We start from the raw sequence: 57671 nt of genomic DNA on the forward strand, positions 1-57671 counted from the left end.
CCGTCCAGCTTGTCGCGCAGACGGCCCAGAAATGCCGGGGCGGCCACCAGCACCAGGCGTTCGAACCGGTTCTGCGTGCGGCCCTCGTGCAGGGTATCCGCCACTTCCCGGGCAAACCGCTTGGCCTCCTGCTGCGAGGGGGTGGTGGACCAGTCCGACGCGTGGCTGGTGCGACCGCTGCTTTCCTGCTGCTCGCCGCGACCACCAGTTTTCAGGTCACCATGATGGAGCCGCGATTCCGGGTGCGCCAGACCCTGCAATTCCGCCAGCGGCTGCCAGCGGCCGTCCCGTTCGAAGATGCGGGCCCGCGCCGAGTCCGCGACCACTATCCATGTTCGGTGCATGCGAGCTCCTCCTATCGCCGGATAACGGCGGCGGCTACCCGGTGGGACAGCCGCCGCCTTCCATGGCTGTGACCCGCTCGCCGCCGGCCGTGTTCCCGCCCCCCGCGTCTTCAGCCGCGCCAGACCGCCACCGCCAGACACAACCACCCGGCAATCAGTAACAGCCCGCCGAACGGCGTGACCGCGCCGAGCAAGCGCACACCCGTCAGCGCCAGCGCATACAGGCTGCCGGAAAACACCAGCACGCCCAACGCAAACGTGACGCCCGCGGCATTCAGCCACGCACCGGCCAGGCGCGCTGCCAGCAGCCCCACGGCAAGCAGGGCCAGCGCATGCCAGAACTGATACTGCACCGCCGTTTCCCACACGCGCAGCATCTCCGGTGACAGGCGATCCTGCATGGCATGGGCCCCGAAGGCCCCGAGTAGCACGCCGAGCAGGCCGTAGACACTACCTGCCAGCAGCACAAATTGCCCCGTATTCATGGCCGATCCTCCGGCACCGTGATGGCGCCCGTCATGTAAAGCACCGCCTGGCCGGCGACCAGCACCCGGTCACCGGCGATCTCGCAGCGTAGAAACCCGCCGCGCCGCGACAGTTGACGGGCGGCAAGACTATCGCGGCCCAGCCGAGCTGCCCAGAACGGGGCCAGCATGCAGTGGGCCGAGCCGGTGACCGGGTCCTCGTCGACCCCGAAATTGGGCGCGAAGTAGCGCGACACGAAATCCACGCCGGCTTCATCGCCGGGCGCGGTGACGATCACGCCGCGGTCGGGCAGGCGCGAGAGTGCGCGCGGGTCCGGCTCCAGGGAGCGGATGGTGGCGGCATCCGGATAGCGCAGCAGCCAGTTGGGGCCCGCCCGCACTTCCGCCGGTACCACGCCCATGGCATCAACCAGCGCGGCCGGCGGCTCGGAGGGGGCAATGTCGTGGGCCGGCAGGTCCAGCTGCAACCAGTCGGCCTCGCGGGTGACCCGCAGCCTGCCGCTGTGGCGGGTGTCGAACTCGATCTCGTCGCCGGCCTCGCGCCGGCAATGCCACAGCACGAAGGCACTAGCCAGGGTGGCGTGGCCGCACAGGACCACCTCGGTGGTGGGGGTGAACCAGCGCAGTTCCCAGCGGGACCCGGCCGGGACCAGATAGGCGGTTTCGGCGAGATTGTTCTCGGCGGCAATTGCCTGCAGCAGGGTGTCGGCGGGCCACTGCTCCAGCAGGACCACGGCCGCGGGGTTGCCCGCGAAAGGCCGGTCGGTGAAGGCATCCACCTGGTAGAGGGGCAACTGAGTCGTTACTGTCATTTCACTGTCACAAGGAAGCACATACACTTGTCGGCTGTACCGAGCGCGCGCCCATCATGCAGCAGAAGGCTCATCAATCAACGGCTCCGCCGGCAGCCGACCCGGCTCCGGCGCTGGACTCGCCGGAACTCTACCTCAACCGCGAGCTGTCGCTGCTGGAGTTCAACGCGCGCGTGCTGGAGCAGGCCCGCGACACCGAAGTGCCGCTGCTGGAGCGGCTGAAGTTTCTGTGCATTGCCTCCACCAACCTGGACGAGTTCTTCGAGGTACGGGTGGCCGGCGCGGTGCAGAAGGCCGAGTCCGGCACCACCGCCACCGATGCCGACGCCATCAGCCCGCAGGATCTGCTCAAGGCGATCAGCCTGCGCGCCCACGATCTGGTGGCGGAACAGTATCGCGTTCTCAACGACGACCTCATCCCGGAACTGGAAACCGCCGGCATCCGCTTCCTGCGCCGCGCCGAGTGGAACGAGCGCCAGCGGGCCTGGCTGGCTGAGTACTTCGAGGAGGAGCTGCTGCCGGTGATCAGCCCGCTGGGCCTGGACCCGGCGCACCCGTTCCCGCGCATTCTCAACAAGTCGCTGAACTTCATAGTGTCGCTCGAGGGCAAGGACGCCTTCGGCCGCAACAGCGGCTATGCCATCGTGCAGGCGCCACGCGCCCTGCCGCGGCTGATCCAGCTTCCCGCCGAGGAAACCGGCAGCGGCCCCTACGACTTCGTGTTCCTGTCGTCGGTCATCCACGCCCATGTGGGTGACCTGTTCCCCAACATGCAGGCCAAGGGCTGCTACCAGTTCCGCGTGACCCGCAATTCGGATCTGTTCGTCGACGAAGAGGAGGTCGACGATCTGCTGCGTGCCGTCGAAGGCGAACTGCCCTCCCGCCGTTACGGTGATGCCGTGCGCCTGGAGGTGGCCCACAACTGCCCGCGCGGCATGGTCGACTACCTGCTCGAGCGCTTCATGCTCGACCGCGGCGATCTCTATCAGGTGGACGGCCCGGTCAACGTCAACCGGCTGATGGCCATTCTCGACCTGGTCGACCGCCCGGAGCTCAAGTACCCGCCCTATACCCCGCGGCTGGACCCGGAACTCGGCCCCAACGGCGACCTGTTCGCCGCCGTGCGCCGGCGCGACATCCTGTTGCATCACCCATTCGACGCCTTCCTGCCGGTGATCGACTTCGTGCGCCGGGCGGCCGGCGACCGCCATGTGCTGGCGATCAAACAGACGCTGTACCGCACCGGGCCGGACTCGGCGGTGGTGGATGCCCTGGTCAACGCCGCCAACGCGGGCAAGGAAGTCACCGTGGTGGTGGAACTGCGTGCCCGGTTCGACGAGGCCGACAACATCGAGCTGGCCAACCGGCTGCAGGCGGCCGGGGCCCACGTGGTGTACGGCGTGGTCGGGTACAAGACCCACGCCAAGATGACGCTGCTGGTGCGGCGCGAGGCCGAGGGCCTGCGCCACTACGTGCATCTGGGCACCGGCAACTACCATCCCAAGACCGCCCGTCTGTACACCGACTACGGGCTGTTCTCCTGCGACCCGACCCTGTGCAACGACATCCACGAACTGTTCCTGCAGCTCACCAGCCTGGGCAAGATCACCGGCCTGGAGCGGGTGCTGGACGCGCCGTTCACCCTGCACCGGGCGATGCTCGACAAGATTGACCGCGAGGCCGCCAACGCCGCCGCCGGGCGTCCCGCCCGCATGATCATCAAGATGAACGCGCTGGTGGAACCGGAATCCATCCGCGCCCTGTACCGCGCCTCGCAGGCGGGGGTCTCCATCGACCTGATCATACGCGGCATCTGCTGCCTCAAACCCGGGGTGCCGGGAGTGTCGGACAACATCCGGGTACGCTCCATCGTGGGCCGGTTCCTGGAACACACCCGGGTGTTCTACTTCGAGAACGGCGGCGAGCCCGAATATTTCCTGTCCAGCGCCGACTGGATGGAGCGCAACTTCTTCCGGCGGGTGGAAACCTGTTTCCCCGTCGAGTCACCGGAACTGCGCGAGCGGCTGATGCGCGAACTCGAACTGTACCTGGCCGACAACACCCAGGCCTGGCTGCTGCGCGCCGATGGCCGTTACGAGCATGCCGGTCCGCCCGACGGCGCAACCCCCGTGGCGGCACAGCAACGGCTGATGGAAGGCGCCTGACCGACACACGGCGCGCCCGCACCGGCCAGAAGCCTTAAACTGGCGGCATGGCGCGCATCCCCCAGGGCTTCATCGACGATCTGCTCGCGCGCACCGACATTGTCTCGGTGGTCGAATCCCGCGTGCCGCTGAAGAAGGCGGGCCGGGAATACCAGGCCTGCTGCCCCTTTCACGACGAGAAAACTCCCTCGTTCACCGTGTCGCCCGCCAAGCAGTTCTACCACTGCTTCGGTTGCGGGGCCCACGGTACTGCCCTGTCGTTTCTGATGGAGTACGAGCGGCTGGAATTCCGCGAGGCCGTGGAGGCCCTGGCCGGGCAGGCCGGCATGACCATCCCGGAGGAAGCCCGCGGCGCCGGTCCCGACGCCGACACCCAGAAACCGCTGTTCGCGGTGCTGGAACAGGCCGGCCGGCTGTACCAGAACCAGCTGCGCCACAGCCCGGCGGCCATCGACTACCTGAAATCCCGCGGCATCACCGGCGCCACCGCCAAGGCCTTCGGCATCGGCTACGCGCCGGACGGCTGGGACTTCCTGCGCGGCCAGGTACGCGACCGCCAGGCCGCGATCACCGCCGGGCTGCTGATCGAAAAGGACAACGGCCACGCCTACGACCGCTTCCGCGACCGCATCATGTTCCCCATTCGCGACGGCCGCGGCCGGGTGATTGGCTTCGGCGGCCGAGCGCTCGGCGACGATCCGGCCAAGTACCTGAACTCCCCGGAAACCCCGCTGTTCCACAAGGGCCGTTCGCTCTACGGTCTGTTCGAGGCCCGCCAGGCACTGCGGGAGATTCCCCGCATGCTGCTGGTGGAAGGCTACATGGACGTGGTGGCCCTGGCCCAGCACGGGTTCGCCAACGCGGTGGCCACGCTGGGTACCGCTACTACTGCCGAGCACCTGAACGCGCTGTTCCGCGCCACCGATGAAGTGGTGTTCTGCTTCGATGGCGACCGCGCCGGCCGCGACGCCGCCTGGCGGGCGCTGGACAACGCCCTGCCGGTGATGCGGGGCACCCGGCGCGCGCGTTTCCTGTTCCTGCCCGAGGGCGAGGACCCGGATTCGCTGGTGCGGCAGACCGACGGGACGGCCGAGCTGACTCGGCTTATAGACGCCAGCCGCTCGGCCTCGCAGGTGTTGCTGGACGGCCTCACCCAGGGCCTGGACATGAAGGACGCCGACGGGCGCTCGCGGCTGGTGGAAAAGGCGCGCCCGTTCGTCACCAAGCTGCCGCCGGAAGCATTCAAGGCCAATCTGATCCGCGAAATCGCCCGCCGCAGCGGCCTGCCGGCCGAGGACCTCGACCGGCTCTATCGTGAGGGCGCCGCCGCCGGGGGCCGGCGGGCACCGGCCGAGCAGCGCCAGCGACCGGTGAAGTTCACCCCGGTACGCCGCGCTCTGCAACTGCTCATGAACGACCCCCGGCTGGCCGATAAACTGCCTATCGACATCGCTGCCCTGACGCAGAGCGGGGTGGCCGGCGCGGACCTTCTCGCTGATGGCATTGAATTTTTTCGCGCCAGCCCCCATCTCCCCGCTGCGGCGTGGCTGGAACACTGGCGGGACCACGAGGCAGGCGATGCGCTTCAGCGTCTTGCGGCGGAAACGCCGCGCGGCGAGCCCGACGATCTGGCGCGCGAGTTCCGCGAATGCGTGGCACGCGCGCTCGAAGGCGAAAAGCAACACGAGCGCGAGCGGTTCCAGGCACTCATGACCAAGCAGCAGGCCACGTCCCTGACACCCGACGAAGCCGCCGAAGCCCAGGCGCTGCTGGAACGGCTCCGGCGCGGGCCGCAAGCATAGCGCCGGCAAGGCCGGTCCGATACAATGTCCGGTTCTTTGGCAGCGGCGTCCGGGCGCACCTCCCCACCAAGCAGGCGAGCATGAGCAACGAGAAGCAGTCCCAACTCAAACTACTGATTGCCCACGGCAAGGAAAAGGGCTTCCTGACCTACGCGGAAGTCAACGACACCCTGCCTGACGATATCGTCGATCCCGAACAGATCGAAGATATCATCAACATGATCAACGACATGGGCATCACGGTGCACGAAGAGGCACCGGACGAGGATGCGCTGCTGCTGTCGGAAAACACCGTCTCCAACGAGGATGATGACGACGCCGAGGAGGCTGCCGCCACGCTCGCCGCGCTGGACCCGCAGTTCGGCCGCACCACCGACCCCGTGCGCATGTACATGCGCGAGATGGGCAGCGTGGAGCTGCTAGACCGCCAGGGCGAAATCCGCATCGCCAAGCGCATCGAGGAAGGGCTGTCCGAGATGCTGTTCTCGCTGGCCCACTTCCCGGCCACCACCGGCCGGCTGGCGGAAATCTTCGATCGGGTGGATGCCGGCGAAACCCGTCTGACCGACGTGCTGGTGGGTTTCGTCGATCCGGATACCGGCGACCCCATCACCAACGAGGCGGACGAGCCCGCCGCCGAGGACAGTGACGACGAGGACGACGACACCCCCGCCGATACCGGTCCCGACCCCGAAGAAGCCGCCGCCCAGGTCAAGAAGCTCAAGTCGCTCAACCGCAGTGCCGTTCGCGCCCTGAACAAGTACGGCCGCGAGGACGAGAAGACCGAAGCCGCGCTGGTGAAGCTGGCCACCCATTTCATGCGCTTCAAGCTCACCCCCAAGGTGACCGAAGGGCTGACCGGCCAGCTGCGCGAAACAATGGCCGAGATTCGCGGCATCGAGCGCGAAATGATGATGATCTGCGTCAAGGAAGGCGGCATGCCGCGGCGCGAGTTCGTGCGCCAGCTGCCCGACAACCTCACCAGCGAGGTGTGGCTGGACAAGCTGATCCGCGCCAAGCGCAAGTATTCCGCCACCATCAGCCAGCGCAAGCCGGACCTGCTGCGCCTGCAGGAGCGGATCACCGAGCTGGAGAACGCCAGCCAGCTCAACGTCAACCACATCAAGGAAATCAACCGGCGCATGTCGATCGGCGAGGCCAAGGCCCGCCGCGCCAAGAAGGAAATGGTCGAGGCCAACCTGCGCCTGGTGATTTCCATCGCCAAGAAGTACACCAACCGCGGCCTGCAGTTCCTGGACCTGATCCAGGAAGGCAACATCGGCCTGATGAAGGCGGTGGACAAGTTCGAATACCGCCGCGGCTACAAGTTCTCGACCTATGCCACCTGGTGGATCCGGCAGGCCATCACCCGCTCGATCGCCGATCAGGCCCGCACCATCCGCATTCCGGTGCACATGATCGAGACCATCAACAAGCTCAACCGCATCTCCCGCCAGATGCTGCAGGAGATGGGCCGCGAGGCCACCCCGGAAGAGCTGGCCGAGCGCATGGAGATGCCCGAGGAGAAGGTGCGCAAGGTGCTCAAGATCGCCAAGGAACCGATCTCCATGGAGACGCCCATCGGCGACGACGAGGACAGCCATCTGGGCGATTTCATCGAGGACGCCAACGCCATCGCTCCCAGCGACGCGGCCGCCGGCGAGTCGCTGCGCGAGGCCACCCACAACACCCTGGCCAGCCTCACCCCGCGCGAGGCCAAGGTGCTGCGCATGCGTTTCGGTATCGACATGAACACCGACCACACGCTGGAAGAGGTCGGCAAGCAGTTCGACGTCACCCGCGAGCGCATCCGCCAGATAGAGGCCAAGGCACTGCGCAAGCTGCGCCACCCCTCCCGGGCGACCTTCCTCAAGAGTTTCCTGGACGAGTAGGCCAGCAACGGCCGCCCGGGCACCCGCATCGTGCACCAGGCTGCCGGGTGGTCCGACGAATACCGACGACACGCCGCCGGCCTGCTGGTCGGCGGCGTTGTCGCGCTGGGGACCGCTGGTTGCGGCAGCGCGGACGACACCGCAGCGATCAGCCCGCTCAACGACCACATCGTGTTCGAGAGCAACCGCGACGACGACAATGGCCCCGGCCACCAGGAGCTGTACCTGATCCGCCCGGACGGCACCGGCCTGGTCCGCCTGACCACTACCGACGAGGACGAGGCCGACCCGGCGATTTCCCCGGATGGCCGGCATATCGCCTACACCCGGCGACCGGTGGGCGGCGACATCTATCTGATGCGGGCCGACGGCAGCGGGGCCCGGCCGTTGACCACCTATGCCGGCAGTGATTTCCGCCCGGCCTGGTCGCCGGACGGGCGGCGCCTGGTATTCGCCTCGGAACGATCCGGCCGCGACGAATTGTTCGTGATCGACGTCGACGGCCAGAACCGGCGGCGATTGACCACGCGGCCCGATTCCAACGACTGGCCCAGCGCCGGCGCCTTCGCGCCCGACGGCGAACGGGTGGTGTTCGAAAGCTGGGACCGGCAGCACGAGTTCGCCGCCCTCTACACCATCCCGCTGGCGGGCGGCGACGCCACGCGATTGCCGGTCGACCTGCCCATCGCCCGGGCTGCGGCCTGGTCGCCGGATGGCAACCGCATCGCCTTCGTGGGGTCACGGTCGCGCGTGACCGGCCACGGGCTGTACGTCCTCACGCTGGATACCGGCAACCTGCAACAGCTGACCGGCCTGAACTTCGCCGCCACCGCCCCGGCCTGGTCCCCGGATGGGCAGCAACTGGTGTTCGAGAACTTCCGCAACGGCAACAACGCGCTGTTCCGGATCCACGCCGACGGCACCGGCCTGACCGAGATCAGCCCGGAGGACGGCGGCTCACCCCACTGGAGCCCGGCCAGCCGCTGAGCCGGATCAGGTGGCGGCCGGGTTTTCCAGGAGCATCGCCGCGCCGAGTCCGCCACCAGCACAGGTGGCGATTACGGCATAGCGCTCGCCGCTGGCCCGGATCCGGCGGATCGCCGTGGCAATCAACCGGCCGCCGGTGGCGGCAAACGGGTTGCCCAGCGCCAGCGAACCACCATGGATATTGAGCTTGTCCAGCGGGATTTCGCCTATCGGCGCGGCCAGGTCCGCCACCGTCTGCGCGTAATCGGCATCCGCCAGCCCGGCCTGATTGGCCAGAATCTGGACGGCGAAGGCCTCGTGTACCTCGAATGCGGCGATGTCCGCCGGCGTCAGCCCCTGGCGCCGCAGCAGCCGCGGGATGGCCACCGCCGGCCCCATGAGCATCTCGCTGGCCATGTCGGCCACCCCGGTGAATTCGTAATCCCGCACGATCGCGCGGGCGGTCAGGCCGCGGCGGTCAGCCGCCCCGGCGCTGGCCAGCAGCAAGGCGGTGGCACCATCGGTCAGTCCCGAGGCATTGCCGGCGGTGATGATGCCGTTTGCCGGATCGAACGCCGGCTTGAGCCGGGCCAGCCGGTCGACGCTGGTATCCGCCCGAATGCCGTCGTCTTGGGTCACCATGCGCCCGTCCGGTGCCTCGACCGGCACCACTTCCTCGTCGAACCAGCCGGCGTCCCATGCCGCGGCAGCCCGGTGGTGGCTGCGCTCGGCATAAGTGTCCGCGGCCTCGCGGGTCACACCGAAACGCCCGGCCATGGCCTCGCAGGCCGCACCCATGGTCAGGCCGGTGGTCAGATCCTTGCTGGACGGCACTTCCGGGATCAGGTCCCAGGGACGCAGACCGGCCACGATCCGCAGGCGATCGCGGGTGGTCCGGGCGGCCCCCAGTTTCACCGCCCGCTTGCGCACGTTGCGCGACATGCGGATCGGAAGGTCCGAGAAGTTCTCGGTGCCGCCGCCCACCGCAAAATCGAGCCGGCCCAGGGCGATCATGTCGCACAGCCCGGCCACGCTGGCCTCCGGCGAAATACCCGCCATCGACACCGTGGACGCCGGCGTCAGGCTGGGATACCCGGCGGTCAGCATCGCCTCGCGTGCCACGTTGGTGGCTTCCACGTCCTGCACCACGCAGCCCAGCGTCACCATGCCGATGTCGCCGGCCGCCAGCCCGGTCCGGGCCAGCACCGCCCGCAGTGGCACCGCCCCCAGTTCAAAGTTGCGCAGCTCGGCATAGGCGCCGCCGGAATGGACGAACGGCGTGCGCACCGCATCCACTACCACCGGCAGCCGATCCTCGGAAATCGCGGTCCAGGCAACGCTCATGCCGATGCTCCCGTCAGCGTCTCGTTGAGGTGCCCGGCCAGGTGCAGCTTGCCATCCACCCCGATCAACCGGATTGCCCGGCGGCCGTCGGCCTCGGGTTCGCTTGCTACCTGCACTGCCAGATCGGCGGAAGGCAACGGCACCGGCTTCACGTAGCGGGCCTCGAACACGGCGACGTCGATGCCGGCATTGCGGATGGTCTCGTAAGTGCGGGCCAGAATCCCGAAGCCGTGCAGGATGCAGCTGCGATAACGGGTGCGGCGCCCCACGGGGGTAAGCGTGTGCAGCGGATTGAAATCACCGGTAAGCAGAGCGAAATTCAGCCCGTCCGACGCCTCGGCCGACCAGTGACCGACGGTGTCGAATGCGGGTTCCGGGTCGCTTGGCCTGTCCGCCCGGCGCGGGCCGGGCTGGCGGCGGGGGACCGCCGCCACCACCTCGATTTCCTGGGCCCGCGGCGTGCTGCGGGTCCCGGCCTCGAGCTGCGAGGCGATGCGTATCCGTCGGCCGTCATCGCTGACATCAGTCAGGCGGCCGCGCACCTGAATCGGTTCATCCGCCGGCATCAGCACCCGAGTCTCGATCCGGCAGCCCTGGTTCACCGCCGCCAGCAGATTGTACGGCGCCCGGCCGGTCAGCTCGGAGACCAGCCCCAGCCCCCAGTAGGAAAAGAAATGCGGCGGCAGCACCCCGTTATAGCGATCCGGCGGCGCGCCTGCCCAAGCCGCGTAGGCCTCGATCAACGCCGAGGGAAACGGACCCATCCGGCGCGTTACCGGAGCGCTGGGGGTATCCACCTGGCCGCCACCCAGTCGTGGCAGAGCGGATCGGAGACCGGCACCGAACATGCCGACGATATTGGGCGCCTGATGGCGCACGAAGGTCCAGGGAACGGTCACGCTCATGATTGGCAATGTCTCGGCGTTGTGAGTCGGGTCCGCCGGCACTCGGCCCGGATGCGGGCGCGAGATTATGCTTGATCCTGCCGGGTCGACCAATGCCGGCCAGGCTACGAGCGGCGATAGCCGGCGGGTTACAATCGCGAGCCACGGCGACGGGCCTATAGCTCAATTGGTCAGAGCAGCAGACTCATAATCTGTTGGTTCCAGGTTCAAGTCCTGGTGGGCCCACCAAATCCGCTCTCAGCGGCCAAGCCGGTCGTCGGACACATCCGACGGCGGGCTGATGAGGGCAATCGTGGCCTGCAAAAGCGCCTGCAGCCGCTTCGGCGCGAATCGCTCGGGCTCGACCGGCAGCATCATCATCCACCCGTCGCTGATGGCGCTGAGCTGATCGGCAATAAGGTCGGCGGGGATATCGCCGCGGATCACGCCCTCGTCTTGGCCTCGCTCCAGAATCGTGGTCAGTACCTCGCGAAGCTTGGCGTAGCGCCGCTCGATGATGGCCGCGAAGGCGGGCTCGTGCCGCGCGTGGGCCAGCAACTGGAATATCACGGGCCAGAAATCCGAGTCGGCGCTCGTGCGGTTCAGCCACTGGTTGAGAATCGTCTTGACGTCGGCGGGATCTCGGCTGGTCTCCAGGAAGGCATCGAACTCGTCGAATACGCTCTCTACGACTGCGGTGAACATCGCCTCCTTGTTGGCGAAGTAGTAGGTCACGGCGCCGGTCGTGTGTCCCGCGTGTTGCGCCACCTTGCGCAGCGACGCGCCGGCATATCCTTCCCTCGCAATCACCGCGGTAGCCGCCTTCAGTAGTTCGGCCCGCTTGGCCTTGTGGTCGCCCGCGGGCCGCCCCCGCCGCGGGGCCAGCCGTGCGGCGCCTTCCTCGGCTTTTTGCGGCACGCGCCTGACGCTACCGGAATCATTACTCATGCTTGCTTACGCCATGCGTTCCGCGACTATCTTATTCCGCAACAGAGCAATGCCGAAGAGCGCGATCAGCAGCACCTGCATCGGCAGCACGACCAGCAGGCCTAGCTGGGCAAGGCGATCCGCGCCGATGAACATCAGGGCGGCATAGAGCGCGTAGGCGATCCCCAGCAGAACCAGCGCTGCCCCGAGCCTTGCGCCCTGGCTGTGCAGCGCCATGCCGGTCACCACCGCCCAGAAGCCCAGCGTCGGCCCTTCCATGATCCACAGGCCGTGCTGCGACCCCTGGATGGCGGTCACCCACGCCGCCCCGGCCGCGTGCTTGGCGGTCCCGTCACCGATTGAGTACAGCTCGGCAAGCGGCGCCAGCACGGCAATTGGCAGCATGGCGCCCGCGATCCCGAGCAGGGTCGAGATCACGAGAAACAGGATGCCGATGTCGAGCGCGATACCGCCCGCGGCGCGCAGGCATCGCCACAGGTAGACGCCCAGCGCCAGCAGCGGCAGATAGAAGCCGAAGCAGTCCGCGATCATCGAAAGCCGGAACAGCGCGGCATCGCCGGACGACAGCGTCAGCGCGAAGGCGGGATCGAACATCAGGCGCAGATCGAAGCCGGTAACGACGAGGTAGGCCAGCAGGCAAACACTGCCCATAACCGCGCCGACGATCGCGAAGCACCCGGCCAGCACGCGGCCTTCGTCGTGGTTGTGCTCAGGCGAGTCCAAGACGCCGCCTCCGAGCAAGTGCCGTCGCCCGCTGCACCTGGAAGAAGAAGCGCAGGCCCGCGATCAGGCCGGGCAGCGGCGGGAATCGTCGTTGTCCGGCGTGCTCCTTCCTGCCTTCGATGGCGACGAACCACTGCTCGGTCAGCGCCGTGCTACGTTGCAGGGCGAGGTCCGCCAGGATGCGCCCGAAGTTCTGCGACATCATGACGCCGGCGCCGCTGTAGCCAAAGGCGTAGGACAGGCGGCCTCCCCGGAGCGACCCGACCTGCGGCCGCACATCGAAGGGGATCGAGCAGGCGCCGCTCCAGCGCTGCGCGATGCGCAGGTTCCTGAAGGCGGGAAACACGCTCTCGAACATGCGCTCGGCGGAAGCGTAGAACGTCATCCGCTGCGCCTCTTCCATGGAGCGTCCCCGCCCCAGGTAGATATCGCAGAGGTTGAACTGCAGGCGGCCATCGACCGTGGGGCGACAGGTGGCCGGACAGTAGCTCGTCTTGTCATAGAACTGCCCGCGATGCTTCCAGCCCAGCGCCGCCCAGTCCGCCTCGGTCAGTGGCTCGGTCATCAGCTGGTAGACGTGCATCGGCACCTGCGCGCGGCGCAGGCCCAGCGCCGGCGGCAGCAGGTGCGTAAAGCCGTTGGTGGCCAGCACCAGGTGACGAGCGCGCAGCTCGCCTTCCGGCGTTCGGAGCGTGAAGCGCGCGCCATCGTCTTCCACCCCGAGCACCGGTGTCTGCTCGTAGACCTGCGCCCCCGCAGCCACCGCGATGCGCTTCAGCTCGCGCGCGTGCTTGACCGGATTGACCTGGCCGGTGTGCGGCATGCGTACACCGCCGCAAAAGGCATCGCTGTTGAGCGCCTGGCTGACCGTGGCCCGGTCCATGACCTCGCTGTCATTTGCCCGCGTCTGATCGGTCCAGTATCTGGCGAATTTCTCCAGATGCTTGTCGTGCCCGCGCAGCATGGTGAAGGTCACGCCGGGCATCTCCAGATCGCTGTCCATGTTCTCGCGGGCGATCAGGTCGCGCACGTAGTCCATGCCGTTCCAGGCGAAATCCTGGAGCTCGCCGAGCCTGTTCTGCCCGTACAGCAGGCGTGCCGTGTCGGGATCGAGCACCGGAATCGGCACCAGCCATCCGGAGGTGCGTCCGGAGGCGCCATAGGCGACACACTCGGCGTCCACGACCGCGACCGACGCGGAAGCGTCGGCCTTGCGCGCGTTATAGGCGGTCGACAGGCCGGTGAAGCCGGCGCCGATGACCGCGATATCGACATCCGCGCTGCCCCGCAGCGGCGGCGACGGCTCGTAGTCGCCGGAATGCGCCAGCCAGAAGGACTTGTCGGCGTGAACGTGGGTCACGGTCTAGATCATCTCCACGATCTGGTGGCGCGGCACGCCCACGCGTTCCAGCGCCTGGTAGAAAGCCTGCGGCTCGGCCCAGTCCTCGGGCGCGAAGGCGCCGCTGCGCTTGCCGGCCTCGTCGAGCGCCAGCACGGCGAAGGCGGCGCAGGCGGTTCCGGTCACGCCCGCCATGTTGTTGAGAGGGCTGCCGGGCTCGAGCGCGGTCCGCCGACGCGATAACGCGGGCTTACCGTCCTTGTTGCCGTAGGCCGTGGCCAGCAATCCGCCCTTGTAGGGGAAGACCCGGCGCAGCGCCGAGACGCCCAGGAACTTCAGCAGCATCCCGGTGGTGCTCTCGCCCCGGCGGATCTGCGCCCGCATGCCGCTGAGCGCGTGCTTCCAGCCCGCGGGGTTGCCCAGGCCCGTTCCGCCGGTCGCGATGTCGTGGACCCAGTTCACGGCATCCTTCTGATCCATCCGCCCGTTCTGGATGGCCAGCCCGACGCCCCGGAAGAGCCCGTTCATCGGCGCGGGGTCCAGACCGCCCAGGCAGCGGATGCGCCGGGCGTCCGGGTAGCGGCGCGGCAGCGTCACCGGCTCGGGGTGGGCGGTTTCGTACAGCAGGACATCATCCTCACCGGCGAGGATCGGGAAGCGGCCGGTCTCCACGAAAGTCTCGTGCACGATCCGGCGACCGTCCTCCCAGGTCACGCAGTCGCCCGCCGAGATGTGCAGCATGTGCTCGATGACGGCGCGACCCACATTGGGGCGCTCGTCGCCGACGAGCCAGCACATGTCGATGTTCTCGACGGTGTCGAGGTCATTGGCCGCGTCCACCGCCATCACGTTCGACATGCCCGGCGACGCGCCGCAGCCGACATAGATCGGGATGCCGGCGGCCCTGGCCTGTTCCTGCAGGGAGAGCGCGTGCTCGGTGCTCTCGACGTCGTCGTCGAAGTCCAGATAGGGAACCCCCTCCTCCAGGCAGGCCGTGATCACGGGACCGGAGGTCCGGATATAGGGGCCGGCCGCCAGAACCACGAGCGACGCGCCCCGCACGACGTCGCGCAGCGCGGCCTCGTCGAAGAGATCCAGGCGCCGCGCCGTCGCGCGTCCGGCAGGCAGCCGCTCGACCAGCGGCTGCAGGAGATCCGGGCGGATGTCGGTCAGGACCAGCTCCCAGTCGCCGCCGGCGGCCGCGAAGCGCTCGATGGCCACCCGGCACATCTCGCCGGCAGCCCCGATGAAGACGACCCGGCCCGTCATGCCGCACCTCCGGGCATGACCGTATCGATGACCCCGGGGCTGTTGTTTGGAAATGCTTGCACGACGGTACCTCCTCGCGAATAGCCGATGGGCAGCACCGTAGCAGGTCTTTATATTTTACACAACACTTGTTATTCTAAAGATGCACGCTCGGCAACCGGGGGGGGGGCACCCGACATGCAGACAAAGGACGAGGACGAGCTACCGCCGGAAGCCCGCCAGCGGCGGTCGCTGCTGAAGGCGATCGGCGGTAGCGCGCTGGCCGGCGGCTTCGCACTGGGCGCACATCCGCCGTCCCGCGCGGCGCCAAAGCGCCGTGACGATGTCCTGGATGTAGCCATCATCGGCGGCGGCCTGTCCGGCCTGACCGCGGCGCGCGACCTCCGGCTGGCCGGTTGCGAGTCCTTCGTCGTGCTCGAAGCGCGCGACCGCGTGGGCGGCCGCACCTACGATCACGACCTGGGCGACGGCGTCATCTCGGAAGCCGGCGGCCAGTGGATCGGCCCCGGCCAGACCGCCATCGCGGACCTGGCGCGCGAACTCGAGATCGATACCTTCGACAGCTACTACCGGGGAGAGACGGTCTTTCTGGCCGGCGATGCCCGGGTGGCGCAGGATCTCGGCCACGGCGGCGCGAGCATGAATCACGAGGTCGTCAGCAAGCTCAACGAGATGGCACGCGGCGTGCCGAGCGGTGCCCCGTGGAAGGCACCGAATGCGGCCGAGCTGGACCGATTGTCGGTCGGCGATTGGCTGGCGCAGCAAGCGCTCAGCAACGAGGACCGGATCGGCTTCGATACCTCGGTCACTTTGACCTTCGGCACCACCCCGGCCGCCCTGGGGCTGCTGCACTATCTCTCGGTCATCAACTCCGCCGATTGCGACCTCGCCAGGCTCGAATCGATGAAAGGCGGCGCGCAGGAGACGCGTTTTGTCGGCGGGCCGCAGGCGATAAGCAGCCGGATCGCGCAGACACTGGGCGACAGGATCAGGATGGCGTCCCCGGTGCGCCGGATCGTCGGCTGGGATCGCGATGTCGTCGAGCTGCATACGGAGCGGGGTGTGATTCGTGCCCGGCAGGTCATCGCCGCCTTGCACCCGGGCCTGTGCCACCGGATCGCCTTCGACCCGCCCCTGCCCGAAGGGCGCGCGCAACTGCAGCGGCACTGGCCGAACCATGCCCCCATGCGCAAGACCGTGCACGTCTATCCGCGTCCCTTCTGGCGCGAGGCGGGCCTGAACGGCCAGATCATCCCCATCGACGGCCCCCTGATCTGGAGCTACGACAACTCACCACCGGACGGCTCGGTCGGCGTCATCAACGCCTTCGTCCGGCTCGGCCGGCTGCCCCATGCGCCCGAACGCGCCGAACGAATCCTGTCAGAGATCTACGCCCGAGCCCTGGGCGATGCGGCAAGGCATCCCACCCAGTTTCACGACCACGACTGGGGCACGGTCGACCCGTGGAGCCAGAGCTGCATCACGCCGATGCCCCCAGAGTTCTGGACGCAACGGGGCCCGCATCTCAAACCGCGCGTCGGCCGGCTGATCTGGTCCGGCACCGAGACGGCGGACATCTGGGCCGGCGCGATGGACGGCGCGGTACGCGCCGGTCGTCGCGCCGTCATGCAGGCGCTCCACGCGCTGACGCGGGTTTGAGGAGCAGACCATGAAGCGAGGCATCCTGATCGGGGCCGCCCTGGCGGTGACATTCGCGGCCGCTCTGGGAGCCGTCTACGGCCCGGAGCTGTGGGCGGCTTACCGCTTCTACGAAGTCCTCGACCGCCAGTACGCGGACGACAGGACCAGGGGCGGCGCATGGCCTCGGCTTCAGGCCAGCTGCGCCCATTGTCATGGCCCGGACGGCCGGTCGAGAAACGCGCACTACCCGTCCCTGGCCGGCCTGTCCGACTCCTACCTGGACGAACAGTTGCGCGCCTTCGCCGAGGGACGCCGGCGCGATCCGCAGATGAGCCCGCTCGCCGCGTCAATGAGCGAGGAGCAAATCAAGCGCCTGGTGGCCTACTACGCCCGGCAAAGGCCAGTCCGGAACCCGGACCTCGTTGCCGACGCCGCCCTCGAAGAGCAGGGCCAGGCCACCGTCGCTGCCAATGGCTGCGCGGTCTGTCACGGCGAGCGCCTGTCGGGGACCGACCGCGGGCCGTTGATTGCGGGACAGGGCGCCAGCTATCTCGCCGACCAGCTCATGGCCTACAAGCGCGGTGAGCGCCAGGACCCGACCCAGGCCATGCAAGGCATCGCCAGTGCCATGTCCGAGGAAGAAATCCGGGCAGCAGCGCGTCATATTGCGGGCCTTGATCCTGCTAAGGATTAGGCAGCGTCAATACGACCGAGCGGGGTCAGCGGCAGGCTTCGGCCCGGGGCTTCGAGGGCGCGTTGCGCCGTTTCAAAGAAGCGCTTCGCCGGCAGCGGACGAACACCATGAGTCCCTAGTCAAGAGGATTCCCCCCTATTATTGCCGCCGACAGCCGAGATAGGCGGCGCGCTGCAGCCAGATGTCGCGTCAGCCGACGTGAGCATCGACGAGGCTGTGGCCCGTTTCCAGCTGGCCGTCAGCGCCATCTGACCACGGCTGTGGAGAGAACGCCGGCGGCGAGAGTGAGTCCGGACGCCTCAGAGACCGCGCTCCTCCTCGATCATGGACTGCACGATCCGGCGAGCGCGGACGGCGGCGCGGTCGGCCTTGACGTTGACGTAGCGACGCGAGGGTTCGTCCTCGTCCAGACAGCGCTGCATCGTCTCGATGACTCGGGAGTCGCGGTCGGCCATGACGTGGAAGACCTCGGTCAGCCGTTGGCCCGCGTCCGTAGCGACCGCCGTACCCCGCCACGCCAGCTGGAGGAAGACGCGCGTCGATCCAGGAGTCTGGGGCGTGAAGCCGTGCAGCCGCACCAGCTCGAACACCGGACTATCACCGCCGGAGATGGTGTAGGTCTGCCGATGCAAACCGGGCGTGACGAAGGTGCCCGTCTCCCGACGGGAGAACGCCTCGGAACTGTCGAGCCCTGACACCGCCGCCTCCCAGGGGGCCAGGGGCGCCTCGGGCAGCTCGCGCGCGTAGGACACCGACACCTCGGAGATCTCCACTTCCTCGAGCGGCGGCAGTGCCTCGATGCCCGGCGGCACCATCTCGGCGTGCATCTCGAACACGTTGGTCAGGTCCAGATAGTGCTCGTGGAGAAGCAGGAAGCCAGCCGCAACGTCACGGCGCTCACCCGTCGAGGACCAGCCGTCCCCCGAGGTCAGCTCCGGCGTTGCGGGCGGCGGACGCAGGCGGGCACTACCGGGCGTGCCCATCCACACCCACACGAACGGCTCGCTCACGTGGACCGGGAAGGCACGCACGCGCGCACCCGGCGGTGGGTTGTCCTGTGAGGGGATCAGGACACAGCTGCCGTCGGGGTCATAGGTGCAGCCGTGGTAGCCGCAGACGACGCGGTCGCCGTCGCGGTAGCCGGCCGAGAGCGGGTACGGGCGGTGCGCGCAGCGGTCCTCCAGCGCGGCGACCGAACCGTCAGCCAGGCGGTAGAGCAGGACCGGCGTGCCCAGAATGCGGCGCGCCACGAGGTTGTCGCCGACCTCATCGATCGTGGCGGCGACGTACCAGCATTCGCGGGGGTAGTTCATATGTCTAATACCAGCTTCTTCGACAGGGACCGGGAGACGCAGGTCATAATCGTGTCACCCCGCTCACGGTCCGACTTGGACAACACAGAGTCACGGTGGTCCGGCGTGCCCTCGAGCACGTCACACTCGCAGGTACCGCAGATACCCTCCATGCACGACCCGAGTACGTCGACACCGGCCTTCTCGACCGCGTCGAAGATCGACATGCCCTCAGGGACAGTCACCGTGACGCCCGACCGCGAGCACTCCACCTCGAAGGCGTCGAGCGCATCCGCGGACGCCTCAACCACCTTGGCAGCGAAGCGTTCGATGTGGAGACTTCCGTCCGGCCAGCCCGCGCAACCCTCCTCGACCGCATCGAGCAGCGCGCCTGGCCCACAGCAGTAAACCAGGGTATCCGGCTGCGGTGTGCCGAGCACCGACGCGAGATCGAATCGGCCGTTCTCGTCCCGGGGCCAGACCGTCACCCGGTCATTGCTCTCGAGCCAGTCGCGGAACGCCATGGACGCACGGGAGCGACCGACGTACAGCAGGCTCCAGTCAGCGCCGCGCGCTTCGGCGGCCTCGATCATCGGGAGGATCGGGGTGATACCGATGCCGCCGGCGATGAACTGGTAGCGCTTTGAGGCGACCAGCGGGAAGTGGTTGCGCGGACCTCGCACGCGGACAGTCGCGCCCTCCGCTAATTTGTCGTGGACGTACGCCGATCCGCCGCGGCTGCCCGGGTCGCGGAGCACCCCGACCTTCCACGACGACGCGTCAGCAGCGCTGCCGCACAAGGAGTACTGCCGTATCAGCGACGCGTTAAGGACCAGGTCGATGTGGGCACCGGCGGTCCACGCCGGCAGCGGGGCACCCGAGGGCTCGGTGAGGGTGAGCTCGACGACGCCGTCCGCCACCTCACGACGAGCCTCGACCCGCAGGTCGATCTCGGTCTCCGCGGTCTTCTTGGCCCGGCTCTGAGGTGAACTCTTGGGTGCCGGTTGGGGCGTTTTCGCCTTCGACCGCCGGGCGCGAGCGGATCGAGACTTCTTGCCGATCGGCGTGAGGCTGACCATCATCTTGGTATAACCCCGGACGAAGTTCGACTGTGCGTACTCCGGCTCCTCGACGACCTCGATGTCCTCGAATCGCTCCAGCAGCTCCTCCCATAAGATCCTCAGCTGCAGCTCGGCCAGCCGGGCGCCCATGCAGCGGTGGACACCGATGCCGAACGAGAGGTGGTTGCGGGCGTTGGGTCGGCCGATGATGAAGTCGTCCGGATTCTCGAAGACGCGCTCGTCCCGGTTGGCCGATGCGTACCACATCACGACCTTGTCGCCCTTGCGGATGAACTGGCCATTCAGGACGGTGTCCTTCTTGGCGATCCGGCGCATGTAGGCCAGCGGCGTCTGCCAGCGGATGATCTCGGGGACCAACTTCGGGATGAGGCTGTGGTCTGCCTTGAGGCGATCGAACTCTTCGGGGAACTGGTTGAGCGCATAGACGCCGCCCGACATCGAGTTGCGCGTGGTGTCGTTGCCGCCGACAACCAGCAGGATGAGGTTGCCGAGGAATTCCATCGGCCGGTTGATCAAATCCTTGGTGTCCTCGGACATCTGCATCAGGGTGATCAGGTCGAAACCGGGCTTCTCACCGGCGGCCAGGCGGGCGGCCTTGTCGTGCCACAGGGCGCTGAAGCTCTTCGCCATATCGGCAACGGCTCGCCACATCTCGTCCACCTTACTCGTGCCGCCGGTGGCCGAGGCACTGGCAGCGGTCACCTCGGTCCAATAGACGAGCTTGCGACGCTGCTCGTAGGGAAAGTCGAGCAGGGTGGCGAGCATTCGCGCGGTCAGCTCGATGCTGACCTTGTCCACCCAGTCGAACGGCTCGTTGACCGGCAGACTATCGAGAACCTCTTGCACGCGCGAGCGAATCAGCCCCTCCATCTCGTCCAGGTTCTGGGGCGCAACCACCCCCTGGACGGCGTTGCGTTGCTCGTCATGACGCGGCGGGTCCATGGCGATGAACATCTCGACGTCCAGGCCCTTCGGCGGGGCGCCGATGACGATCTGCGGCTCGGCGGAGAACGTCTCGAAGTCCTTGTCCACGGTGATGATGTCGTCGTACCGCGTGACCGACCAGTACGGCCCGAAGGCACTGTTCGCCCGGAAGTGAACCGGCGCCTCGTCACGCAGTCGCTTGAAGTAGGGACCCCACTGGCCTTGCCTCCACATGAACGGGTTGCTCATGTCGATGTCGGTCAACGCCACTTCGTCGACGTCGGGGATCTCTTCCTCGACGAAGACCGGCTGCTTGTCACCGAACGCGAGCTGCCTGGCCTTCTGGAACAGCTGCATCCCCTGGACCTGCCGCTGCATCGGGACGGTGGATTGAGCCTTGTTGATGACCTGATCGAGAACGCTCATGACTGCAACCGCCTCGTGGTGAGTGTCTGTCGTCCGTGGGAAAGGGGTAGAACCCGTTCGGTGCGCTCTAAGAAAAGCGGTACCGCTCTGCTGGTTGGTTCTGCGTGGACCACGTTATTGCCCTCTGGTCTCGTGTCTCTGGCAGCCTTCGGACGTCAATTCCAGCGTGCTCATCTTGTACCTCCTCGTGCGGTCGATCAACGCAGCCATCTTGCCGCTTTGCTGGCGCCAACAATGGTCATTTTCCGCCATTCCATGGTCATAATCAGACAGCGCCATTCGGCCATTCGGGACAGACCACGGTTTTCTGCGCCGTCGCGCGGCGATAATCGCTGGACCAGTTCCAAGTTGTCCGAACGAGCAGCAGCGCCCTCCCCTCCTGCTACCCCGACAGCAAGGCTCAGGTGAGGCCGAGGCAATCGTCAGGCACGTACTGGTAACGGTCAGAGGCGGCTTGACACGTCGAGGATGCCGCAGCTGCGGAGAGCGATCACGCTGTGTCGCGGTCGGCCCAGGCAGCGTGGGTGCGCACGAAGCCCAGAATGTTCTGTGCGGCCGCGTGGGCCTGCGGCAGGGCGGTGATGGCTTGGAAGACGTGCGGCTGACGCTCCCAGATTTCCAGCTCCACGTCGACGCCGTTCGCACGTGCCTGGGCTGCGGCACGCGTCGCGTCGTCCAGCAGCACCTCGCTGCTTCCCACCTGAATCAACATGGGCGGCAGGCCGGCAAAGTCGCCGAACAAGGGCGACACCTCCGGGTTCAATAGTTCGAAGGGCTCGGCGTAGAAACGGCGGATCCCGACGCCGAAGGCCAGCGTGAACAGGGGATCGCGTCGGGCATTGGCAAGCATGCTGTCACCGCTGAGCGTCAGATCCAGAAACGGTGACAGCAGCACGGCGCAGCTCGGTAGCGGCGCGCCCTCGTTCTTCGCTCGGAGCAGGATAGCCAGTGCCAGGTTGCCGCCCGCGGAGTCGCCGGCAATCACGATGTTCTCGGGCGCAATGTCCTGGTCCAGCAGCCATCGGTAAGCCCGGTGGCAATCGTCGATCCCGGCCGGATAGGGATGCTCGGGCGCCAGCCGGTAATCCACCATCAGCGCCCGGGCGTTCAGGGCGCGGCACCAGGGCGCCACCATCGCCGCATACAGGTCCGGCGAACGCGCCACGAACGCCCCGCCGTGGAAGTACAGCAACACCCGACCGGACGTGCAGTCGCCGGGCGTCAGCCACTCGGCCGCAAATTCGGTGCAGGCGGCCGGCTCGCGCCGAACACCGAGCGCCTTGCGTGCCGCGTACCGGTTCATCCGGCCCAGCCGGCGACGCAGCACCGCGATGTCGAGCTTCAACCCGTGTCGCCATTTCATGGCGATGCGCAGCACCAGGTTCACCAGCACCCGCAGCCAGCGCCCCCGTTCGGGACGGACAACGCAAACATGGTTCGGCATGTCGGCTGCACGTTGCGACTGCGGGGTCATGCAACGACTCCAGAACGGGCTGCGTCGAAACGACGGAGGGCCGAAGGCAATCAGGCAGCGACAGAATCGGGTTGTGCCACGGCGGCGTGAGCCTGCCGCGCGGGCAGGAACGCCAGGCGCTCGTCTTCGATGGCTTCGTCCAGCAGCATCTTCTTGTCCTTGCCGTAGTGCATCAGCACCTGCCACGGCATGGTCCGGCCCTGGCGCGGCAGGCAGTGCCTGTCGCGCTGGACGTAACCCGACTGCAGCGAGTCCAGAATGCCGTCGTCCAGGGCGTTGTCGCCGGTATCGCGGGGGACGACGACATCCAGTTCGTGCTCGTCCATATGCCGGATCAGCCGGCACAGATACCGGGCGGCAAGGTCGGCCTTCAGGGTCCACGGCGCATTGGTATAACCGAACACCCAGGCCATGTTGGGGATGTTCTCGACCAGCACGCCCTTGTAGGTCATGCGCCGGTTGATCGGGGCGGGCTCGCCGTCGATGGACAGATCCATGCCGCCCAGCATCTGCAGCTTCAGGCCGGTGGCGGTGACGATGATGTCGGCTTCCAGTTCCTCGCCGGACTGCAGCAGGATGCCGTTTTCGGTGAAGCGCTCGATGTGATCGGTGGCCATCGAGGCCTGGCCCTCGCGCAACACACGGAACAGGTCGCCATCGGGCACCGCGCACAGGCGCTCGTCCCAGGGCATGTAGTCGGGCGTGAAGTGCGTCATGTCGAAGTCCGGGCCCACGCGCTTGCGCACCTGCCCGAGCAGGAACTTGCGCATGGTCTTCGGCCACCGCTTGCAGGCCAGGTAGAGGCCGCGCTGAATCCAGATGTTGCGCTTGCGGGCAAAACGGTAGGCCAGGTCGCCGGGCAGGAGCTTGGCCAGGGCCTCGGTCAGCCTGTCGAAGGACGGCACCGAGAACACGTAGGACGGCGAGCGCTGCAGCATGGTGACGTGGCCGGCCGTCCCGGCCATGGCCGGCACCAGGGTCACGGCGGTGGCGCCGCTGCCGATCACCACCACCTTCCTGCCCGCGTAGTCCAGATCCTCCGGCCAGTGCTGCGGATGGATCTTGGTGCCCTTGAAGTTTTCCTCACCCGGAAATTCGGGCCGGAAGCCGGCGTCATGGTCGTAGTAGCCGGTGCAGCTGACCAGGAAATTGCAGCTGAACGCACGGGTCTCGCCGGTCGCCTCGTGCAGGGCGGTCAGATTCCAGCGACGTTCAACGGAGCTCCAGTCGGACCGGATGATTTTCATACCGTACCGGATCTTGTCCTGCAGGCCGTACGCCTCGGCGGTGTCGGCGATGTACCGGCGGATGGCCGGGCCGTCGGCCAGCGTTTTCAGGTCGTGCCAGGGGCGGAACTTGTAGCCGAAGCTGAACATATCCGAGTCCGAGCGGATGCCCGGGTACTTGAACAGGTCCCAGGTGCCGCCCATGCGCTCGCGGCGCTCGAGAATGGCCAGACTCTTGTCCGGGCATTCCCGCGCGATGTGGCAGGCATTGCCGATGCCGGCCAGGCCGGCGCCGATGATCAGAACGTCGTAGTGTTGTTGGCTCATGCTCGTCTCCTCGTTTCGCTCGCAGCGTTCGATGCTGCGGACGATACGGGGACGACGTCCTGAATAATTGCCATTATCCGACAAGTCTTTATCATTAGCCGACATGAGCAGCCTGATCCGGGCCACCAACCTGTGGGGCTATGACGAGCTGGTACGGGAGCTGGGCGGCGATCCCGCCCCGCTGCTGGCGCGTTTTCACATTCCGCCGGCGGCGGAGCGCCCGGACGAATCGTTCCTGCCCTACCGGGCGACGGCACTGCTGCTGGAGGCCAGCGCCGCGGAACTGGACTGCCCGGACTTCGGGCTGCGGCTGGTCCGCTGGCAGGGCCTGGACATGCTCGGGCCGGTAGCGGTCATCGCCCGCAATGCCGGCACCATTCAGGAGGCCTTCAAGGCCATCGCGCACTATCTGTACATCCATTGCCCGGCGTTGCACCTGCGCCTGAGCGAGCAGACGAACACCGGTCAGGTGCTGTTCGATTACCGGATCACCGAGCCGGGCCTGTCGCACAAGCGCCACGCGTATGAACTGAGCATGGCCAACGGCATGCAGATACTGCGCCTGCTGGCCGGGGAGGATGCCCGACCGACGCTGACGTGCTTCATGCACCGACAGATCGGCCCGGACACCGCTTATGCCGAAGCCTTCGGCTGTGAGGTCCGGTTCGAGCAGGACTGGTGCGGCATGCGCCTGCCGCGGCATGTGGCCCGAAAGCGCATCGACAGCGCCGACCCGCAGACCCTGCGGCTGGCCACCGCCTATCTGGAATCAGAGTACCCACCCGGCGGCGCCACCCTGACGGCGCGCGTGCGAGAACTGATCGGCCGCCTGCTGCCCACCGGCCAGTGCAATGCCGAAACCATTGCCGAGCAACTGGCCATGCACCCGCGAACCCTGCAGCGCAGGCTGGCCGAAGAAGGCCTTCGCTACGCCGAATTGCTGGACCGTGAACGGCGTCAGCAGGCGGAACGATACCTGTGCGAAACCGGACTCCATCTGAGCCAGATCACGGGCCTTCTGGGCTATGCCGAACAAAGCACCTTCAATCGCTCCTGCAGACGCTGGTTCGGGGCAACGCCGCGACAATGCAGAGCACGGGTCCGTGGCCCCAGACACTGAGCCGCAATAGTCAGGGCACTCGCGGTAGTGATGCCGGCTGCGACTGCAGCATCGCCGGATTATCCGGTGCAACCGTTTTCGGCATTCTGAAGCGATCCACTGGGGTGCAACCCGGATGCAGGGCTTCAGGTGTCGCCTCGGCAACTGCCGTTCAGCACGATCATGGCCAGACCACGCTTACCGGTTCGGCCATTCCTTGATTGGTCGCACACCGTCACCGGATCATGCCGTCGACGCTTGCGCGTCGTCGAGACAGTTCTGGCAGTGGCCCGACTCAGCGATCCGGGCGCTGCTGCATGGCCATGGTGCACGCCGCGGCGGTCAACAGACAACCGGCGAACAGCGACAGCGTTGGCTGCGTATCACCGACGAGCACCAGGGTGATCGCCGCCACGCCGGGGACGGCATAGGGCAGCACCGGCACGCAGACAAACGCTGATGGATAACCGGACCACCGCCTTGCAAGCCGCGGTACCCGCGCCCATGCTCGAAGGACACGCATTCGCGACAGCCGGGAACATGCCATGAGCGTTGCCGACACCACCACGGTCGAGCCGCTGACATTCGAGGACCGCTACGGCGCGCTGCCCGAGGCGCTGTATGCTCGGGTGGCACCCACGCCGGTGGCCCAGCCGCGGCTGATCCGGCTCAACCGGGCCCTGGCTACGGAACTGGGCCTCGATCCCGACACGCTCGCGGCGCCGGCAGGGGTGGAGATTCTGGCCGGCAACCACGTGCCCGCGAGCGCCAATCCGCTGGCGATGGCCTATGCCGGGCATCAGTTCGGCAACTGGGTACCGCTGCTGGGCGACGGGCGGGCGGTGCTGCTCGGCGACATCGCCGACCGCCGCGGCCATCGCCGCGACATCCAGCTCAAGGGCGCGGGGCGCACGCTGTTCTCGCGCATGGGCGACGGGCGAGCCGCGCTGGGCCCGGTCATCCGGGAATACGTGGTCAGCGAGGGCATGGCCGGGCTGGGCATTCCCACCACGCGCGCGCTGGCCATGGTGGAAACCGGGGAGTCCGTACGGCGGCAGCGGCCCGAGCCGGGCGCGGTGCTGACGCGGGTGGCCGCCAGCCATGTGCGCGTGGGCACGTTCCAGTACTGCCTCGGCCGCGGCGACCACGACAGCATCCGGGCGCTGGCTGACCACGTGATTGCGCACCACTACCCGGAACTCAAGGACGCAGAACGGCCCTATCTCGGCCTGCTGGAAGCGGTGACCCACCGCACCGCGGACCTGGTGGCGCAATGGCTGCTGGTCGGCTTCATCCACGGCGTGATGAACACCGACAACGTCTCCATCGCGGGCGAGACCCTGGACTACGGACCGTGCGCGTTCATGGACCACTACCACCCGGGCACCGTGTTCAGTTCCATCGATGCGCAGGGCCGCTACGCCTACGACCAACAGGCGCACATCGGCCAGTGGAACCTGGCGCGCCTCGCCGAATGCCTGCTGCCGCTGCTGGGCGACGATCAGGAGCAGGCGGTCGCGGATGCCACCGAGGTGCTGGACGGCTATGTCGCCCGCTTCGAGGCCGCCCATCACGACGGTCTGGCCGCCAAGATCGGCCTGAACGAGCGCCGCGATGGCGATCTCGATCTGGCCAACGACCTGCTCCGGCGCATGGATGACAACGACGCCGATTTCACCCTGACCTTCCGGCGGCTGGCCGACGCCGTGGACGGCTCGGGCGAAGCCGGCGTGCGGGCACTGTTCCGCGACCCGGCGGCGTTCGATTCGTGGGCGACGCAGTGGCGCGAACGGCTGGCGGCGGACGATCTCAGCGACGACACCCGCCGGACCGCCATGCGCACCGTGAATCCGGCCTACATCCCGCGCAATCACCGGATCCAGCAGGTCATCGACGCCGCCGAGGCCGGCGACCTGCAGCCGCTGGACGAACTGCTGACCGTGGTCGCGCGTCCGTTCGAGGATCACCCCGAACTGGCCCGCTACGCCGCGCCGCCGGCGCCGGAGGAAGTGGTCCGGCGCACCTTCTGCGGCACCTGAACGACCTGCCGCCCGCACCGGTCGGTCGGATCAGCCGTCAGCCGCGGCATTCTCCAGCAGCATGGCCGCAACTCGGCCGACGCCGGCCGGGAAAAATGGGACGAAAAATGCGAAAAATCGAAAAATGGGAAAAATGGGGTCAGACTGATATTTTATGTTGCCAGGCATCATCACTGCGTTGTTTCGTGGGCCTGCCCGGCTTGCCGGGCCTGACCCGCCGCTTGAGTTGCCGTTCAATCTCGTCTTTGAAGCGTTCGCTGCCCAGCACCCGGCACTGATTCAAGGAATCACGGATACCGTGAATCTGATCAGAGTCGATCTGATCACGGAATAACTCGCGATAGGCCTGCTGCCTTTGCTCAGGGCTCTGGCCCAATGCGAAATACTCCGCATGATCCGTCACAACAGCATCCGGTTTGCCCTCGGCATGGGCCGCATAGCTGGACCATCGATAGTCCTTGGGATGTTGCACCATGTCTGCCCTGACCGGGTTAAGTTCTATATAGCGATGACAGAGCAGTAAATATCGTTCACTGTCGATCGGGCTGGCCTTGTAGCGGCCTTCCCACAGGGTGCCGCTGCGTTGGTAGCGGTGATTGATGTAGTACACATACTGGCGCCCCAAGCCCTGCATCGTTCTGGCGACGCCGTCCGGTTTGTGCGGCGTCATCAGCAGATGCACGTGATTGGTCATGAGCACGTAAGCGTGAATGTCGCAGCGATGTTTCGCTGCGACCTGTTTGAGTTGGTTCAGATAGGTAGAGCAGTCCTCGTCAGCGAAGAACACCGGCTGGCGATTATTGCCTCGCTGGACGACGTGTTGCGGTACACCGGCCAGGTTGTAGCGAAGTTGACGAGGCATGGTTTATCTGGGTCCCGGAGTGCCTTCCTATTGGAGTGTAACGCAATACAATAATTGCAGTCTGACCCCGGTTTCCCGGTGATTGGACTCCAGATCAGCCTGCTACTCAATAGCGGGGGATGGTCGCCTGTACGTTGGCCGGCGTGGCCCGGTCCGTGGTGCGTTACCGATCACGACGGCCCGATGAAGCCGTGCTACGGGATCGGCTCAAGGCCTTGGCCCGGCAATATCCGCGCTACGGCTATCTGATGCTGCATAGCCTGCTGGCCGCCGAGGGTTTGGTGGTCAACCGCAAGCGTACCTATAGACTCTATCGCGACGAGGGCTTACAGGTGCGCACCAAGCGCCGCAAGAAGCTCAAGCGACCGCGTGTCGCCCTGACCTTGCCGAAAGCCGCCAATGAGCGCTGGTCGCTGGATTTCGTCAGCGATCAACTGGCCAACGGCCGGCGATTTCGCGTACTGAATATCGTGGACGACTACTCGCGCGAGTGCGCCGGGCACCTCGTCGATGTCTCGATCTCGGGCGCGCGTCTGGCGCGGTATCTGGATCAACTGGCAGAAGAGCGCGGGCTGCCAGGCACCATTGTTTGCGACAACGGCCCGGAGCTGACCAGCAAGGCCCTATTCCTGTGGGCCCAGCGTACCAGGGTCGAGCTGCACTTCATCCAGCCTGGCAAGCCAACCCAGAACGCCTTTGTGGAAAGCTTCAACGGCAAATTCCGCGACGCCTGTCTGAACCAGCACTGGTTTGAAAGCCTGGCGCATGCCAGAGAACTGATCGAGGCCTGGCGCACCCACTACAACCACGTAAGGCCGCACAGCTCACTGGGCTACCAACCGCCCGCCGTCTTTGCCGAAAAGCAGCTTGATATGATCCGATTTCCCCACATCGGCAATGGACCTGATTCGGGGGAAAGGTCAACCGTCACCGCCCCATTTGCAAAAATTTGCTTGATTTGGAAAGCTATCAAGGTATCCCAGTGCTGGCGGCGCGGCAGGCAGTGGATCGCTTTATCTGAGTTTGTTGACGCGAGCTTTGCTTAATCTCGCCATGCGGGGCCTTTAGCGTCTAATGTGCTTGGACCTGGCTTCACCTTTCCCGGATCAATTTCAAAATCTGTGATTAAATTCTCTCGCTTCCATGTATCGAGAATATCTTTAGTGAGCGATATCCGGCGGGGGCATAAGTCATTAAATTGAATATAGTATGACTCAGTGTTCGCCTCGCCATAAGCGATCGAACCAATGATGCGTTTATGCTCTGAGTGCAAAAGACGCTGCGCAATCTCCCTATTCAAAGTTTCTGAATTTGCTCCACCCCCCTCATTCATAAGACTAAATCGGACAAGACAGTCTGATCTATTGGGGAGCGTGAGTTTCGGCTCGTCTCCCCTCGTATCACAAGCCGACAAGAAAAAAATACAGGCCCCAAGGACGAAGGTAGTAGTGGTGCGTAACATCTTAATTTCACCGTGAATAGACATTAACAAGAGCTCCGGATGAGTTGTCATGCACGCTCTGCTGCGGCGGCACATGAACCCGCCACCGGTTGCCACCTGGGCCGGAGAATCCTGCATTAAGTACGCGACGAGAAGATGCGTTGAAGCCAACATGGCCGCCGACTTCCCGCCAACGCGGTCCAATTGGGCCATGCGTAGGCATAACATCTCCGGAGGCCGTTAGCGGGCGAACGTCAGCCATCACCCTTATTCCATCCACCCCCGGCGTAGTGGATGAGATTTCAACCATTATCCTTTGTCCAGCATCTACAACGAGTTCATCGGCACCATGCAGCGTAGATGCACGTAATTTCCACGACGGATCATCTGTTGCCACCGGCATCTCTTTGGAATCATTTTGCTCACCATGCGGCAACTCATCATTAAAAGCCCGAGCAAACGCCGCGGTCACGGCCCCATTTGCAAACTTGCCACCACCCAACGCGGAGGCGGTACCCCCGACCATGGCTGAAGTCGCAACATTAGCGGCTGGAGACCCCCCACCAATCCAACCCTGCTGGCCCGCATACTGCGTGAAGCCCGCACTCAGAAACCCGCTTCCGAACTTACCGCCCGACAGCTCTTGTGAGACGCCGCCAACGGTGCCGTGAAGCACCACCTTGCCGGCCTTGGCCCCAAACGAAGTCGGTGCACCGAACGCGCCCTCCGCCGAGTAAGCCGACCCCACCGAATAGAACGCGCCAGCCGTGGCCGCACCAATCAGTCCGGCCTCAAGGTCGCCACCGCTGGCGACCACACCGCTGGCAAAGCCCGCCAGTATCGAGCCGCCCAGTTCCAGTCCCGCGTAGGGTACGACTGACGCGATGGCAACGGCGGCAATCGTCCGCCAGTTGTCTTCCAGCAGGTCGGCGATGTCGTCAGCGAATAGTGCGGTAACCACCGCGCCAATCAACGAGCCGATGAAGTATCCGCTCGGATCGGTCAGTGATAACGGATTATTGTTGACGTAGGTGTATCGGTTCAGACCCTGGGTCGATTCGGGGAACTGCACGAACGGGTCTGGCGAGAGGAAGCGGCCGATGATGGGGTCGTAGATCCGCCCGTTCATGTGGACCAGTTTGATGTGGTCGAGCTGCTCGTGGCCGGTGAAGCTGAGCGTGGTGGCGTGAGGGACACCGTACTGGCTGTCACCAGGATCATTGGTGCCGTCCGAATTGCGACGCTTACCGAATGCGTCATAGGACAGCCCTTCGATCACAGCACCACTGTCGTCGGTTACTTTTACCACGGACCCAAGATGGTCGCGGTGCAGGTACTCAACGGTATCCGAAAAGCCTTCGGTGGTAACCGTGGCAACGACCTGCCCGGCTGCACGGATGAAGTTGACGTGTTCGGTATCAAACCCGCTCGTCCGCTTCTCGTAGAGCTTGCCGACGTACAGTGTCGTGGTGGTCTGGGTACCCGAGGTCACAACCTGCTTGTAGCGGGCACGGTTCGCGTCATAGGCGAATGTGGACGTCCCGCCGGGCCCGCTGATATTGGCGGGCTTGTTGAACGACAGCCACGTCAGGGTTCGACCGGCACCCGTCAACATATTGCCGTTGGCGTCATACTCATGTGCGGGCGCTATGTTTCGGGGATGGACGCCGATCGGGAGCGGTCCTGGCACTACCGGCCGGCCGATCTGTTGCCGGGGGCACGAACGCTACATCGTTTGTCCGGCCACGAAAGCCGCGGTCATCCTTCCGGGAGGTGGCAGAAAGACCGCTGCACTATCAAAGCCGCTCCTCGCATGCCGCCTGCGTCTGGCTGCTGATGAAAGCGCCGTCAGCCGAACGGCCGAACCAGGCACCGTCACGCTCGGTGCAGCCGCTGCTTGCCTCTGCGGACGGGCTTTTATCAACCGACTCCGTTGCGGGGTCACCGCCACAGCCCAGAAGAAGCATCACGGACAGGGTCAGAACGGTACTGGCGCGGGATATTATCGGCATAGCAAGCTCCTTGATTGATGCCGAGCACAGGACGTATCGACGTCCTTTCGGCCCCGCGCAGGCATCGGGAAAAACACGACTCACGTTCCGCATGGCAGCGGGCTACGCTGACAGTAGAGTAAGCGCGTTGCCAGGTCGAACCGTTGCGATCGGCCGGTTTGCGCTAGCCGGCGCCCATCACGTCCAGTGCACGCGCCCGCGGGCCGCGCACCTGGATCCCTGCACAAGCCGATTCAACTCACCGGGGGCAGTAACCGCTCGTCCTCGAAGATCCGGAACCATTTCCGGAACATGTCCTCGGTGTCGATCATCTCGGTGAAGCCGGCACGGCGCAGCTTGACGGTGGACACGATCGCCGGGGCCACGCCGAAGCCTTCCGCACCGTAGGCCATGCAGAAGTCGGCGTAGTGGCAGGATTCGCCGACGAAGCTGTCCAGGTCCGGGGCCACCAGACCGTACTTGCGGCGGATGGCGTCCCATTCACCGGCGCGGGCGGGCATGGTCTCGCCCAGGCTGCAGGGTTCTTCCGGACCGGGCGCCATGCCCAGCATGTCGGCCAGCGCGGGCCACAGGTTCTGCCAGAGGAACACGTCGCCGTTGGTGACATTGAATATTTCGTTGCGCGCGGCTTCGGCCTCGCCGGCCCAGGCGATGGCGCGGCCCAGCAGGTCCGCATCCACGGCTTCCAGGATATTGCCCGGTCCGCCGGGGTAGATCAGCGGCTGGCCGGCCTCGCGCAGCAGGGCGGCGTAGATGCCGAGGGCCGGGATCAGGTTCATGGCGCTGCCCATGGACATGCCGAAGATGATCTGTGGGCGCAGCACGGTCCAATGCCAGCCGGCCCCGGCCTGTTTTTCCCGTAGATAGTTTTCCTGGTTCCAGTAGAAATTGGGTTGCTGGTGCAGTTCGTCGCGGTTTTCCCGGGCCGGGACGGGAATCGGCTGTACGTGCACGCCATAAGCCTTGGTGCCCTGCAGCAGGGTAACGTGGCGGAGGTTGGTCGCTGTCGCAGACAGCGGCTCGAACAGATTGCGCAGCATGCGGTCGTTGATGTCGATCTGTTCGGCTTCCAGCCAGCCGGGCACCAGCCCGGGTTTTTCGTAGAGAGCCGCGTAAACGAGATGAGTGGCATCGTGCATCGAGCCGAACAACTCGCGGCATTGCGCCGGGTCATTCAGGTCGGCGGCGACATGCGCGGCACCATGCAATGCCGGCGGCGGCCGGCGGGAGACAGCCACCACCTCGCAGTCTTCCCCGGCGAGCGCTTTCAGAGCGCCATAACCCACCAGACCCGAGGCCCCGGCGACGATAACTTTCTTGTTAGGCATTCGAGACTCCTCTGCCGTCATCCGGCGCTGATCGCACAACCCCCCTACCAGGACGCTACCTGAACGGCAGGGCCAAACCAACGCACTGCGCTTTCAATGGCCGGAGACCTTGGCGATAATGCGTGAAACACCCGGCCACCCAAGTTTCCATGTCCGACGCTCCCGTCATCTGCGCGATCGAGGATTCGATTGCCCACATCACGCTGAATACGCCAGACAACGGCAACGTCATCAATCTGCCGATGGCCGAGGCGCTGTCGGATGTGGCGAGACGGGTGGAGTCCACCCCCGGCCTGCGGGCCGTGCTGCTGGACGCCCGCGGCAAGATGTTCTGCGCCGGCGGCGACATCCGCGCCATGGACGCCAGCCGCGACGACCTGCCGGGCATGGTCCACCGCTTAGTACGCACCGCCCACGACGCCATTCTGCGTCTGGGCCGGCTACCGGTGCCGATGGTGGGCGCGCTCAACGGGGCGGTGGCCGGCGGCGGACTGGGTCTGGCGATGTGCGCCGATTATCTGGTGGCGGCGGACAATGCCCGTTTCTGCGCCGCCCACACCATGATCGGGCTGTCGGGCGATTGCGGGGTGACCTTCTTCCTGCCACGCGCGATCGGGATGCGCCGCGCCCGGCTGATGACCCTGACCAACAACACCATCAATGCCGACCAGGCGCTCGACTGGGGCCTGGTCGAAGAGGTGGTCGCCGCGGATACGCTGACCGATACCGCCCGGGAACGGGTTGAAACCCTTGCCGGCAGTGCCACCAACGGGTTGATCGCCTCCAAGAAGCTTACGGGCGCCTCGCTGGGCGCCGCGCTCGAGGCCCATCTCGGCCGCGAGCTGGAACAGATGGTGGCCTGCAGCCGCACCCACGATGCCCGCGAGGGCATCGACGCATTCGCCAACAAGCGAAGTCCTGCGTACACCGGCCGATAACCCGGCTACCCGACCCAGAAACCCGACGACAACCCGTGATTCCAATCCCTGCCCGGCAGCTGCCGGCAGCAACGCTCTGCGCGCTGCTGGTTGCCTGTTCCGGTGCCGCGCCCACGCCGCACACGGCGTCCAGCACCGCCTTTATTCGAACGACGACAACAGCATCCGATGACGGCGGCCAGGCGGTGATCGAATTCACCAGCAATCGGCTGGATACCAATGCCATGGGCGGCGATGCCGGGGTGGGCACGATGGCAGTGCACGTCAAACCCACCTTCTGCGCCCGGGAGTCGCGGCCGGTGGGTGGACTCAAACGGATATCGGCCGGGCAACGCGTCGAAAGTCTGGCGGTGCCAGCCGACAAGCCACTGATCGTGGAGGCATTCTGGCAGTCCGGCGAGCGTCACTGCTTCATCACGCAGCGGGCGTTCACGGCCCGGGCGGGCGCGGTTTACCGCATGACCCAGCAGGTCAACACCGCCGCCAATGTCTGCCAGCTACAGGTATCGCAACGCCAGGGCACCGGCAGTTATCGGTACCTGGGTCGCCTGCAGACGGTCGCCCAGGCCTGTTCTTTCAGCCGACGCTGACGGGATTTGGCTATGCTGGATCGCCATCAAGCACGCGCCGGAGCTGCCGTTCCAGGAACGCCGGCTGCGCAAACGCGGCCTGGTGGATGGCCGGCGTGTAGTAATGGGTTTCCAGACCGGCCACATGCGTCGGTGCCTGCAGCGCGCCGTCGGATTTCGCCGCCATGGTGGCCGACCACCAGCCGGTGGGGTACACCGGCTGCGGAAACGACAGCACGTGGCTCTCGGCGAACCCGGCGCGGCGCATGGCCGCGTGCATGTCGCAGATCAGCCGGGTGTGGGCCAGCGGCGATTCGCTCTGCTGCACCAGCAGGCCGGCCGGGCGCAGGGCGGCCAGACAGCTGCGGTAGAAGGGCTCGTTGAACAGGCCCTCGGCCGGGCCGATCGGATCGGTGCTGTCCACGATGATGATGTCCAGCGATTCCGGTTCACGGTTGGCCATCCAGGCGATGCCGTCGGCGAAGGCGAGTTCGGCCCGCGGGTCGTCGTTGGCGCTGCACAGGGCCGGGAAGAACTGCTCCGCCACGCGGGTCACGCGTTCGTCGATCTCGATCTGGGTGGCGCGCCCCACGCCCTCGTGCTTGAGCACCTCGCGCAGGCTGCCGCAGTCCCCACCGCCGATGATGGCCACGTCCCGCGGGCTGCCGTGGGCGAACAGCGCCGGGTGGGTCATCATCTCGTGATAGACGAAGTTGTCCCGATCGGTGAGCATGATGAAGCCGTCGATCACCATCAGCCGGCCGAAGGTGTCGGTCTCGAACACCTCGATGGTCTGATAATCGCTGGTCTCGACGTGCAACCGGTCGTTGATGCGCAGCGAGAACGCGGTGCCCACCTCGCTCGCCGTTTCAGTGAACCAGCCCTGATCCAGTACCATTTGCCGCCTCATCGCTTGCGTGGCCGGCCAGTATAAATGAACCCTCCCGACTCCCCGATGACCGACTGGCAGGTGGCCGACAGCCGCGACCTGTACCGCGTGGCCCAGTGGGGCGAAGGCTATTTCGGCATCAGCGAGGCCGGCCATGCCAGCGCCCGGCCGCGCCCCGACGCTGCCGCGATCGACATGCTGGAACTGGCCGACGAACTCGAACGCCGCGGCCTGCGCCTGCCGGTGCTGGTGCGGTTCACCGACATCCTCGGCGACCGGATCACCCGCCTGCTGGGCGCATTCGACCGGGCCCGGCACGCCCACGACTACGCCGCCGGCTACGCCGTGGTCTATCCGGTCAAGGTCAATCAGCAGCGCACCGTGGTCGAGCACATCATCGGCCACGACGACGAGCGCGTGGGCCTGGAAGCCGGCAGCAAGCCCGAACTGATGGCGGTGCTGGCCATGGCGCCGCCGGGCCGCACCATCGTGTGCAACGGCTACAAGGACAGCGCATTCCTGCGCCTGGCCATGGCCGGGGTGCAACTGGGCCACCGGGTGATGCTGGTGGTCGAGAAACCCTCGGAGCTGGAGGATGTTCTCGCCCTGGCCGCCGAAACCGGCGTGCTGCCGCAGCTGGGTCTGCGCGTGCGCCTGGCCAGCGTGGCCGCCGGCCACTGGCAGAACACCGGCGGCGACAAGGCCAAGTTCGGGCTCACCGCCAACCAGGTGGTGGCCGCGGTGGATCGGCTGCGCGCCGCCGGTCGTCTCGAGTCACTGCGCATGCTACATCTGCATATCGGCTCGCAGGTCGCCGACCGGGCCGCGCTGCGCCGGGCGATGACCGAAACCGCCAGCCTGTACCGCGCCCTGCGCGATCTGGGCGCCCCGGTGGACTGCGTGGACGTCGGCGGCGGCCTGGCCGTGGACTACGAGGGCCGGCGGGCCACCAGCTTCTGCTCCATGAACTACGGGGTGGATGACTACGCCGACATCGTGATCGGGGAACTGGCCGCCGCCTGCGCCCGTCACGACCTGCCCCAGCCAGCGGTGATCAGCGAGTCCGGCCGGGCGCTGACCGCCCACCACGCCGTGCTGCTCACCGAAGTGATCGACAGCGAGGCCGGCGACGATCACAACGCCGAACCGGACCTGCCGCCCGCCGACCCACTCGCCGCCGTCCATCAGGCCCAGGATGCACTCGATGCCGCCCAGGCCGCCTTTACGGCCGGCGAAATCGACCTTGCGGCACGGGCGGCGGCGGAGCGCACCGCCTTCGCCAGTTTCCGTCTGCTCGAGCCGCGCCTGTCACCGGCCGATCCGGCCCAGCATCAGGCCCTGATCGCCCTGCGCGAGCGGCTGGCGGACAAGTACTTCTGCAATTTCTCCGTGTTCCAGTCAACTCCGGACGTGTGGGCGCTGGACCAGGTATTCCCGGTGCTGCCGCTGCAGCGTCTGGACGAACATCCCGACCGCCGGGTGCGGCTGTGCGATCTCACCTGCGATTCCGACGGCAGGCTGGACCGCTACGTCGACGCCGACGGGCTCGACACCACGCTGCCCCTGCATCCACTGCGTGACGGCGAGCGCTACCGGCTGGGCATATTCCTGGTGGGCGCCTATCAGGAAAATCTGGGCGACATGCACAACCTGTTCGGTGACACCGATGCCGTGAACGTGGAACTCACCGACACCGGCTGGCAGCTGACCGAGGCTGAACGCGGCGACGCCACCGACGAACTGCTCCGATACGTTCACTTCGAGCCGGACACCCTGCGCGCCGCCTACCGCCGCAAGGCCGACGACGCCGGTCTCGACGGCCCCGCCCGCGACGCCTGCCTGGCGCTGCTGGAAGACGGGCTGGGCGGCTACACCTACCTGCTGGACTGACGAGGAAATTCTCATGCAAGCCGGATTCATCGGCCTCGGCGCCATGGGCTACGCCATGGCCGCCAATCTCCACCGCGCGGGACTTCTGCACGCGGTCTGCAACCGCGGCGCCGAACCGCGCGAGCGCTTCGCCGCGGCGCATGATATTCAGGCCATGGCGGACATCGGCGAACTGGCGGCGGTCTGCGACGTGATCGTCACCTGCGTGTCGGCCGACGCCGATGTGCTGGCCGTGGTGGACACCATTCTGCCCGCCATGCAGCCCGGCACCACGATCATCGACTGCTCCACCGTTGCCTCCGATACCGCCCGCGAGGCCGCCTCACGGGTCGCCGACCGGGGCGGCGCGTTTCTCGATGCCCCGGTTTCCGGCGGCACGGAGGGCGCCGCCAACGGCACCTTGGCGATGATGGTCGGCGGCGACGAGGCGGCGTTTGAGCACGTCCGGCCGGCGCTGGAGGCGATGGGCCAGCGCATCGTGTACATGGGCGATGCCGGCAGCGGGCAGGCCACCAAGGCGGTCAACCAGGTGATGGCGGCCGGCATCAACCAGGCGGTGACAGAAGCCCTGTCCTTCGCCACCGCCCTGAACCTGCCGCTGGACAAGGTGATCGAGGTAGTGGGCTCGGGTGCGGCGGGTAACTGGTTCGTGCAGAACCGCGGCCCCACGATGATCCGCGACGAATACAGCGGCTTCGGCTTCAAGGTGGCGCTACACCACAAGGACCTCGCGATCTGCCGGCACATGGCCGAGACGCGCGGCGGGCAACTGCCACTGGCCGAACGAACGCTGGCGGATTACGAGCGACTGATGGCCGACGATCACGGCAATGAGGATATTTCCGCGCTGTTCCGGCTCAAGCGAAAGCTTTTCTGAACACGTCGTCGGCCTCACTGCTGAAGGCTTCGATTTCGCCTCGGCCTGTGCCATAGTAATAAGGATAACTGACGCGCCCGGCATGGCCGCCCATGCGTCAGCATCGGTGAGGATCGTTGCTGCAGGGGGTGTTCAGTGCACGGGACTCTGATCTCTGACGGAGATCCGACAGCGGCTGGTGCCAGGCCCGGCCTGGCAAACCTCAGTGACGCGGACAACCTTCCCACGGCTCGCCCATCGATGGCGATGACTCCACTCGGCCTTCGATTCCTAGTGCCGGAAGTCGAAAGGCTTTTCAGGGAATGGCAGGAGATCGAAGTCCTCCCGGTGGTGCGATTCGGCACCATCGCAGCCATCACCTCGTGGGTCGGCGGCCTGCCCGGTTTCTGGGTGGCGGCCCGGCCGGCATTCTCGATTGCAGGCACCTGGGTGGCCCTGGTGGTCAGTATGCTGCTGCTCTGCCTGTGGCTGACCTATCGGCCCACCCTGCGGCGTTGGGTTCTGCCCGCCAGCGCAGCGGTGAATGTCATTTCCGGCTTTGCGGTGATCGGCATCGGCTTCTGGGCCCAGCCATCCCCGGGCGTGGTCTCGAGCGTGCTCATCGTGATCGCGTTCTTCGGGCTGACCATATTCCGCCTGTATCCGTTACAGGGCGCCATCGGCGTCGGCGCTTATGTCGTGGTGTCCGGCTGGCTGACCATTGGCGCACATCGGGACGGATTGATCGAACTGTACGACATGTTCTACTACCTGTTCATGCCGATCGCGGCCTACGCCACCGGCATGGTGATCTGCATACAGATGTGGCGAATGTCGCGGGAGGCGTATCGGCGATCCCGGATCATCACCGAACAGCAGGAGAAGCTGGAGGCCGAACGGGCGCTGTCCGACGAACTCCTGCTCAACATCCTGCCGGCGGGCATCGCCCAGGAACTCAAGTACTCGCCCGGGCTGATTGCCCAGCACTGCGACGGGGCGACGGTGCTTTTCGCGGACATCGTCGGCTTCACGCCGCTGGCAGCAAAACTGCATCCCGACGCAGTGGTCACCCTGCTCAACGAGATTTTCAGCCATTTCGATGCCCTGGCCGAGAATTACGGCGTGGAGAAGATCAAGACCATCGGCGATGCCTACATGGCAGTGGCAGGCCTACCAGACCCGAATCCACGGCATGCGGTGGCGGCGGCGGAAATGGCGCTGGGCATGCGGGAGTCCATCACGGGACTCGCGGCAGCACGACACTACGGCATCAATCTGCGCATTGGCCTTGCCACGGGTCCGCTGGTGGCCGGTGTCATCGGCACCCGCCGGTTCGCATACGACCTGTGGGGCGATACCGTCAATACGGCGGCACGCATGGAATCACATGGCGTGCCCGGCCAAATCCAGATCGACCAGCGCACCCAACAAGCCCTGTATGCCCGCTATCAGACCGAGTATCGCGGGCGAATCCATATCAAGGGTAAGGGCACCATGCCCACCTGGTTGCTGCTGGCGCGACTCGATCACCGCCCGGGTCGATAACAACCGGCCAGCGCCGACTCAGGGCGCCACGCGAAACACGTCATCCGGAATCTCGTCGCCGATGGCAGTGTTGTCGCGGATGACCTGCGCCAGCGAGGCCCGCTCGATCTCGTCAACACCCAGCTCGGTGTAAGTGGCGGTATCCAAGCGCTTGTACCAGAATCGATCGCCATCACGAAGGGCCTCGAACTGGCGCTTGAGGATGCTGAAGGCCAGCTCTCCCACCATGGCACCGGGCAGGTGGTCCTCCGCCATGCAGCCGATCCAGGGGTCGATCAGTTCGACGCTGTCGTAGGCTTCGACCAGCCGGGCGCGGATTTCCGGGTCCGTACTGACATCGGCAAACGTCGCCTTTGCCGTCAGGCCCAGCGAACGCCGCAGTTCGTTGTAGGCGGGCAGGCCATGATCCCGAGCACGCTGCAGGTTGAGCGCGATCAGGTCGCGGCCGCCGTCACCCGGCGGACCGAACAGGAAGTTGCGGACATCGTCGACCACCAGCGGGTCGAGCTCCTGCGCCGGCTGCCCGGCCAGGCCTCGCAGCAGCGGCTCGATGCCCCCTTCCGTTCGCAGCCGCTCGGGCGGAAAGAAGAACGCATCACGCAGGGGCAGATCGCCGGCGGCGATGGTCTGCCCGTCCGGCCCGACGCGTCGCAGCGTGGATGAAAGCAGGCTGTGACCGAGGCGGAACGCGACGGTGGCGAACTCGTTGGCCAGGCGGGCCGCGGTATCCGGCTCGTAGCCGTCGTACTCGGACAACGCGTCCTCGCCCAGCAGCAACGGCAGGAACTCGTCGTAGGTGATGCGCTGCACCTTGGCGATCACGATGGCACGCGCATGCTGGTAGACGGCGTCGCCGCTCAGCGAGGCGTCAGCCGACCGCAGCCGGTCCGCCAGCCGGTTGTGCTCGCGCACGAACAGCACATGCATCGCCGTGAGCGCCACCTGTTCGTTGGCCCGGACATCGCCTGCCACGAACAGGGACGGGTCTTGACTGTCGGGGTTGTTCTCCAGGCCCGTGGTGTTGAGCGGCAGCAGGTCGCCCTCGCTGGTACGCAGCTTGCCGCTGCCGTCGTTCCGCCGCAGGGCCTGCGCCCGGGCGTCGCTGGATCCGTAGACCTGACTGGCATCAACGTACGCGGTCAGCGCGTTCATCTGCTGGCGCGGATCCGCCTGACCGGTATCCGGGTCGTATTCGCTGCGATCGAAGGGAATCTCAACCGCGCCGGACCCGGCCGGATCGAAATGCTCGTCGCCGGGCGGGACCGGGATCGGCAAAGGGGCATCCGCCTGTTCACGGGCCAGCGTCAGGTCGTGATCCAGGAACTGTCCCCACTGCCAGAGAAAATCGCTGGCCCCACGCGCGTTCGGCAAGTTGCCGCTCTGTCGGGCCACTATGTTGCTAACAGTGCGTGGGTTCGGCCGATCGATGCCGGAGGGCTCGGCCAGCCCGTCCGGATAGGCGGGATGGGCCATTCGCGCCATCGGGGTATCCGCGCGGCCGACGACCGGCGATTCGGCGTTGTTACCGGCGCCGGAGAGACTTCGGAATTCGGGCTGCGGGTCCGGGGCGGACGTCGAATCCTGCCCCTCACCGCCGCCGCAGGCAGCAAGTGCGGCGACCAGCACCACAGCAACCGACCATGCCCAGCGGCATCGAGCCGTCGACAGTCTCATGGCATCCCCCGATCCGCGGTTCACGTCGATTGTTCTATGTCAGGCGACCCATCAGCAACTCCTCACCCGGAATGTCATCAGTCACGTTCCACGGGATTGCGATTACGGGGATGCCCGGCCATGCTGCCACCTCGATTCCCGATCCGGAGACCCCATGACGCTCACCATTTCCAGCGCCACCCTGGTGCCCATTGTTTCACTGGCCGCCGGTATCGCCATTCTGCTGGTGCCGCGCCTGCTCAACTACATCGTGGCCGGCTACCTAATCATCACCGGCGTGCTGGGTCTGATGGGCTGAACCGGCTTGTTGCCGCGGTCGGTCAGCGATCCTCGGTGACATCCAGGAGCGGCCCGTCGCACTGGAATTCGCTGTTGGCGTCGCCGGTCAGACATCCCTCCACGGCCTGCTCGAGCTGGGCCCCGATATCGCCGCCGGGATCCACGGCGAAGAACAGAGGCTTTTCACGCCAGGCCGGTTCCGGATGGGTGATGTAAATCAGCGCCAGCCTACAGCGCCCGTCCTCCGTCGCCCCCTCGACCTGATACTGGGCGGTGGCACCGGCTGCCGAGCGGGTCATGTAGGCCGTGCCCGACTCGCAGGCCGCGACCGCGTCGACGAAGCAGGCCTGCGAATCGCAGGGGGGCGGGCCCTCGCCGCCCATCATCGACCCGGCCCGCAGCGACCAGAGCGCCAGCAGCACGGCGGCTGCCGGAATCACCACCATCGGCTTTGCAACGCCCATAACAACTCCCCCTCGATCCAGAAAGCGTTATCCAGCAGCCTAGCTGGCGGCCGCCGCCTCGTACAGACGTCACCCGCACACCCGATACGGCCAACACGGGGACCGTAGAGATGTTATGACTGGCCAAGCACGCGCGGGATCGGTAACCCGGCCCGGATTATCGCCAGGCACCACGTCGGAAAGGAAAAAGCATGCCCCCCATGAGTACCCGGACCCGTTCGACGCGCCGGCCCCGGCCGGCAGCGCTTGCGCTAATAGCCTGCCTCGTCGCGCCGGCTTCGCTGGCGCAGTTCGAAGCCGATACCGGCAACAGTGACGCTCAGGACCGCGTCGCCCGCGACATGGTCAGCGTTCTCGAGGCCTATGCCGTCTACAAGATGGGGCAGTTCGACGAAGCCTTCGACCGCTATCTGGTGATAGCCGAATCCGGCAATACCCAGGGCATGCTCAACGTGGCCAACATGTACGCCGCCGGCGAGGGCACCAAGCAGAACCACGTGAAGGCCCTGCACTGGTACCGCAAGGCGGCCGAGGCCGGCGACGCCAACGGCATGTTCGAAACCGCGCAGGCCTATGAAGAGGGTCTGGGTACCGAGGCTGATCCGGCGCGGGCCCGCCACTGGTACGAGCGAGCCGCGGAAAGCGGCAATGCCGAGGCGCAACATGCGCTGGGCATGCATCTGATCGAGCAGGGCGATGACGCCGGTGGACTGGCATGGCTGCGCCGTGCCGCCACGGAGCACGACCACCCGGCATCACGGCGATATCTGGCGGCCCGTCGGGGCGACGATGACGCCGCTACCCGGCCGGTGGCCGAGGGCAACCACAATGCCGTGGTCAAGGCTCTGGCCACCATGACCGAGGCCGCCGCGGCCCGGAACGCCGCGGGCATCGTGGCCCATGTGGCCGCCGACGCCCGCATCCGCGTGCGCCTGCCCAACGGCAGCGGGTGGGATGAACTCGATCGCGACGAACTGCGCGCCCTGTGGCAGGAAACCTTCAACCGGGCGCAGGATTACAAAGTCAGCCGCCGGGATACGACCATGCAACGCACGGCCGCCGGTATCCGGGTGACCTCGCAACTGGACGAGCAACTGGCCCCGGGGCCGGATAGCCAGCAGCTGGCCATCGACGAAACCGCGATCTTCCGCATCGACCACGGGCGTGCCGTGATCCACGACCTGAGCCTGGACATTCGCCGCGCCGGCGAGGCCTCCTGAACCACGCGGCTCCTCGCTACGGAAATGCCGGTTTGTGCGGCTCGGTGTCGCCGATATTCACCTCGGGATGGTGCGAGCGCACCATCGCCGCGATCCGCTGTTCGTCGGCAGCCGGCACATCCACCATAAGCAGCAACTGCCCGGCATCGATCGCGTCTTCGTAGGCACGGATTTCGCGATTGGGCAGACGAATGCCGATCATGCTGGCGGCCCAGGCGCCGAAACCGGCGCCGGCCAGTGTGGTGCCCGCCACCAGCCCGCCGCCGACTACCACGCCGGCAGGCGGGAAGGTCACCGCGGTCAGGCCGGCCAGCACGCCGGTAACGCCCCCGACGGCCAGACCACGCTCGGCGGATTCGATCAGATCCGATTTCTGGCGCAGATCCGCTTCGGGCAGATCGCCCAGCGGCGTGCCCTCCCGGGCAACGACGTGCATGTGCCGCGCCTCGATTCGCGCCAGCAGCAATTCATCGATGATGGTTTCGGCCGTGGCCAGGTCCGGAACGAGAAAGTACAGACGACGTCGCATGGCAACCTCCGCAAGCGTCGAAGCCTCCCGTTTCGACCCCGCCCAGCGGACAGGGTTTCGCGAACGCGTCAGTCGTCTGCGGACAGCCGCTTGCGCGCCCGGTCTGACGCCGCCCGCACCTGGGCCGGGGCGGTGCCGCCGATGTGGTCGCGCGCAGCCACCGAACCGTCCAGCGTCAGGACCTGGTAGACATCCTCCTCGATCGCGCCGGAAAAGCCGCGCAACGTGTCCAGTGGCAGATCCGCCAGATCCAGCCCGCCCTCCTGCGCCGCCCGCACCGCCTTGCCCACGATTTCATGCGCATCACGGAACGCCACACCCCGACGCACCAGGTAGTCGGCCAGGTCGGTGGCGGTGGCAAAGCCGCGAGCGGCCGCTCGCCGGCAGGCGGGCGCATCCACCCGGATGTGCGGCATCATGTCGGCATACAGGCCCAGGCAGTCGCGCAGGGTGTCCAGGGTGTCGAACAGCGGCTCCTTGTCCTCCTGGTTGTCGCGGTTGTAGGCCAGCGGCTGACCCTTCATCAGGGTAAGCACCGCCATCAGGTGGCCGGTCACCCGGCCGGTCTTGCCGCGCACGATTTCCGGCACGTCGGGATTCTTCTTCTGCGGCATGATCGAGGAACCGGTGCAGTAACGGTCCGGCAGCTCGACGAACCCGAACGCCGGACTGATCCACAGGACCAGTTCCTCGGCCATGCGCGACAGGTGGGTCATCACCAGCGCGGCGTCGGCCAGGAATTCGATCACGAAATCGCGATCGGAGACCGCGTCCAGCGAGTTCTCGGCGACCTCGTCGAATCCCAGCTGCTCGGCCACGAACGGCCGGTCGATCGGGAAGGTGGTGCCGGCCAGGGCCGCACTGCCCAGCGGCAACACGTTGACCCGCCGGCGGGTATCGGCCAGGCGGGCGCTGTCGCGCGCCAGCATGGCCTCCCAGGCCAGCATGTGGTGACCGAAGGTTACCGGCTGGGCCACCTGCATGTGGGTGAAGCCGGGCATCACGGTATCGGCCTCGCGTTCGGCCAGATCGATCAGCCCGGCCCGCAGGCGCGCCAGTTCCGCGCGCAGGTCGTCGATTTCCTCGCGCAGCAGCAGGCGCAGGTCGGTGGCAACCTGGTCGTTGCGGGAACGGCCGGTGTGCAGCTTCTTGCCGGCTTCCCCGATGCGCTCGGTCAGGCGTGCCTCGATGTTCATGTGCACATCTTCGAGATCGTCGCGCCACTCGAGCTCGCCGCGGTGGATCTCGCCATCGATATCCTGGAGACCGGCCACGATGCGGTCGCGCTCGTCGTCGGTGAGCACGCCCACCTTCGCCAGCATGGTGGCGTGGGCGATCGAGCCGCGGATGTCGTAGGGCGCCAGGCGGCAATCGAACGACACCGAGGCGGTGAAACGCTGCACCCGGGCATCCGGGCCTTCGCTGAAGCGTCCGCCCCAGCTCTGGTTGGTGGGCTTGTCGGCCATGTTGGCTGCGGTCACCGCCGTTTGCGAAAGGCCGCGAATTATAGCAACGCGGCTTGACCCCGGGATCGCCGCGTCGAACACTGCCGGCATGAACCCCACGGCGACGCGCCCCGCCCAGGCATTCCTGCCGGATTTCTGCGGCACCGGGCGGGTGGTGGATGTGCTGGTGATCTGCCAGCTGGTGGCAGTGGTGCTGGCCCTGTCGGCCTTGCAGACCGCCCGCGGCTTCTGGTTCTCCCTGTTCCTGATGTCGCTGTATCTGCAGTGGATCGGCATCTTCAGCGTGGCCGCGCTCTGCCTGATTCGTCGGCATCTGGGCCATCTCGATGCCCGCCTGGTGGCGGGCTTGAGCTACACCGGTCTGCTGGCGGTCACCTTCGCCCTCAGCGAAATCGTGTATCTGGCCGGCCCGCAGACCGGAATCGCCCCGCTGGTGGCCGACATCAGCCACCAGGATTTCCTGATCCGCAATCTGGGCGTCTGCGCCGTGGTATCCGCCCTGGGCCTGCGCTACTTCTGGCTGCGCGACGCCTGGCAGCGGCAGGCCGCCGCCGAGGCCGAGGCCCGCTATCAGGCCCTGCAGGCCCGTATCCGCCCGCACTTCCTGTTCAACTGTCTGAACAGCATCGCCGCGCTGGTGGCCATGCGCCCGGCCGATGCCGAGCGTGCCATCGAGGACCTGTCCGACATCCTGCGCGCCAGCCTGGCCAACGACGACCGCCCGCTGGTAACACTGCGCGAGGAACTGGACCTGGTGGACGCCTATACCCGCATCGAGACACTGCGACTGGGGGACCGGCTCGCCCTGGACCACGCCATTGAGGGCGGGGTCATGGACTGGCCCCTGCCGCCGTTATCCCTGCAACCGCTGGTGGAAAACGCCATCCGCCACGGGGTGGAAAAACTGCCCGCCGGCGGGTGCATCCGCATCGCCGCCGAACAGGAGGGCGAGCACCTGATCATCAGCGTCACCAACCCCCGGACCGACACCGCTGACGACGGCGGCGGCCTGCACCAGGCCCTGGCCAACATCGAGCAGCGCCTGACCCTGCGTTACGGCACCCGCGCCAGTCTGCGCACCGCCCGCGGCCCGGACCGGTTCAGCGTGGTGCTGCGGCTGCCGGCCGGGGAGGATGTCGCGGTATGAAACTGCTGATCGTGGACGACGAACCGCTGGCCCGGCAGCGTCTGGCGCAGATGGTGGCCGAGCTGCCCGGCTGGGAGGTGATCGGCGAGGTCGCCGACGGGCAGGCGGCGCTGGACGCGGCCGAACACCACCAGCCGGATGTCGTGCTGCTCGATATCCACATGCCCGGCATGGATGGCCTGCAGGTGGCCCGCATGCTGGCCGAGCAGCCAGTACCGCCGGCAGTTGTCTTCACCACCGCGCACGATCAGCACGCCCTGTCGGCCCACGACACCCGCCCAGCCGGCTATCTGCTCAAGCCGGTGCGGCGCGACCGGCTGGCGACGGCCCTGATGCGCGCGCGCCAGCCCAGCCGGGCGCAAATGCATTCCGGTACCATGCCCGCGGCCGGCGAACGCCGCTACGTACACGGGCAGGAACGTGACGGTGTGGCGCGGGTGCCGGTGGATGACATCGTCTGCTTCATCGCCGAGGACAAGTACGTCACCGTGCATCATCTGCACGGCCAACTGCTGATCGAGGAATCACTGCGTTCGCTGGAGGGCACGCTGGGACCCGGCTTCATCCGGGTGCATCGCAAGGCGCTGGCCGCACGGGACCACATCCAGGCCCTTCGCCGTGGCCCCGAGGGTCCGGAACTGCTGCTGCGACACCTGGAAATTCCGGTCCCGGTCAGCCGTCGCCGGCTGGGCGACGTCAGGCAACTGCTGGAACAGGATCAATGACCGACACCCCGACCGCGCGTCTGCGCATTGCCACCCGCAAGAGCGAACTCGCCATGTGGCAGGCCCGCGACGTACAGCAACGGCTGCAGGCCGCACACCCCGCGATGACCATTTCGCTGGTGCCGCTTTCCACTCGCGGCGACCGCATCACCGACAGGCCGCTGGCGGCGATCGGCGGCAAGGGCCTGTTCCTCAAGGAACTGGAACAGGCGCTACTGACCGGCGAAGCCGACATCGCCGTGCACTCGATGAAGGATGTCCCGGCGGAACTGGAACCCGAATTCGACCTGCCGGTGGTGCTGGCCGGCGGCAGCCCGTTCGATGCATTCGTATCCAACCGTTTCGACAGCCCTGCCGACCTGCCGGCCGGCGCCCGCCTGGGCACCTCCAGCCTGCGCCGGGCGGCACAGCTCAAGCACCACCGGCCGGATCTGGATGTGGCCAGCCTGCGCGGCAATGTCGGCACCCGACTGGGCAAGCTCGACGCCGGCGAGTTCGACGCCATCGTGCTGGCCTGTGCCGGCCTCGAACGACTGGGCATGGCCGACCGCATCCGCCAGCAGATGCCGCCGGAGGTCTGCCTGCCGGCCATCGGCCAGGGCGTGATGGGCATCGAGATCCGCGCCGGCGACTTGGTCGCCGCCGAGGCCATCGCCGCCCTCAACGACGTGGACACCCATGTCCGGGTGACCGCCGAACGGGCGGTCAACGCCCGCCTGGCGGGCAGCTGCCATCTGCCGATCGCAGCCTTCGCCGAGCTTGAAGCCGGCCAGCTGCGGCTGCGGGCCTGCGTCGGCGCCCCCGACGGCAGCCAGCTGGTGGCCGACGAAACCACCGGCCCCACCGACCAGGCCGCGGCCCTGGGCACGGCCCTGGCCGAACGGCTGCTGGCGGCCGGGGCCGACCGGATTCTCGCCGCGCTGTGAATCGGCTGTCCGGCCTGCGCGTGTGGGTCACCCGCCCGGTCGCCCAGGCCGAGGCGTTGTGCGAAGCGATCGAGGCCGCCGGCGGTCACGCCCTGCGCCAGGCCCTGCTGGCGATCGAACCACCCACCGACCCGGTCCGGGCTGACCGGGACCTGACCAGCGCCGCCGAAGCAGAGGACCTGATCTTCACCAGCGCCAACGCGGTGGCCGGGGCGTGGCACATTCAGCCGGATTTCCGGCCCACCGGTGCGCTGACCGCGGTGGGCGCCGCCACCGCCGCGGCGCTGCGCCACGCCGCCCGGCGCGAGGTGCTTGCCCCGGCCGCGGATACCACCAGCGAGGGCCTGCTCGCCCTGCCCCGCTTCGCCCAGCCAACCGGCCAACGCGTGGCCATCATCGGCGGCGAAGGCGGCAGGCAAACGCTGGCGGACACACTTGCGCAGCGCGGCGCCGAGGTGAGTAAGGTGGCCGTCTACCGCCGGCAGCCGGTTACGCCATCGCGGCCGCGGCTGCAGGCGCTGGTGGCAGAAGCCGATGTCATCGTCGTCACCAGCGGCGAGGCGCTGGCGCATCTCGCTGCCATCACGCCGCCCGCACTATGGCCGGACCTGCGCGGGCGTCAACTGGTGGTGCCGAGTGAGCGTGTGTTAAAACGGGCTCAAGATCTGGGTTTCAACACCATGCCGCTGCGGCCGCCGCGCATGGACGACGCCGCCATTCTGGAGACGCTTGCGCGCTGCCCGGCCGCAGGCCACGGAATCGGCCGGGGGAGCGCATAAACACATGACCGAGTCCCAACGACCGGACGAACCGGCCCGCGAGGCCGAAACAGCCGACGTCGAGCCGGCCGAGACCACGGACGACACCGCCGAGACCGGGGCAGCGGAAACCACCGCAGCGCCGGCGACCGGGAAACCGCGCCGCGGCGGCCGGGCCGCCGCGGTACTGGCCGTGCTCGCCCTGCTGCTGGCCCTGGCTGCCGCCGGCGGCGTGGCCGGACTGGCTTGGCTGGGCCAGCAACGGGCCGACGAACTCGACGACCGAATGGCCACGGTGGAACAGAGCCTGGAAACCACCGTGCAGGACGATCTGATGCCGCGCCTGCGGCAGTTGGAATCGTCACTCGAGGACACCACCGGCTCGGTAAGCTCGCAGAGCGACGACATCGCCGAACTACAGCAGGGCCTGGACGACACCCGGGTACAGATGGGTGAGTTGATCGAGCGCATCGAGGGCGGCACGCGGCGCTGGAAACTGCTGGAAATCGAGAGCCTGCTGGCGGCCGCCAACGAGCGCCTGCTGCTGCATCGCGACGCCGCCGGCGCCCGCCGTGCGCTGGAGCTGGCCAGCCGTCATATCGGCAATCTCGGCGATCCACGGCTGTTCGATATCCGCGAACAGGTGGTGGATGAAATCGCCGCGCTCAATGCGCTGCCCGATCCGGATATCGAGGGCATGGCACTGACGCTGTCCAGCCTGGTCGAGCAGGTGCCGGACCTGGTCCTGAAATCCGAAGTGCCGCAGAACTACGAGGCCGAGGGCCCCGGCCCCGACGCCCTGATCGACGCCCCCGGCTGGCAGCACTTCGTGGATTCCCTGGGCACCGCGCTGGAGGGGATGTTCACCATCCGCCGCAGCGACGAGCCGCATCAGCCACTGATGCCGCCCGACGAGGCTTATTTCCTCCACCAGAACCTGACGCTGAAGCTGCAGTCCGCGCGGCTGGCCCTGTTGCAGCGCCAGGGCGAGGTGTACCGCCAGAATCTGGACAGTGCCCGCAAGTGGCTGCAGACCTATTTCGACACCGACGCCGCCGGCGTCGCTGGCGCGCTGGAACAGCTCAACGGCATCAGCAAGGCCGGTATCGACTGGCAGGCACCCGACATCAGCGCCAGCCTGGTGGCCATGCGCGCCTTCCTGCGCGAACAGGCCCAGAAGCGGCTGAGCGGCAACCCGGACCCGAACGCGTCCGGCAACAACGGCAACGAATAAATGCGACGCCTGCTGCTGTTCTTCTTCATCTTCCTGGTTGCCGGCGTCGGACTGGCGCTGGTCTTCCGCGAGCACAACGGTTACGTGCAGATCGCCTACGCGGACTGGCGCCTGGAAACCTCCCTGTTCTTCTTTCTGGCCGTGCTGGTGGCAGGCATGTACACCGCACTGCTGCTGTGGCGGCTGGCGGTAACCGGCGCCCTGCTGCCCCGCAACCTGCGCGAGTTGCTGGCCCGGCGCGGCGAACGCAAGGCACGCAAGTCGTTATATCAGGGGTTGCTCAAGCTGTTCGAGGGCCGCTGGGTGGACGCCGAGAACGAACTCGCGAAACTGGCCGAGCGCCAGGACAACCCCATCCTCAACTACCTCGGCGCGGCCCGTTGTGCCCAGCATCTGCAGGCACCCGACCGACGCGACCGCTACCTGGAGCAGGCCGCCGCCCGGCGGGGCAGCTCGGAGCTGGCCATCCTGCTGACCCAGGCCGAGTTGCAGATGGAACAGGGCCAGGACGCCGAAGCCCTGGCCACGCTGACCCGGCTGCGGGAGATCGAACCCACCCACGGTCACGGCCTGGTCCTGCTCGCCCGCCTGAGCGAACGTATGGGTGACTGGGCGCAGCTGCGCGAACTGCTGCCCGTGCTGCGCAAGCAGCACCTGCTCTCCGACCAGACGCGCAAGAATCTGGCGGTCAGGGCCTGGAGCGATCTGCTGCGCCAGACCGACGCCAATGCCGACACCCTGCCGGAAACCTGGAAACAGGTGCCGCGCGAGCTGCGGCGCAACCCTGCAGTGCAGGTGGTGTACGTGCACAAGCTTATCGAGGCCGGCGCGCCGGTAGCAGCCGCCGACCTGATCCGGGCCACTCTGCGCACCCAGTGGGACGCCGGCCTGGCGCTGGCGTTCGGCGATATCGCCAGCGATAACCGCACCGCCCAGCTGGCCACGGTGGAGGCCTGGCTCAAGCAGTACGGCGACGAACCGGAACTGCTGCTGGTGGCCGGCCGCCTGTGCCTGCGCAACCGGCTCTGGGGTCGGGCGCGCAGCTATCTGGAAAGCAGCCTGCGCGGGGCCAACCGGCCGTCAGCGTTGCTGGAACTCGGCCGGCTGTTCGAGGAAATCGACCAGGACGAGGAAGCCCGCCAGGCATTCCGCCAGGGGCTGGAAGCCGTACTGGGCAGCACCCGCTAGTCGCCGTGACCCGTGCCGTGATCATCGGCTGCGGCAACACCGGGCAGCGGGTCGCCAGGCTGGCTGCGGCCCGCCGCTGGCAGGTCACCGGCATAGTGCGCAGCACCGACAGTGCCGATCATCTTGCCAGCGCCGGTATCGCAGCACAGGCGCTTGATCTCGACCAGCCCGATCCCGATCTGCCCGACGCCGATATCCTGTTCCACTTCGCCCCGCCGCCACGAACCGGCGACGATGACCCGAGGCTAGCCGCCGTCCTGACCGCCTACACCGAGCGGCCACCCCGGCGAGTGGTCTACATCGGCACCAGCGGCGTGTACGGCGACTGCGGGGGCGACTGGGTAACCGAGGACCGGCCGATCAACCCCCAGACCGACCGCGCCCGACGTCGCGCCGCCGCCGAAGCCCGGCTGTCCGGGTGGCCGGGCCCGGTGGCCATTCTCCGTGCCCCCGGCATCTACGGGCCGGGCCGGCTGCCGGTGGAACGGGTACGCCGCGGCGAACCGGTGCTGGCGGATGCGGACAGCCCCTGGACCAACCGCATCCACATCGATGATCTGGCCTCAGCCGCCATGGCCGCCGCCGAACGGGGTCCGGACCGCGCCATCTACAATGCCACCGACGGCCAGCCGACCCCAATGGGTGCCGCGTACCGGGCCATCGCCCAGCGCCTGGGCCTGCCGGCCCCGCCCACCATCAGCCGTGCCGATGCGGAACGCGACTGGAGCGACATGCGCCTGTCGTTCCTGCGCGAATCCCGCCGCCTGGACAACCGCCGCCTGCGCGAGCAGCTCGGTCTGACGCTGCAATACCCGGACCTGGTGGCCGGGCTGGACGCGAGCCTGTCCCCGGACGACTGAGGCGTCGCCCCCGCAATCGAATCCCACGGCGGCCGGTCGCTTACCTGGATTCGACAAACCTCAGGCGACCCATGCAACTACTTCTCGCAGCCCAGCACCTGCTGGACAAGACCCGTGCGCTCGACTTCCTGGCGCCGCTGGCCCTGCGCCTTTACCTGGCACCGGTGTTCTGGCTGGCGGGGATGAACAAGGTGAACAACTTCGACAACACGGTTAACTGGTTCGGCAACCTCGAGTGGGGGCTGGGCCTGCCGTTTCCCTGGCTGATGGCATTTCTCGCCACCGCTACGGAAGTGATCGGCGCCATTACCCTGTTGATCGGGCTAGCCGTGCGCTGGCTGGCGATTCCGCTGATGGTAACCATGCTGGTCGCCGCCTTCGCGGTGCACTGGGAACACGGCTGGCAGACCATCGCCGACCCGATGTTCTGCCTGTTCAACTGCGAGGATGCGCAGCAGGCCGCCAAACGCGCCGAGCAGGGCCGTGCCATCCTCAAGGAGCATGGCAACTACGACTGGCTGACCGAACAGGGCAAGTTCGTGATCCTCAACAACGGCATCCAGATGGCGGCCACCTACTTCATCATGCTGCTGAGCCTGTTCTTCACCGGGGCCGGGCGCTATCTCAGCGTCGACTACTGGGCGGCACGCGGGGCCGCTGGCCGCCAAGCCGTCTGAGAGAACCGCCCGAGAATACGGACGGAAGAGGGATCCGCAGATTACGCAGATTTCACCGATTCAGAAGTAATGGGTCGGCTATCACGCCGGCCAGGCCACCGTACTGGCCGAGAGCTGGCAGCCACTCGACGCGCTCAAGCCCCGGCTGCACCGCTGGAAGAAATCGCTCCGCGATACCTGAGCGGGCCGGTGACAGCCGGGCTGGCTGCACCACCGGCCCGCCACCGTGTTGGCCCAGCGGTCCTTCTGATCAGCGATCGTCCGCGCTGACCAGGATCGATGCCCCGCTGGCCGCGGACCTGTCAGCGTCGCTGAGGTCGAACTCCACCTTTTCCGGCACTTCGATGCCCCGCTGCACCGCCGGCCGTGCGCCGATTGCCTTGATCCACCGCTGCAGGTGGGGCAGATCATCGACATCCACACCGGCCCAGAAGTGGATGGACACCCAGGCCCAGTTGGCGATATCGGCAATGGAATATTCGCCGGCCAGGTACTCCCGGTGTTCCAGCCGCTTGTCCAGCACGCGGTAAAGGCGCTTGGTTTCCGTCTGATAGCGCTCGATCGCATAGGGGATCTTTTCCGCGGCATAGCGGTAGAACACATTGGCCTGGCCCTGCATCGGGCCGACCCCGCCCATCTGGAACATCAACCACTGGATCACCTCGAAGCGGCCCTTGCGGTCGGTGGGCATGAGTTGCCCGGTCTTCTCGGCCAGGTATTCCAGGATGGCCCCGGACTCGAACACCACGTAATTGTCCTCGTCGTGATCGACGATGGTGGGAATGCGGCCGTTCGGGTTGAGTTCGAGATACCAGTGCTGCTTCTGCTCACCGTTGCTCAAGCTGATCGGGTGCAACTCGTAGTCGAGTCCGAGTTCTTCCAGGGCAATGGAGGCTTTCCAACCGTTGGGCGTGGCGGAGGTGTAGAGATCGATCATTCAATGCATCCTGTTTCGGAAGGGCGTCGGGCGGGCCGGCGCCGGATCTGTCCGGCGCCGGCATGACTAACAGCCGATCAGGCCGCGCGAGCGTCCGCGGGCGACCACTTGTAAGCGGCAAACACCTCGTCCACCGGGGTATGGAAGACGTGGTTGGAATAGTTGCTGAGGGTCTTCACCGCGATCGCCAGAATGATTTCCAGAATATGGCGTTCGCTGTAGCCGGCATTCAGAAACGCCCGGACATCGGCATTGGCGGGCTTGCCGCCCGTGTTCACCATGCGACGGGTGAACCCGGCGAGTGCGGCCAGCTTCTCGTCGGCAATCGGCTTGCCGGCGCGGATGGCCTCGGTGACCGCCTCGGGCACGCCGGACGCCTTGTCCGCAATCATGCTGTGCGCGGCCATGCAGTAGTGGCAGCCGTTGTCGTAACTGATGGTCAGGAACACCACTTCCTGCTCCGCCGGTTCGAAGCCGCTTTCCTCGCGGAATAGCTTGTAACCGTGCAGGTAGGTATCCAGCAGCCCCGGCGCGTTGGCCATGCCGGCATACATGTTGGGCACAAATCCCAGATTGGATTTGGCGTCGCCCAGCAGCCCCTTCGCCCGCTCGTTAGTGTTGTCGGGGTCGACCAGATCGAGAGAGAGTTGGTATTCCGCTGTCATGACGATGTCTCCTTGGTTGTGGCTGTTCTGCCGTGTCGACCGCGGGTGGTGATCAGCCCGACCGTTATGGACCAGGCGGTCCATAAAAAAAGCAAAAGTTTCACGCCAGCGCCTCCAGCGTGATCACGTTGAGGCGGCGCACCTGATCGGGATCGGCTGCGCCGCCCCTGATCAGGTTGCGCACGCCGCCGATGTGAGCGACCAGATACCTCGCCAGATCATCGGCATCCCGAGCCCGGCCAATGCTGCCGTCCGTCTGGCCCAGGATCATGGCACGGTGAAAGACTCGCGTGACGCTGGCGAAACAGTGGCTGACCTCGCTTGACAGCGTCGGTACCGCGGCGCCGAGCTCGTTGGCGGAGTTCATGGCCAGGCACCCGCGCGGCGCGGGCTCGACCGCCTCCGCCGCCAACCCTTCCAGCACGACTTCGATGAACGCACGGCCACTATCGGCGTTCGCCAGATGATCTTCCAGCACGGCAACCATCCCGCGCTGGTAACACGCCAGACAGCGAGCGAACACACGATCCTTGCCCCCGAAGGAGCCGTACAGGCTGCTCTTCGGTCGCCTGCAACAATGTCTGCAAACGGGGTGGCCCGATAGCCATGCGTCCAGAAACACTGCATAGCCGCTTCCAGCGCCTGTTCCTCGTCGAAGCTGCGTGGTCGACCCTGCATGCCAGCATTTCAGGACCGATCAGTCCATGATGCAAACCGCGAGTCAGATTCGATCAGCTGCCGATCAGGCCGGGCTCGAACATATCGCCGAGTCGCTCGGTGAGCCGGCGGTTCTCGCGGTAGTCCACGGGTGCAACCACCAGGCTGGGTCCCCGCTCGGCCAGGGCCCGTTCCATGACGGATGCGAAATCCCGGCTGGCGTCGACGCGGTGACCTTGCCACCCGAAAGCAGTGGCCAACCGCAGCCAATCCGGGTTGGCGAAAGCAAGATCGGTGTGGCGGCCGAACTCGTTTTCCTGCTTCCATGCAATCAGACCGTATTCGTGATCCTCCCACACCAGCATGGTGATGTCGGCGTCCAGCCGCCGGGCGGTTTCCATTTCCTGCACATTCATGAGAAAACCGCCGTCGCCGGCAATGCCCAGGATCCGTCGCTGCGGAAACACCAGGTGCGCACCAATCGCCCCGGGCAGGGCCGAGCCCATGCTGCAGAAGCCGTTCGGAATCAGGCAGGTGTTGGGCTCATGACAGTGGTAATGGCGGGCAATCCACATCTTGTGAGCCCCGACATCTGACAGCACAATGTCCTCGGGCCTCAGCAACCGCCGGATATCCCAGAGCATCTTTTGCGGCCGGATGGTGCCGCGGGTGTCGTCCTCGGCATGCTCGGCGAATTCCGCCTGCATCTGCAGGCGCAGGTCGGCCTGGTAGGCAAGGTCGTAGGCGGGCAGGCCGCGCGCGGCGATGCGCTCGTTGAGCATCCAAAGGGTGTGGGCGAGATCGCCCACCAGTTCCACGTCCGGGTGATAGTGCTCGTCGATTTCCGCTGGCAGGAAATCGGCATGCACGATGCACTTGTCGCGGTTCGGATTCCACAGGTGGGGATGGTATTCGGCCATGTCGAAGCCCAACGTGATCACCAGGTCCGACTCATCGATGGCCAGGGTGGGCAGGTCCTTGCTGCCCAGTCCCACGGTGTACAGGCAGTAGTCGGCGTCCATATCCACCGCGCCCTTGGCCATGAAGGTGTTGAGCACGCCGATGCCGGTGGCCTCGCACAAGCGGCGCAACTGCTTCGAGGCCCGCCGGCGGATGGCCCCGTTGCCAGCCAGGATCACCGGCCGCCGGGCTCGGGCCAGCAACTCGAAGGCCCGGTCGGCGATCTTGTCGTCGATCACCGCGCGGCGAAAGCGGCGGGGCGCCAGCGGCGCAGCGCCCGTGTCCTCTTTGGCCACGTCCTCGGGCAGCTCGACGAGGGTGGCACCGGGCTTTTCCATGCGCGCCAGCCGCACCGCCTTGCGCATGATTTCGGGCAGGGTGTCGGCGCGATAAACCGTGGTGGCCCATTTGGTGACCGGCGAGAACATCTCCACCACATCCATGATCTGGTGGGATTCCTTGTGCAACCGCGAGGTCGCCCCCTGACCGGTGAGCACGATCAGCGGCGCCCGGTCCATGTTGGCGTCAGCCACGCCGGTGATGAGATTAGTCGCGCCCGGCCCCAGGGTGCCCAGGCAGGCCGCTGGGTGGCCAGTGAGCCGTCCATAGGCCTCGGCCATGAAGGCCGCGCCCTGCTCGTGGCGGGTGAGAATGAAACGGATGCGCTCGGACGCCGCCAGCGAGATCATGAAATCCGCGTTCTCCTCGCCCGGCACGCCGAACACGTATTCGACGCCCTCGGCCTCCAGGCACTGCACCATCAGATCGGACGCTTTCATCGGCTTTACTCCTGGACGGCAGGCGGCGGTTTCATCCTCGCCCGTGCGGAGCGTCCAAATCCATGTCCGGGCCCACCGGCACGATGCGGGTGGGATTCACGGTGTCGTGGCTTTCGTAGTAGTGGCGCTTGGCATGGTCGAAGTTGCAGGTGTCGGCGATGCCGGGCTGCTGGTACAGATCGCGGGTATAGCCCCAGAGATTGGGGTAGTCGACGATGCGGCGTCGATTGCACTTGAAGTGGCCGTGGTAGACCAGATCGAAGCGCAGCAGCGTGGGCAGCAGGCGCCAGTCGGCCTCGGTGATGGCGTCCCCGCACAGGTAGCGCTGGCGTGACAGCCGGTCCTCGAGAAAATCCAGCGTGTCGAACAGTGGCGCCACGGCTTCCTCGTAGGCCTGCTGGGTGGTGGCGAAACCGGCCTTGTACACCCCGTTGTTGACGGTGTGATAGATGCGCTCGTTGAGAGCGTCGATCTCGTCGCGCTGATCCGCCGGGCAGTAATCCCCCGGGGTTGCGCCCACGCTGTCGAAGGCCGAGTTGAACATGCGGATGATTTCGGCCGATTCGTTGGTGACGATGGTCTGCCGCTGCTTGTCCCATATCAACGGCACGGTGCAGCGACCCGTCATATCCGGCACAGCAGCCTGGTAGACCTGGTGAATATAGTCAGCGTCGTGGATCGGGTCCGGCACCACCCCCGGGCCTTCGGCGAAGGTCCAGCCCTTGTCACCCATGAACCAGTGGGTCACCGACAGGCTGATCATGTCCTCCAGCCCCTTGAGCTTGCGGTAGATCAGGGTGCGGTGGGCCCAGGGACAGGCCCGGGACACATACAGATGATAGCGGCCGGGCTCGGCGGCGAACCCGCCCTCGCCGGACGGGCCGGGGCGGCCGTCGGCGGTAATCCAGTGACGGAAACTGGCCTCGTTGCGCTCGAAACGCCCGCCGGTGGAATCGGTGTCGTACCACTGGTCGTGCCAGACGCCGTCGATCAATAAAC

Annotated in this window: 49 protein-coding genes, 1 tRNA gene and 2 pseudogenes (2 of these 52 running past the window's edge); 25 read left to right on the forward strand and 27 right to left on the reverse strand. The window is 66.5% G+C overall.

The window, feature by feature from the left end; genetic code table 11:
• The 3 genes from RM532_RS06450 to RM532_RS06460 form a co-directional block, all read right to left on the reverse strand.
• Positions 1 to 344, reverse strand: partial view of a host attachment protein gene (locus RM532_RS06450; protein ID WP_311652386.1) — the 5' portion only. Its footprint begins 94 nt before the window's first position; the window shows 344 of its 438 coding nt (coding positions 1–344); its start codon is at positions 342 to 344; the stop codon falls past the left edge of the window.
• A gap of 110 nt (positions 345 to 454) precedes the next feature.
• On the reverse strand, positions 455 to 829 hold the full coding sequence (locus RM532_RS06455) for a DUF423 domain-containing protein (protein ID WP_311652387.1): 375 nt from the start codon (positions 827 to 829) through the stop codon (positions 455 to 457).
• Positions 826 to 1641 (reverse strand): PhzF family phenazine biosynthesis protein, encoded by an 816-nt coding sequence (locus tag RM532_RS06460; protein ID WP_311652388.1) that lies wholly within the window; start codon positions 1639 to 1641, stop codon positions 826 to 828. Before RM532_RS06460 ends, RM532_RS06455 begins: the two co-directional genes overlap by 4 nt.
• A 56-nt stretch (positions 1642 to 1697) precedes the next feature.
• Here RM532_RS06460 and ppk1 point away from each other — a divergent pair, with 56 nt between their 5' ends.
• The 4 genes and pseudogenes from ppk1 to RM532_RS06480 all read left to right on the forward strand — a co-directional run bounded on the left by ppk1 (position 1698) and on the right by RM532_RS06480 (position 8487).
• The gene (gene ppk1 / locus RM532_RS06465; protein ID WP_311652389.1) at positions 1698 to 3806 is read left to right on the forward strand and encodes a polyphosphate kinase 1; all 2109 of its coding nucleotides are present in this window, start codon (positions 1698 to 1700) and stop codon (positions 3804 to 3806) included.
• A gap of 47 nt (positions 3807 to 3853) precedes the next feature.
• Positions 3854 to 5608 carry a DNA primase gene (gene dnaG / locus RM532_RS06470; RefSeq protein WP_311652390.1) on the forward strand — a complete coding sequence of 585 codons (1755 nt, stop codon included), beginning with the start codon at positions 3854 to 3856 and terminating at the stop codon, positions 5606 to 5608.
• Positions 5609 to 5685: 77 nt separating this feature from the next.
• Positions 5686 to 7500: pseudogene (gene rpoD / locus RM532_RS06475) on the forward strand (RNA polymerase sigma factor RpoD); the annotation flags it as partial.
• Between the two features lie 30 nt (positions 7501 to 7530).
• Positions 7531 to 8487, forward strand: a complete 957-nt coding sequence (locus tag RM532_RS06480; protein WP_311652391.1) for a hypothetical protein — start codon at positions 7531 to 7533, stop codon at positions 8485 to 8487.
• 6 nt (positions 8488 to 8493) lie between these two features.
• Here the strand turns inward: RM532_RS06480 and RM532_RS06485 are convergent, their stop codons facing one another.
• Both RM532_RS06485 and RM532_RS06490 read right to left on the reverse strand, forming a co-directional pair.
• On the reverse strand, positions 8494 to 9810 hold the full coding sequence (locus tag RM532_RS06485; RefSeq protein WP_311652392.1) for a thiolase family protein: 1317 nt from the start codon (positions 9808 to 9810) through the stop codon (positions 8494 to 8496).
• Entirely contained in the window at positions 9807 to 10715 is a 909-nt protein-coding gene (locus RM532_RS06490; protein WP_311652393.1) for a MaoC family dehydratase, read from the reverse strand. The genes RM532_RS06485 and RM532_RS06490 overlap by 4 nt, the downstream gene beginning before the upstream one ends.
• A gap of 151 nt (positions 10716 to 10866) precedes the next feature.
• On the opposite strand from RM532_RS06490, the gene RM532_RS06495 reads away from it, so the two are divergent.
• Positions 10867 to 10943 (forward strand) — tRNA-Ile (locus RM532_RS06495).
• 9 nt (positions 10944 to 10952) lie between these two features.
• Here the strand turns inward: RM532_RS06495 and RM532_RS06500 are convergent.
• Genes RM532_RS06500 through RM532_RS06515 form a run of 4 tightly spaced genes read right to left on the reverse strand, consistent with a single transcriptional unit; the run spans position 10953 to position 14973 of the window.
• A complete protein-coding gene (locus tag RM532_RS06500; RefSeq protein ID WP_311652394.1) occupies positions 10953 to 11642 on the reverse strand; it encodes a TetR/AcrR family transcriptional regulator in 690 nt (229 codons plus the stop codon).
• Positions 11643 to 11648: 6 nt separating this feature from the next.
• The gene (locus tag RM532_RS06505) at positions 11649 to 12365 is read right to left on the reverse strand and encodes a hypothetical protein (RefSeq protein WP_311652395.1); all 717 of its coding nucleotides are present in this window, start codon (positions 12363 to 12365) and stop codon (positions 11649 to 11651) included.
• The gene (locus tag RM532_RS06510; protein WP_311652396.1) at positions 12352 to 13725 is read right to left on the reverse strand and encodes an NAD(P)/FAD-dependent oxidoreductase; all 1374 of its coding nucleotides are present in this window, start codon (positions 13723 to 13725) and stop codon (positions 12352 to 12354) included. Before RM532_RS06510 ends, RM532_RS06505 begins: the two co-directional genes overlap by 14 nt.
• Before the next feature lie 3 nt (positions 13726 to 13728).
• Positions 13729 to 14973: a saccharopine dehydrogenase family protein gene (locus RM532_RS06515; RefSeq protein WP_311652398.1), complete on the reverse strand. Its 1245-nt coding sequence runs from the start codon at positions 14971 to 14973 to the stop codon at positions 13729 to 13731.
• Between the two features lie 177 nt (positions 14974 to 15150).
• On the opposite strand from RM532_RS06515, the gene RM532_RS06520 reads away from it, so the two are divergent.
• Entirely contained in the window at positions 15151 to 16632 is a 1482-nt protein-coding gene (locus tag RM532_RS06520) for a flavin monoamine oxidase family protein (protein WP_311652399.1), read from the forward strand.
• 10 nt (positions 16633 to 16642) lie between these two features.
• Complete coding sequence (locus RM532_RS06525; RefSeq protein WP_311652400.1) at positions 16643 to 17308, forward strand: c-type cytochrome; 666 nt, start codon at positions 16643 to 16645, stop codon at positions 17306 to 17308.
• A 299-nt stretch (positions 17309 to 17607) separates the two neighbouring features.
• Here the strand turns inward: RM532_RS06525 and RM532_RS06530 are convergent, their stop codons facing one another.
• From RM532_RS06530 to RM532_RS06545, 4 genes are all read right to left on the reverse strand, one after another.
• A complete protein-coding gene (locus tag RM532_RS06530; RefSeq protein ID WP_311652401.1) occupies positions 17608 to 18621 on the reverse strand; it encodes an aromatic ring-hydroxylating dioxygenase subunit alpha in 1014 nt (337 codons plus the stop codon).
• Complete coding sequence (locus tag RM532_RS06535) at positions 18618 to 21032, reverse strand: cytochrome P450/oxidoreductase (RefSeq protein ID WP_311652403.1); 2415 nt, start codon at positions 21030 to 21032, stop codon at positions 18618 to 18620. Before RM532_RS06535 ends, RM532_RS06530 begins: the two co-directional genes overlap by 4 nt.
• A gap of 490 nt (positions 21033 to 21522) precedes the next feature.
• The gene (locus tag RM532_RS06540; protein ID WP_311652404.1) at positions 21523 to 22476 is read right to left on the reverse strand and encodes an alpha/beta hydrolase; all 954 of its coding nucleotides are present in this window, start codon (positions 22474 to 22476) and stop codon (positions 21523 to 21525) included.
• A gap of 80 nt (positions 22477 to 22556) precedes the next feature.
• Positions 22557 to 24059 (reverse strand): flavin-containing monooxygenase, encoded by a 1503-nt coding sequence (locus tag RM532_RS06545; RefSeq protein WP_311652405.1) that lies wholly within the window; start codon positions 24057 to 24059, stop codon positions 22557 to 22559.
• A 103-nt stretch (positions 24060 to 24162) separates the two neighbouring features.
• On the opposite strand from RM532_RS06545, the gene RM532_RS06550 reads away from it, so the two are divergent.
• On the forward strand, positions 24163 to 25179 hold the full coding sequence (locus tag RM532_RS06550; RefSeq protein ID WP_311652406.1) for an AraC family transcriptional regulator: 1017 nt from the start codon (positions 24163 to 24165) through the stop codon (positions 25177 to 25179).
• Positions 25180 to 25453: 274 nt separating this feature from the next.
• On the opposite strand, the gene RM532_RS06555 is transcribed toward RM532_RS06550, so the two are convergent.
• Positions 25454 to 25681: a hypothetical protein gene (locus RM532_RS06555; RefSeq protein WP_311652407.1), complete on the reverse strand. Its 228-nt coding sequence runs from the start codon at positions 25679 to 25681 to the stop codon at positions 25454 to 25456.
• A 22-nt stretch (positions 25682 to 25703) separates the two neighbouring features.
• On the opposite strand from RM532_RS06555, the gene RM532_RS06560 reads away from it, so the two are divergent.
• On the forward strand, positions 25704 to 27197 hold the full coding sequence (locus RM532_RS06560; RefSeq protein WP_311652408.1) for a protein adenylyltransferase SelO: 1494 nt from the start codon (positions 25704 to 25706) through the stop codon (positions 27195 to 27197).
• Positions 27198 to 27336: 139 nt separating this feature from the next.
• Here RM532_RS06560 and RM532_RS06565 read toward each other — a convergent pair whose 3' ends face one another.
• On the reverse strand, positions 27337 to 28059 hold the full coding sequence (locus RM532_RS06565; RefSeq protein WP_311652409.1) for a transposase: 723 nt from the start codon (positions 28057 to 28059) through the stop codon (positions 27337 to 27339).
• A gap of 122 nt (positions 28060 to 28181) precedes the next feature.
• On the opposite strand from RM532_RS06565, the pseudogene RM532_RS06570 reads away from it, so the two are divergent.
• Positions 28182 to 28922: pseudogene (locus RM532_RS06570) on the forward strand (IS3 family transposase); the annotation flags it as partial.
• A 606-nt stretch (positions 28923 to 29528) separates the two neighbouring features.
• On the opposite strand, the gene RM532_RS06575 reads toward RM532_RS06570, so the two are convergent.
• Complete coding sequence (locus RM532_RS06575) at positions 29529 to 31115, reverse strand: RHS repeat-associated core domain-containing protein (protein WP_311652410.1); 1587 nt, start codon at positions 31113 to 31115, stop codon at positions 29529 to 29531.
• Positions 31116 to 31745: 630 nt separating this feature from the next.
• Positions 31746 to 32840 carry an SDR family oxidoreductase gene (locus RM532_RS06580; RefSeq protein ID WP_311652411.1) on the reverse strand — a complete coding sequence of 365 codons (1095 nt, stop codon included), beginning with the start codon at positions 32838 to 32840 and terminating at the stop codon, positions 31746 to 31748.
• 149 nt (positions 32841 to 32989) lie between these two features.
• Here RM532_RS06580 and RM532_RS06585 point away from each other — a divergent pair, with 149 nt between their 5' ends.
• Both RM532_RS06585 and RM532_RS06590 read left to right on the forward strand, forming a co-directional pair.
• Positions 32990 to 33778, forward strand: coding sequence for an enoyl-CoA hydratase/isomerase family protein (locus tag RM532_RS06585; protein ID WP_311652412.1), 789 nt, complete (start codon positions 32990 to 32992; stop codon positions 33776 to 33778).
• A gap of 35 nt (positions 33779 to 33813) precedes the next feature.
• A complete protein-coding gene (locus tag RM532_RS06590; protein WP_311652414.1) occupies positions 33814 to 34368 on the forward strand; it encodes a hypothetical protein in 555 nt (184 codons plus the stop codon).
• A gap of 10 nt (positions 34369 to 34378) precedes the next feature.
• Here the strand turns inward: RM532_RS06590 and speE are convergent, their stop codons facing one another.
• Entirely contained in the window at positions 34379 to 35245 is an 867-nt protein-coding gene (speE, locus tag RM532_RS06595) for a polyamine aminopropyltransferase (RefSeq protein ID WP_423246883.1), read from the reverse strand.
• Positions 35246 to 35302: 57 nt separating this feature from the next.
• Between speE and speA the strand changes: the two genes are divergently transcribed.
• From speA to RM532_RS06610, 3 genes are all read left to right on the forward strand, one after another.
• Entirely contained in the window at positions 35303 to 37126 is a 1824-nt protein-coding gene (gene speA / locus RM532_RS06600) for a biosynthetic arginine decarboxylase (protein ID WP_311652416.1), read from the forward strand.
• A gap of 13 nt (positions 37127 to 37139) precedes the next feature.
• The gene (locus tag RM532_RS06605; protein WP_311652417.1) at positions 37140 to 38003 is read left to right on the forward strand and encodes an NAD(P)-dependent oxidoreductase; all 864 of its coding nucleotides are present in this window, start codon (positions 37140 to 37142) and stop codon (positions 38001 to 38003) included.
• Positions 38004 to 38243: 240 nt separating this feature from the next.
• Positions 38244 to 39527 (forward strand): adenylate/guanylate cyclase domain-containing protein, encoded by a 1284-nt coding sequence (locus RM532_RS06610; RefSeq protein WP_311652418.1) that lies wholly within the window; start codon positions 38244 to 38246, stop codon positions 39525 to 39527.
• A gap of 18 nt (positions 39528 to 39545) precedes the next feature.
• Here the strand turns inward: RM532_RS06610 and RM532_RS06615 are convergent, their stop codons facing one another.
• A complete protein-coding gene (locus tag RM532_RS06615; RefSeq protein ID WP_311652419.1) occupies positions 39546 to 41201 on the reverse strand; it encodes a peroxidase family protein in 1656 nt (551 codons plus the stop codon).
• 154 nt (positions 41202 to 41355) lie between these two features.
• On the opposite strand from RM532_RS06615, the gene RM532_RS06620 reads away from it, so the two are divergent.
• Complete coding sequence (locus RM532_RS06620) at positions 41356 to 41499, forward strand: DUF3096 domain-containing protein (RefSeq protein ID WP_311652421.1); 144 nt, start codon at positions 41356 to 41358, stop codon at positions 41497 to 41499.
• Positions 41500 to 41521: 22 nt separating this feature from the next.
• Here RM532_RS06620 and RM532_RS06625 read toward each other — a convergent pair whose 3' ends face one another.
• Entirely contained in the window at positions 41522 to 41944 is a 423-nt protein-coding gene (locus RM532_RS06625; protein ID WP_311652422.1) for a hypothetical protein, read from the reverse strand.
• A gap of 200 nt (positions 41945 to 42144) precedes the next feature.
• Here RM532_RS06625 and RM532_RS06630 point away from each other — a divergent pair, with 200 nt between their 5' ends.
• Positions 42145 to 43164 (forward strand): tetratricopeptide repeat protein, encoded by a 1020-nt coding sequence (locus tag RM532_RS06630; RefSeq protein ID WP_311652423.1) that lies wholly within the window; start codon positions 42145 to 42147, stop codon positions 43162 to 43164.
• Between the two features lie 16 nt (positions 43165 to 43180).
• Here RM532_RS06630 and RM532_RS06635 read toward each other — a convergent pair whose 3' ends face one another.
• On the reverse strand, positions 43181 to 43693 hold the full coding sequence (locus RM532_RS06635) for a DUF1269 domain-containing protein (protein WP_311652424.1): 513 nt from the start codon (positions 43691 to 43693) through the stop codon (positions 43181 to 43183).
• Positions 43694 to 43761: 68 nt separating this feature from the next.
• Complete coding sequence (gene argH / locus RM532_RS06640) at positions 43762 to 45159, reverse strand: argininosuccinate lyase (protein WP_349255280.1); 1398 nt, start codon at positions 45157 to 45159, stop codon at positions 43762 to 43764.
• Positions 45160 to 45247: 88 nt separating this feature from the next.
• On the opposite strand from argH, the gene RM532_RS06645 reads away from it, so the two are divergent.
• From RM532_RS06645 to RM532_RS06680, 8 genes are all read left to right on the forward strand, one after another.
• Positions 45248 to 46306 carry a sensor histidine kinase gene (locus RM532_RS06645; RefSeq protein WP_311652426.1) on the forward strand — a complete coding sequence of 353 codons (1059 nt, stop codon included), beginning with the start codon at positions 45248 to 45250 and terminating at the stop codon, positions 46304 to 46306.
• Positions 46303 to 47031 carry a LytR/AlgR family response regulator transcription factor gene (locus tag RM532_RS06650; protein WP_311652427.1) on the forward strand — a complete coding sequence of 243 codons (729 nt, stop codon included), beginning with the start codon at positions 46303 to 46305 and terminating at the stop codon, positions 47029 to 47031. The genes RM532_RS06645 and RM532_RS06650 overlap by 4 nt, the downstream gene beginning before the upstream one ends.
• A complete protein-coding gene (gene hemC / locus RM532_RS06655; RefSeq protein ID WP_311652428.1) occupies positions 47028 to 47957 on the forward strand; it encodes a hydroxymethylbilane synthase in 930 nt (309 codons plus the stop codon). The genes RM532_RS06650 and hemC overlap by 4 nt, the downstream gene beginning before the upstream one ends.
• Positions 47954 to 48736, forward strand: coding sequence for a uroporphyrinogen-III synthase (locus tag RM532_RS06660; RefSeq protein ID WP_311652429.1), 783 nt, complete (start codon positions 47954 to 47956; stop codon positions 48734 to 48736). The genes hemC and RM532_RS06660 overlap by 4 nt, the downstream gene beginning before the upstream one ends.
• Positions 48737 to 48740: 4 nt before the next feature.
• Entirely contained in the window at positions 48741 to 49949 is a 1209-nt protein-coding gene (locus RM532_RS06665) for a uroporphyrinogen-III C-methyltransferase (protein WP_311652430.1), read from the forward strand.
• Positions 49950 to 51137: a heme biosynthesis HemY N-terminal domain-containing protein gene (locus tag RM532_RS06670; RefSeq protein WP_311652431.1), complete on the forward strand. Its 1188-nt coding sequence runs from the start codon at positions 49950 to 49952 to the stop codon at positions 51135 to 51137.
• 5 nt (positions 51138 to 51142) lie between these two features.
• A complete protein-coding gene (locus RM532_RS06675) occupies positions 51143 to 51997 on the forward strand; it encodes an NAD-dependent epimerase/dehydratase family protein (RefSeq protein WP_311652432.1) in 855 nt (284 codons plus the stop codon).
• Between the two features lie 71 nt (positions 51998 to 52068).
• Positions 52069 to 52674: an HvfX family Cu-binding RiPP maturation protein gene (locus RM532_RS06680; protein ID WP_311652433.1), complete on the forward strand. Its 606-nt coding sequence runs from the start codon at positions 52069 to 52071 to the stop codon at positions 52672 to 52674.
• Positions 52675 to 52924: 250 nt separating this feature from the next.
• Here the strand turns inward: RM532_RS06680 and RM532_RS06685 are convergent, their stop codons facing one another.
• The 5 genes from RM532_RS06685 to RM532_RS06705 form a co-directional block, all read right to left on the reverse strand.
• Positions 52925 to 53611, reverse strand: a complete 687-nt coding sequence (locus RM532_RS06685; RefSeq protein ID WP_311652434.1) for a glutathione S-transferase family protein — start codon at positions 53609 to 53611, stop codon at positions 52925 to 52927.
• Between the two features lie 77 nt (positions 53612 to 53688).
• Complete coding sequence (locus RM532_RS06690) at positions 53689 to 54276, reverse strand: carboxymuconolactone decarboxylase family protein (RefSeq protein ID WP_311652435.1); 588 nt, start codon at positions 54274 to 54276, stop codon at positions 53689 to 53691.
• Between the two features lie 100 nt (positions 54277 to 54376).
• On the reverse strand, positions 54377 to 54754 hold the full coding sequence (locus tag RM532_RS06695; RefSeq protein WP_311652436.1) for a TetR family transcriptional regulator C-terminal domain-containing protein: 378 nt from the start codon (positions 54752 to 54754) through the stop codon (positions 54377 to 54379).
• A 253-nt stretch (positions 54755 to 55007) separates the two neighbouring features.
• Positions 55008 to 56672: an acetolactate synthase large subunit gene (locus RM532_RS06700; protein WP_311652437.1), complete on the reverse strand. Its 1665-nt coding sequence runs from the start codon at positions 56670 to 56672 to the stop codon at positions 55008 to 55010.
• A 31-nt stretch (positions 56673 to 56703) separates the two neighbouring features.
• Positions 56704 to 57671: the 3' portion of a glutathione S-transferase family protein gene (locus RM532_RS06705; RefSeq protein WP_311652439.1), read on the reverse strand. Its footprint extends 4 nt past the window's final position; only the last 968 of its 972 coding nucleotides appear in the window; the start codon falls outside the window, past its right edge; the stop codon is at positions 56704 to 56706.

Origin of the sequence: Spectribacter hydrogenoxidans, from assembly GCF_031846275.1 — a bacterium.
Taxonomy (GTDB): Bacteria; Pseudomonadota; Gammaproteobacteria; order Nevskiales; family Salinisphaeraceae; genus Spectribacter; species Spectribacter hydrogenoxidans.

Coding starts and splice junctions, on each gene's coding strand:
- RM532_RS06455 (WP_311652387.1), bottom strand. CDS start 829: ATGAATACGGGGCAATTTGTGCTGCTGGCAGGTAGTGTCTACGGCCTG.
- RM532_RS06460 (WP_311652388.1), bottom strand. CDS start 1,641: ATGACAGTAACGACTCAGTTGCCCCTCTACCAGGTGGATGCCTTCACC.
- ppk1 (WP_311652389.1), top strand. CDS start 1,698: ATGCAGCAGAAGGCTCATCAATCAACGGCTCCGCCGGCAGCCGACCCG.
- dnaG (WP_311652390.1), top strand. CDS start 3,854: ATGGCGCGCATCCCCCAGGGCTTCATCGACGATCTGCTCGCGCGCACC.
- RM532_RS06485 (WP_311652392.1), bottom strand. CDS start 9,810: ATGAGCGTTGCCTGGACCGCGATTTCCGAGGATCGGCTGCCGGTGGTA.
- RM532_RS06490 (WP_311652393.1), bottom strand. CDS start 10,715: ATGAGCGTGACCGTTCCCTGGACCTTCGTGCGCCATCAGGCGCCCAAT.
- RM532_RS06500 (WP_311652394.1), bottom strand. CDS start 11,642: ATGAGTAATGATTCCGGTAGCGTCAGGCGCGTGCCGCAAAAAGCCGAG.
- RM532_RS06515 (WP_311652398.1), bottom strand. CDS start 14,973: ATGACGGGCCGGGTCGTCTTCATCGGGGCTGCCGGCGAGATGTGCCGG.
- RM532_RS06520 (WP_311652399.1), top strand. CDS start 15,151: ATGCAGACAAAGGACGAGGACGAGCTACCGCCGGAAGCCCGCCAGCGG.
- RM532_RS06525 (WP_311652400.1), top strand. CDS start 16,643: ATGAAGCGAGGCATCCTGATCGGGGCCGCCCTGGCGGTGACATTCGCG.
- RM532_RS06530 (WP_311652401.1), bottom strand. CDS start 18,621: ATGAACTACCCCCGCGAATGCTGGTACGTCGCCGCCACGATCGATGAG.
- RM532_RS06535 (WP_311652403.1), bottom strand. CDS start 21,032: ATGAGCGTTCTCGATCAGGTCATCAACAAGGCTCAATCCACCGTCCCG.
- RM532_RS06540 (WP_311652404.1), bottom strand. CDS start 22,476: ATGCCGAACCATGTTTGCGTTGTCCGTCCCGAACGGGGGCGCTGGCTG.
- RM532_RS06545 (WP_311652405.1), bottom strand. CDS start 24,059: ATGAGCCAACAACACTACGACGTTCTGATCATCGGCGCCGGCCTGGCC.
- RM532_RS06550 (WP_311652406.1), top strand. CDS start 24,163: ATGAGCAGCCTGATCCGGGCCACCAACCTGTGGGGCTATGACGAGCTG.
- RM532_RS06555 (WP_311652407.1), bottom strand. CDS start 25,681: ATGCGTGTCCTTCGAGCATGGGCGCGGGTACCGCGGCTTGCAAGGCGG.
- RM532_RS06560 (WP_311652408.1), top strand. CDS start 25,704: ATGAGCGTTGCCGACACCACCACGGTCGAGCCGCTGACATTCGAGGAC.
- RM532_RS06565 (WP_311652409.1), bottom strand. CDS start 28,059: ATGCCTCGTCAACTTCGCTACAACCTGGCCGGTGTACCGCAACACGTC.
- RM532_RS06575 (WP_311652410.1), bottom strand. CDS start 31,115: ATGTTGACGGGTGCCGGTCGAACCCTGACGTGGCTGTCGTTCAACAAG.
- RM532_RS06580 (WP_311652411.1), bottom strand. CDS start 32,840: ATGCCTAACAAGAAAGTTATCGTCGCCGGGGCCTCGGGTCTGGTGGGT.
- RM532_RS06585 (WP_311652412.1), top strand. CDS start 32,990: ATGTCCGACGCTCCCGTCATCTGCGCGATCGAGGATTCGATTGCCCAC.
- speE (WP_423246883.1), bottom strand. CDS start 35,245: ATGGTACTGGATCAGGGCTGGTTCACTGAAACGGCGAGCGAGGTGGGC.
- speA (WP_311652416.1), top strand. CDS start 35,303: ATGACCGACTGGCAGGTGGCCGACAGCCGCGACCTGTACCGCGTGGCC.
- RM532_RS06605 (WP_311652417.1), top strand. CDS start 37,140: ATGCAAGCCGGATTCATCGGCCTCGGCGCCATGGGCTACGCCATGGCC.
- RM532_RS06610 (WP_311652418.1), top strand. CDS start 38,244: ATGGCGATGACTCCACTCGGCCTTCGATTCCTAGTGCCGGAAGTCGAA.
- RM532_RS06615 (WP_311652419.1), bottom strand. CDS start 41,201: ATGAGACTGTCGACGGCTCGATGCCGCTGGGCATGGTCGGTTGCTGTG.
- RM532_RS06620 (WP_311652421.1), top strand. CDS start 41,356: ATGACGCTCACCATTTCCAGCGCCACCCTGGTGCCCATTGTTTCACTG.
- RM532_RS06625 (WP_311652422.1), bottom strand. CDS start 41,944: ATGGGCGTTGCAAAGCCGATGGTGGTGATTCCGGCAGCCGCCGTGCTG.
- RM532_RS06630 (WP_311652423.1), top strand. CDS start 42,145: ATGAGTACCCGGACCCGTTCGACGCGCCGGCCCCGGCCGGCAGCGCTT.
- RM532_RS06635 (WP_311652424.1), bottom strand. CDS start 43,693: ATGCGACGTCGTCTGTACTTTCTCGTTCCGGACCTGGCCACGGCCGAA.
- argH (WP_349255280.1), bottom strand. CDS start 45,159: ATGGCCGACAAGCCCACCAACCAGAGCTGGGGCGGACGCTTCAGCGAA.
- RM532_RS06645 (WP_311652426.1), top strand. CDS start 45,248: ATGAACCCCACGGCGACGCGCCCCGCCCAGGCATTCCTGCCGGATTTC.
- RM532_RS06650 (WP_311652427.1), top strand. CDS start 46,303: ATGAAACTGCTGATCGTGGACGACGAACCGCTGGCCCGGCAGCGTCTG.
- hemC (WP_311652428.1), top strand. CDS start 47,028: ATGACCGACACCCCGACCGCGCGTCTGCGCATTGCCACCCGCAAGAGC.
- RM532_RS06665 (WP_311652430.1), top strand. CDS start 48,741: ATGACCGAGTCCCAACGACCGGACGAACCGGCCCGCGAGGCCGAAACA.
- RM532_RS06670 (WP_311652431.1), top strand. CDS start 49,950: ATGCGACGCCTGCTGCTGTTCTTCTTCATCTTCCTGGTTGCCGGCGTC.
- RM532_RS06680 (WP_311652433.1), top strand. CDS start 52,069: ATGCAACTACTTCTCGCAGCCCAGCACCTGCTGGACAAGACCCGTGCG.
- RM532_RS06685 (WP_311652434.1), bottom strand. CDS start 53,611: ATGATCGATCTCTACACCTCCGCCACGCCCAACGGTTGGAAAGCCTCC.
- RM532_RS06690 (WP_311652435.1), bottom strand. CDS start 54,276: ATGACAGCGGAATACCAACTCTCTCTCGATCTGGTCGACCCCGACAAC.
- RM532_RS06700 (WP_311652437.1), bottom strand. CDS start 56,672: ATGAAAGCGTCCGATCTGATGGTGCAGTGCCTGGAGGCCGAGGGCGTC.